Origin of the sequence: Fibrobacter sp. (assembly GCA_017503015.1) — a bacterium.
Lineage (GTDB): Bacteria > Fibrobacterota > Fibrobacteria > Fibrobacterales > Fibrobacteraceae > Fibrobacter.
Genome location: JAFVTX010000016.1, coordinates 1 through 56325, shown reverse-complemented (window position 1 = coordinate 56325; position 56325 = coordinate 1). Strand labels below are relative to the sequence as shown.

The 56325-nt window shown below is 53.4% G+C and carries 44 protein-coding genes and 2 tRNA genes; 15 read left to right on the top strand and 31 right to left on the bottom strand.

Features of this window, described 5'->3' with window-relative positions; genetic code table 11:
* Nucleotides 1-111 precede the first annotated feature (111 nt).
* Together IKB43_03370 and IKB43_03365 are read left to right on the top strand one after the other, a co-directional pair.
* Complete coding sequence (locus IKB43_03370) at nucleotides 112-1113, top strand: class II fructose-1,6-bisphosphate aldolase (GenBank protein ID MBR2469182.1); 1002 nt, start codon at nucleotides 112-114, stop codon at nucleotides 1111-1113.
* A gap of 105 nt (nucleotides 1114-1218) precedes the next feature.
* Nucleotides 1219-1473, top strand: coding sequence for a zinc ribbon domain-containing protein (locus tag IKB43_03365; protein ID MBR2469181.1), 255 nt, complete (start codon nucleotides 1219-1221; stop codon nucleotides 1471-1473).
* Here the strand turns inward: IKB43_03365 and IKB43_03360 are convergent.
* The 3 genes from IKB43_03360 to IKB43_03350 all read right to left on the bottom strand — a co-directional run bounded on the left by IKB43_03360 (nucleotide 1470) and on the right by IKB43_03350 (nucleotide 7246).
* On the bottom strand, nucleotides 1470-5447 hold the full coding sequence (locus tag IKB43_03360; protein ID MBR2469180.1) for a response regulator: 3978 nt from the start codon (nucleotides 5445-5447) through the stop codon (nucleotides 1470-1472). The two genes, IKB43_03365 and IKB43_03360, sit on opposite strands and share 4 nt — an antisense overlap.
* On the bottom strand, nucleotides 5444-6514 hold the full coding sequence (locus IKB43_03355) for a response regulator (protein ID MBR2469179.1): 1071 nt from the start codon (nucleotides 6512-6514) through the stop codon (nucleotides 5444-5446). Before IKB43_03355 ends, IKB43_03360 begins: the two co-directional genes overlap by 4 nt.
* Before the next feature lie 99 nt (nucleotides 6515-6613).
* Nucleotides 6614-7246 (bottom strand): hypothetical protein, encoded by a 633-nt coding sequence (locus IKB43_03350; protein ID MBR2469178.1) that lies wholly within the window; start codon nucleotides 7244-7246, stop codon nucleotides 6614-6616.
* 713 nt (nucleotides 7247-7959) lie between these two features.
* Between IKB43_03350 and nifJ the strand changes: the two genes are divergently transcribed.
* The gene (nifJ, locus tag IKB43_03345; GenBank protein ID MBR2469177.1) at nucleotides 7960-11529 is read left to right on the top strand and encodes a pyruvate:ferredoxin (flavodoxin) oxidoreductase; all 3570 of its coding nucleotides are present in this window, start codon (nucleotides 7960-7962) and stop codon (nucleotides 11527-11529) included.
* 151 nt (nucleotides 11530-11680) lie between these two features.
* Here nifJ and IKB43_03340 read toward each other — a convergent pair whose 3' ends face one another.
* From IKB43_03340 to IKB43_03330, 3 genes are read right to left on the bottom strand one after another with little or no spacing between them, the layout of a single operon-like run.
* Nucleotides 11681-13006, bottom strand: a complete 1326-nt coding sequence (locus tag IKB43_03340) for an HlyC/CorC family transporter (GenBank protein ID MBR2469176.1) — start codon at nucleotides 13004-13006, stop codon at nucleotides 11681-11683.
* Entirely contained in the window at nucleotides 13006-13464 is a 459-nt protein-coding gene (ybeY, locus tag IKB43_03335) for an rRNA maturation RNase YbeY (GenBank protein ID MBR2469175.1), read from the bottom strand. The genes IKB43_03340 and ybeY overlap by 1 nt, the downstream gene beginning before the upstream one ends.
* Nucleotides 13464-13754: a hypothetical protein gene (locus IKB43_03330; protein ID MBR2469174.1), complete on the bottom strand. Its 291-nt coding sequence runs from the start codon at nucleotides 13752-13754 to the stop codon at nucleotides 13464-13466. The genes ybeY and IKB43_03330 overlap by 1 nt, the downstream gene beginning before the upstream one ends.
* A 114-nt stretch (nucleotides 13755-13868) precedes the next feature.
* Between IKB43_03330 and IKB43_03325 the strand changes: the two genes are divergently transcribed.
* The 6 genes from IKB43_03325 to IKB43_03300 all read left to right on the top strand — a co-directional run bounded on the left by IKB43_03325 (nucleotide 13869) and on the right by IKB43_03300 (nucleotide 24561).
* The gene (locus IKB43_03325) at nucleotides 13869-15749 is read left to right on the top strand and encodes a FecR domain-containing protein (protein ID MBR2469173.1); all 1881 of its coding nucleotides are present in this window, start codon (nucleotides 13869-13871) and stop codon (nucleotides 15747-15749) included.
* A complete protein-coding gene (locus IKB43_03320; GenBank protein ID MBR2469172.1) occupies nucleotides 15750-19349 on the top strand; it encodes a right-handed parallel beta-helix repeat-containing protein in 3600 nt (1199 codons plus the stop codon).
* Nucleotides 19350-19372: 23 nt separating this feature from the next.
* The gene (locus IKB43_03315; protein MBR2469171.1) at nucleotides 19373-20965 is read left to right on the top strand and encodes an NAD(P)-binding protein; all 1593 of its coding nucleotides are present in this window, start codon (nucleotides 19373-19375) and stop codon (nucleotides 20963-20965) included.
* A gap of 8 nt (nucleotides 20966-20973) precedes the next feature.
* The gene (locus IKB43_03310; protein ID MBR2469170.1) at nucleotides 20974-21969 is read left to right on the top strand and encodes an RluA family pseudouridine synthase; all 996 of its coding nucleotides are present in this window, start codon (nucleotides 20974-20976) and stop codon (nucleotides 21967-21969) included.
* 117 nt (nucleotides 21970-22086) lie between these two features.
* On the top strand, nucleotides 22087-23100 hold the full coding sequence (locus tag IKB43_03305; protein MBR2469169.1) for a glycoside hydrolase family 16 protein: 1014 nt from the start codon (nucleotides 22087-22089) through the stop codon (nucleotides 23098-23100).
* Nucleotides 23101-23169: 69 nt separating this feature from the next.
* The gene (locus IKB43_03300) at nucleotides 23170-24561 is read left to right on the top strand and encodes a GntR family transcriptional regulator (protein ID MBR2469168.1); all 1392 of its coding nucleotides are present in this window, start codon (nucleotides 23170-23172) and stop codon (nucleotides 24559-24561) included.
* Nucleotides 24562-24680: 119 nt separating this feature from the next.
* On the opposite strand, the gene IKB43_03295 is transcribed toward IKB43_03300, so the two are convergent.
* The 4 genes from IKB43_03295 to IKB43_03280 form a co-directional block, all read right to left on the bottom strand.
* Nucleotides 24681-25415 (bottom strand): IMP cyclohydrolase, encoded by a 735-nt coding sequence (locus IKB43_03295; GenBank protein MBR2469167.1) that lies wholly within the window; start codon nucleotides 25413-25415, stop codon nucleotides 24681-24683.
* A 36-nt stretch (nucleotides 25416-25451) separates the two neighbouring features.
* On the bottom strand, nucleotides 25452-25823 hold the full coding sequence (locus IKB43_03290) for a hypothetical protein (protein MBR2469166.1): 372 nt from the start codon (nucleotides 25821-25823) through the stop codon (nucleotides 25452-25454).
* 35 nt (nucleotides 25824-25858) lie between these two features.
* The gene (gatB, locus tag IKB43_03285; GenBank protein ID MBR2469165.1) at nucleotides 25859-27313 is read right to left on the bottom strand and encodes an Asp-tRNA(Asn)/Glu-tRNA(Gln) amidotransferase subunit GatB; all 1455 of its coding nucleotides are present in this window, start codon (nucleotides 27311-27313) and stop codon (nucleotides 25859-25861) included.
* Nucleotides 27314-27388: 75 nt separating this feature from the next.
* Nucleotides 27389-27838, bottom strand: coding sequence for a PIN domain-containing protein (locus IKB43_03280; protein ID MBR2469164.1), 450 nt, complete (start codon nucleotides 27836-27838; stop codon nucleotides 27389-27391).
* A 138-nt stretch (nucleotides 27839-27976) separates the two neighbouring features.
* Here IKB43_03280 and IKB43_03275 point away from each other — a divergent pair.
* Nucleotides 27977-28050 (top strand) — tRNA-Met (locus IKB43_03275).
* A 68-nt stretch (nucleotides 28051-28118) separates the two neighbouring features.
* Here IKB43_03275 and IKB43_03270 read toward each other — a convergent pair.
* From IKB43_03270 to pgi, 7 genes are all read right to left on the bottom strand, one after another.
* Complete coding sequence (locus IKB43_03270; protein ID MBR2469163.1) at nucleotides 28119-29894, bottom strand: pectate lyase; 1776 nt, start codon at nucleotides 29892-29894, stop codon at nucleotides 28119-28121.
* A 119-nt stretch (nucleotides 29895-30013) separates the two neighbouring features.
* Complete coding sequence (locus IKB43_03265; protein MBR2469162.1) at nucleotides 30014-30280, bottom strand: hypothetical protein; 267 nt, start codon at nucleotides 30278-30280, stop codon at nucleotides 30014-30016.
* A gap of 19 nt (nucleotides 30281-30299) precedes the next feature.
* On the bottom strand, nucleotides 30300-31235 hold the full coding sequence (locus IKB43_03260) for an EamA family transporter (GenBank protein ID MBR2469161.1): 936 nt from the start codon (nucleotides 31233-31235) through the stop codon (nucleotides 30300-30302).
* 64 nt (nucleotides 31236-31299) lie between these two features.
* Nucleotides 31300-34854, bottom strand: a complete 3555-nt coding sequence (gene smc, locus IKB43_03255; protein ID MBR2469160.1) for a chromosome segregation protein SMC — start codon at nucleotides 34852-34854, stop codon at nucleotides 31300-31302.
* Between the two features lie 352 nt (nucleotides 34855-35206).
* Nucleotides 35207-35710: a hypothetical protein gene (locus IKB43_03250; GenBank protein ID MBR2469159.1), complete on the bottom strand. Its 504-nt coding sequence runs from the start codon at nucleotides 35708-35710 to the stop codon at nucleotides 35207-35209.
* Nucleotides 35710-36909, bottom strand: coding sequence for a hypothetical protein (locus IKB43_03245; GenBank protein ID MBR2469158.1), 1200 nt, complete (start codon nucleotides 36907-36909; stop codon nucleotides 35710-35712). Before IKB43_03245 ends, IKB43_03250 begins: the two co-directional genes overlap by 1 nt.
* Before the next feature lie 104 nt (nucleotides 36910-37013).
* Nucleotides 37014-38678 carry a glucose-6-phosphate isomerase gene (gene pgi / locus IKB43_03240; GenBank protein MBR2469157.1) on the bottom strand — a complete coding sequence of 555 codons (1665 nt, stop codon included), beginning with the start codon at nucleotides 38676-38678 and terminating at the stop codon, nucleotides 37014-37016.
* Nucleotides 38679-38862: 184 nt separating this feature from the next.
* On the opposite strand from pgi, the gene IKB43_03235 reads away from it, so the two are divergent.
* The 4 genes from IKB43_03235 to IKB43_03220 all read left to right on the top strand — a co-directional run bounded on the left by IKB43_03235 (nucleotide 38863) and on the right by IKB43_03220 (nucleotide 43147).
* On the top strand, nucleotides 38863-39558 hold the full coding sequence (locus IKB43_03235; GenBank protein MBR2469156.1) for a peptidase-C39 like family protein: 696 nt from the start codon (nucleotides 38863-38865) through the stop codon (nucleotides 39556-39558).
* 3 nt (nucleotides 39559-39561) lie between these two features.
* Nucleotides 39562-41067: a RimK family protein gene (locus IKB43_03230; protein ID MBR2469155.1), complete on the top strand. Its 1506-nt coding sequence runs from the start codon at nucleotides 39562-39564 to the stop codon at nucleotides 41065-41067.
* 68 nt (nucleotides 41068-41135) lie between these two features.
* Nucleotides 41136-42365, top strand: a complete 1230-nt coding sequence (locus tag IKB43_03225; protein ID MBR2469154.1) for a glutamate--cysteine ligase — start codon at nucleotides 41136-41138, stop codon at nucleotides 42363-42365.
* Between the two features lie 137 nt (nucleotides 42366-42502).
* Nucleotides 42503-43147, top strand: a complete 645-nt coding sequence (locus tag IKB43_03220; protein MBR2469153.1) for an N-formylglutamate amidohydrolase — start codon at nucleotides 42503-42505, stop codon at nucleotides 43145-43147.
* Nucleotides 43148-43280: 133 nt separating this feature from the next.
* Here the strand turns inward: IKB43_03220 and IKB43_03215 are convergent, their stop codons facing one another.
* The 4 genes from IKB43_03215 to gdhA all read right to left on the bottom strand — a co-directional run bounded on the left by IKB43_03215 (nucleotide 43281) and on the right by gdhA (nucleotide 47009).
* Nucleotides 43281-44264 (bottom strand): diaminopimelate dehydrogenase, encoded by a 984-nt coding sequence (locus IKB43_03215; protein MBR2469152.1) that lies wholly within the window; start codon nucleotides 44262-44264, stop codon nucleotides 43281-43283.
* An 88-nt stretch (nucleotides 44265-44352) separates the two neighbouring features.
* The gene (locus IKB43_03210; GenBank protein MBR2469151.1) at nucleotides 44353-45027 is read right to left on the bottom strand and encodes a hypothetical protein; all 675 of its coding nucleotides are present in this window, start codon (nucleotides 45025-45027) and stop codon (nucleotides 44353-44355) included.
* A gap of 3 nt (nucleotides 45028-45030) precedes the next feature.
* Nucleotides 45031-45465, bottom strand: a complete 435-nt coding sequence (locus IKB43_03205) for a deoxyuridine 5'-triphosphate nucleotidohydrolase (GenBank protein MBR2469150.1) — start codon at nucleotides 45463-45465, stop codon at nucleotides 45031-45033.
* A gap of 194 nt (nucleotides 45466-45659) precedes the next feature.
* Nucleotides 45660-47009 carry an NADP-specific glutamate dehydrogenase gene (gene gdhA, locus IKB43_03200; protein ID MBR2469149.1) on the bottom strand — a complete coding sequence of 450 codons (1350 nt, stop codon included), beginning with the start codon at nucleotides 47007-47009 and terminating at the stop codon, nucleotides 45660-45662.
* A gap of 343 nt (nucleotides 47010-47352) precedes the next feature.
* Here gdhA and IKB43_03195 point away from each other — a divergent pair, with 343 nt between their 5' ends.
* The gene (locus tag IKB43_03195; protein MBR2469148.1) at nucleotides 47353-48309 is read left to right on the top strand and encodes a bifunctional oligoribonuclease/PAP phosphatase NrnA; all 957 of its coding nucleotides are present in this window, start codon (nucleotides 47353-47355) and stop codon (nucleotides 48307-48309) included.
* Here the strand turns inward: IKB43_03195 and IKB43_03190 are convergent.
* From IKB43_03190 to IKB43_03145, 10 genes are all read right to left on the bottom strand, one after another.
* Complete coding sequence (locus tag IKB43_03190; GenBank protein ID MBR2469147.1) at nucleotides 48301-48741, bottom strand: S24/S26 family peptidase; 441 nt, start codon at nucleotides 48739-48741, stop codon at nucleotides 48301-48303. The genes IKB43_03195 and IKB43_03190 overlap by 9 nt on opposite strands.
* Nucleotides 48731-49807, bottom strand: coding sequence for a hypothetical protein (locus IKB43_03185; GenBank protein ID MBR2469146.1), 1077 nt, complete (start codon nucleotides 49805-49807; stop codon nucleotides 48731-48733). Before IKB43_03185 ends, IKB43_03190 begins: the two co-directional genes overlap by 11 nt.
* The gene (locus tag IKB43_03180; protein ID MBR2469145.1) at nucleotides 49804-50859 is read right to left on the bottom strand and encodes a nucleotidyltransferase family protein; all 1056 of its coding nucleotides are present in this window, start codon (nucleotides 50857-50859) and stop codon (nucleotides 49804-49806) included. Before IKB43_03180 ends, IKB43_03185 begins: the two co-directional genes overlap by 4 nt.
* 107 nt (nucleotides 50860-50966) lie before the next feature.
* A tRNA-Asn gene (locus IKB43_03175) sits at nucleotides 50967-51039 on the bottom strand.
* 106 nt (nucleotides 51040-51145) lie between these two features.
* A complete protein-coding gene (locus tag IKB43_03170) occupies nucleotides 51146-51592 on the bottom strand; it encodes a hypothetical protein (protein ID MBR2469144.1) in 447 nt (148 codons plus the stop codon).
* Nucleotides 51592-53268, bottom strand: a complete 1677-nt coding sequence (locus IKB43_03165) for a c-type cytochrome (GenBank protein MBR2469143.1) — start codon at nucleotides 53266-53268, stop codon at nucleotides 51592-51594. Before IKB43_03165 ends, IKB43_03170 begins: the two co-directional genes overlap by 1 nt.
* Nucleotides 53268-54134, bottom strand: a complete 867-nt coding sequence (locus IKB43_03160) for a 4Fe-4S dicluster domain-containing protein (protein MBR2469142.1) — start codon at nucleotides 54132-54134, stop codon at nucleotides 53268-53270. Before IKB43_03160 ends, IKB43_03165 begins: the two co-directional genes overlap by 1 nt.
* A gap of 11 nt (nucleotides 54135-54145) precedes the next feature.
* Nucleotides 54146-54673 (bottom strand): hypothetical protein, encoded by a 528-nt coding sequence (locus tag IKB43_03155; protein ID MBR2469141.1) that lies wholly within the window; start codon nucleotides 54671-54673, stop codon nucleotides 54146-54148.
* 12 nt (nucleotides 54674-54685) lie between these two features.
* Nucleotides 54686-55060, bottom strand: a complete 375-nt coding sequence (locus tag IKB43_03150; protein MBR2469140.1) for a c-type cytochrome — start codon at nucleotides 55058-55060, stop codon at nucleotides 54686-54688.
* Nucleotides 55061-55069: 9 nt separating this feature from the next.
* Nucleotides 55070-56206 (bottom strand): fibrobacter succinogenes major paralogous domain-containing protein, encoded by a 1137-nt coding sequence (locus IKB43_03145; GenBank protein MBR2469139.1) that lies wholly within the window; start codon nucleotides 56204-56206, stop codon nucleotides 55070-55072.
* Nucleotides 56207-56325 lie beyond the last annotated feature (119 nt).

Sequence of the window (56325 nt, the reverse complement as noted above, 5' to 3'; positions counted from 1 at the left end):
TGTGTCTTGCGTATTCGCTTATTTCTTCGGTAATATCTTTTTTTGCTATCTTTTGCCCCGTAACTTTTAAACCGGCGACCCAGGTCGCCACACAATCAAGAGGTAAATCAAATGGCAGTTTCTTACAAGGAACTCGGCCTGGTGAACACCAGGGAAATGTTTGCAAAGGCTGTTAAGGGTGGCTACGCTATCCCGGCTTTCAACTTCAACACCATGGAACAGATGCAGGCCATCGTGCAGGCTGCTGTCAAGCAGAAGTCTCCGGTGATCATGCAGGTCTCTAAGGGTGCCCGCAACTACGCCAACGGCACCATCCTCCGCTACATGGCCCAGGGTGCTGTTGAATACGCCAAGGAACTCGGCTGCGCCAATCCGCAGATCGTGCTCCACCTCGACCACGGTGACTCTTTCGAACTCTGCAAGGACTGCATCGACAACGGTTTCTCTTCCGTGATGATCGACGGTTCCGCTCTTCCGTACGAAGACAACATCGCCCTCACCAAGAAGGTTGTTGAATACGCTCACCAGCACGACGTGACCGTCGAAGCTGAACTCGGCGTGCTCGCCGGTGTGGAAGACGAAGTCCAGGCTGAAGAATCCCACTACACCAAGCCGGAAGAAGTGATCGACTTCGCTACCCGTACGGGCTGCGACTCCCTCGCTATCTCCATCGGTACCAGCCACGGTGCTTACAAGTTCAAGCCGGAACAGTGCACTCGCGACCCGAAGACTGGCAGGCTCGTTCCGCCTCCCCTGGCATTCGACGTGCTCCACGCCATCGAAAAGAAGCTCCCGGGCTTCCCGATCGTGCTCCACGGTTCTTCTTCCGTGCCGCAGGACGAAGTGGACACCATCAACGCCCACGGTGGCAAGCTCCCGGATGCCGTTGGTATTCCGGAAGAACAGCTCCGCGAAGCTGCCAAGTCCGCTGTTTGCAAGATCAACATCGACTCTGACAGCCGCTTGGCCATGACTGCCGCTATCCGTAAGTATTTCGACGAACATCCGGAACACTTCGACCCGCGCCAGTACCTCAAGCCGGCTCGCGAAAACATGCAGAAGATGTACGAACACAAGATCGTCGACGTTCTTGGTTCCAACAACAAGCTGTAATCTATAGCGGCGTAAGCCGCACAAATGACATGCTGAAAAACCGCACGGATAAAACCGCGCGGTTTTTCTTTTTATATTTAATCTAATTCCGAAATCCGAATTACTATGCTCTGCCCTCACTGCCACTCCGAATTGAAAGACGACGCCACGTTCTGCCCGCATTGCGGGAGCGACGCCGACACCGGCTGGAAAGAGGGCGCGGAATTTACCGACCTGGAAACGCCAGATTACGACGAAATTGTGGAAAACGAGTTCGGCACGGACGAATACGGCAACAAGAAGAAAAAGGCGAACCCGCTCGCCATTGCAGCTGCGGTGATTGTAGCCCTCGCCTTTATCGCGGCATTTATCCTGCACTAGGCAAGGGTCTTTTCAAGCTCCTTGATGGTCTCCCCCGCTTCCGTGAAGTCATAGTCCCCAATCTGGTCTTTCAACTTCTTGAGCAGAGCCTCTTGAGCGGAGCTGAACGCAATATCCTTGATGGGTTCAAAGTCCCGCTTGCACATGGTAGCAGAGCAGGCATCCACATGCAGCTTGAGATTTTCTAGGACGCCCTTCAGTTTTTCTGCAGCCTGGGGGTCAGTCTTCTTGGAACTCGTGTCTTCCTTTTCGGAATTCATATCGGCAAGAACTTTAGACAGAGCCTCTACCAACTTTTTAAGGGCGTCTTCAAAGGCGATAAGCTCGTTAAAGTTCTTCTGCTTATTCAGTAACGAATTTTCTAACGCAAGCCCCAGTTTCTGGACATTGGCGGCTCCGATAGTACCGGACAAGCCTTTGATGGTGTGAGCGATTCTTGCGGCGTCTTCGTACTTGGAGGCTTCTACGAACCTTCGTAAATCCTGGGCCTTGCTTCCGTAATCGTTGACAAAGCCCTGTACAATCCTGAGATACAGTGTACGGTTGTTATTGGCGTGATAGAGACCTGCAGAAATATCAAAGTCCGGAATCTTCTGGAACCTGGCGGCAAAGTCCTTGTCGTCAGAAGAAAGCTGTACAGAATCAGACGACACCACCGTAGTGGTCGTCTGGGTTTCAGCCGTTTCGGAAGCAATCGGCAAGAACTTCGCCATCTCTTCGTAAAGAACAGTGGGGTCAATGGGCTTTACGATATGGGCATTCATGCCCGCTTCGAAACACTCTTCCTTGTCTTTCTGGAAGGCTCGGGCACTCATGGCAAGAATCGGGACTTTCTGGAAATACTCTTCCTGCTTTTCACGGATCTTCTTGGTGGCCGTCAAACCGTCCATAATGGGCATCTGGATATCCATCAGCACCAGGTCAAAGGAATTGGGCTTCAAGAGCTCAATCGCTTCTTTACCGTTGTTGGCAATCATGGCGGTAAGACCCACGCTGCTTAGCAAAGAAACAGCCAGTTCCTGGTTCATCTTGTTGTCTTCAACAAGCAAGACCTTGGCATCCTTGAAGTAAATCTTGCGTTTTTCTTTCTTGACGGCCTTCTGGTAAACCGGTTTTTCTCCGACGGCCTCCTGCATTGCAGTCAACAACGAACTGATCTGGATAGGCTTGGCAAGACAACTGTTGAACCCGATTTCTTCGGCATGGATACGGTTGCTTTCTTCGAAATGCAAGGGGTGCATCAGAATCTTGGGAATTGTCAGCATATTTGCTGGCAGACCCTTCACAAAGTTGAAGCCATCCGAAATAGGCATCTGGTAATCCACGATAAAGATATCGTAGGGAGCCTCCCCTGCCGATTCATGAGCCTGAATCAGGTCGATGGCCTCGTCAACAGAGCAGGCCTCTTCTACAACGCAACGGAACTTTTCAAGAGTGTGACGCAACACGGAACGAAGGTTCGCGCAGTCATCTACAAGTAGAATGTTCTTGTTCTGGAAGGAGTGAACCGATTTCCACTTGGGAGCTCCTACCTTGGGCGCAATAGGAAGCGTTATGGTAAAGTAGAATCGGGACCCAACGCCAGAGGTGCTTTCCACCTTGAGCTGCCCGCCCATCAGTTCTACCAGGGACTTGGAAATCACAAGGCCAAGGCCTGTACCGCCATATTTACGCGTGGTTGAACCATCTGCCTGAGTGAAGGCGTTGAACAGGCGCTTTAGCTGTTCCGGAGTCATGCCGATACCCGTATCCTTGACGCTGAAGGCCAGTTGGACATGGGTATCTGTCTTCTTTTCCATCTGCACTTGAAGGGTAATATCGCCTTTTTCCGTAAACTTCGTCGCATTGTTCACCAGATTGGTGAAAATCTGGGAAAGGCGTAGCGGGTCGCCCATCAAGGTTTCCGGAATTTCAGGGTCCACATCTACAATCAGCTCGATAGGACGCCCTGTAATACGGACTTCGGCCAAGGCGGCCACCTCGCTGATGGTATCTTGCAGCACGAACTGAATGACTTCCAGTTCCTGTTTCTTGGCCTCGATTTTCGAGAAGTCCAGAATGTTGTTGATGATACCCAGCAGAGACTTTGCGGCACTGCTGATACGGTCCACAAAGCTGTGCTGCCGCTCGGAAAGTTCCGTTTCTGAAATCAGGTGTGCCATACCGATGATGGCATTCATGGGCGTACGGATTTCGTGGCTCATATTGGCCAAGAACTCGCTCTTGGCCTGTGTGGCCTGCTCTGCAATCTCGCGGGCCTCCACCACTTCGGAAATGTCCACCATGGAAAGCATATAGCCCACCACAGATTCCTGGACCTTCAAGGTCACCGCCTCGCCACGGAACCAGATTTCGCCCTTGCCGTCCTGTGAATTCAAGGAGAAGGAATCTTTCCAGATTTCTTGCTTGGTAAACGAATTACCGATCGATTTTACGATATCTTCAGGCAAACCACACGAAATCAAATCATCAAGGGAATATCCAATAAGTTTACGCCATTCCTGATCAAAGACATCGGCCAGCTGCTTGGACATATACTTGATGTGGCGAGTCCTGTCGAAGATAATCAGCAGGGAACGGTCCGCCGACAGCATGATGGTATCCAAGATAGTATCTTTCTGGATGCCGCTGGTCTCATCGGTAATCATGAACAGGTAGCGGATACTTCCGTCATCTTCCACCAGCAACTGGAAGAATACGTTCCACCAGGATTCTTCCCCGTTTGGGCTGGTAACCTTCACAATGGTCTTGCGTTCGCTGGGATGGAGTTCTCCGCCCATGGCCACCTTGCGGGCAAACTTTTCGAATTCCTCGCCCGGAAAAAATTTCCACAGGATTTCACCCTTGATATCTTCACCATTGTTCAAGAAATCAATAATGTTGGCACTAGCATGGAGGATATCGAAGGAATCGTTGGTCAAAATCAAACTGAAATTAGGTGTAGCAAGCAGTGTATCGAACAAGGTACTGGAACTGACGCTCTCGTTCAGGTCCTTTTCGATAAGCCACTTGAAAAGAAGATGCCCGGCAACGGAGGCAATAATCATCATGAAAAGAACGGCCAATGTCACAAGGAGCATGATGGCATTTAGGTCTTCACGGAGCTTGGACACCACCTTGTTCTGCTGGATAACATGGATGGCATACATGGGAGCCTTGGTCATAGGGGTCACCATGAACACGTAGTTTTGGTGACGAGAATTGGCCCGTTCAAAGCGGAACACCTTTCCGTAGTTCAAAGAGTCGGTATTAAAACCTTCTAAAGCAAGGTCACGAAGTTCCTGGATTGTGTCCAGCTCGATTTTTTTGACATTGGTCTCGTAGGGGAAATAGGTATATACCGTTTCGTTGTCGTTTCCCATAAGGATTGTGACACCGCCCTCTTCCCTTGCAATGCTGGAAATCAGGGAACGAATCTTTTGCAGGTCGATATCTTCGGCCACGACTCCGCGAATCTGCTTGTCCTTGTCCCAAAGCGGGGCGGAAATGGACAAGACATTCTTTTTGAGAGCCGGCTTGATATATGGCCCTGTCAAGGCTACGCCCTTGTTACGGGAGGCCTCCAGGTACCAGGACTTGGTTCGGACTTCGGAAACCGTTCTTTCCAGTTTATCCCCAAGGGCGCTCATGTATTCGCCGTTGGAGAATCCGTAATAGACGTCGGAAATGTCTTCGTCTTCTTGCTGTTGCTTTGCCAAGACAGAACGTAGGGAGGCCTTTCCCGTCTGTTGAACCTTCTTCTGGAACTTGCTGAAGTCCTCCTGTTTTTCTTGCAGGTACAGTTCGCATTGCCTAATGTTTTTCTTGAAGCTGTTTTCGGTGCTGCTGTAGGCCGAAGAAATCAGGGTGGACTTGATATAGAAAAAGAATATGAGGATAAGGGCCACCGTGGCAATGAGCACGGGAACCATATAGACAAGGGAAATTCGCCAGTTCAGTTGACGGCGTTTATCATTTAAAGAACTATCGCTCAAATTCCTTCATCCTTGAATTTCTGGTACAGGTCCGGCAGGCTGTCGGCAATCCCGACAAAAGCCTCCACCACATCGGGGTCAAACTGCTTTCCCTTGCCCTTGAGAACTTCTGCAACCGCAACTTCGTGAGGCAGAGGTTCTTTGTAGGGGCGCTTGGAAACGAGGGCGTCATAGACATCGGCTACAGCCATAATCCTTGCACAAAGGGGAATTTCGTCGCCCTTGAGCTTGCGGGGGTAACCGTTGCCGTCGTAATATTCGTGATGGCACCAGGCGATATCGGCGGCAATCAAGATCATGGTCTTGTCTTCGAGACCCTTGGCGGCATCCACCAACACGTTGTAACCCATCGCGGCGTGTTCCCTCATAATGGCACGCTCTTCTTCGTTAAGCTTGCCCGGCTTGCGGAGAATCTCGTCCTGGATGCCCACCTTGCCGATGTCGTGCAGGGGGGCCGCCGTCGCGAAATAGTCCACATATTCTCTATTGGGAATGTCCTTTGCGAATTTCGGGTTTTTCATCAGGATTTCGGCCAGTTTCTGCACTACGAACTGGGTCCTCTTGATGTGACCGCCGGTTTCCGGGTCACGGTATTCGGCCAGAGCGCCGAGGCTGGTGAGCATTACCTTCAGGGTGTTTCTCAGGTCCTGGGTCTTTTCGATGACCAGCTCGTTGAGGTGATCACGCTGGCGCTTGTATTCCAGCTGGTTCTTGATGCGGAGCAGCACCAGGTCGGGAGAGAATGGCTTGCCGATATAGTCAACGGCACCCAGGTTCAGGCCCGTCTGTTCACTCTTGGAATCGGACTTTGCCGTTAAAAAGATGACAGGCGTGCCGCCCAAGATATTCCGGGCCTTCATCTGGCGGAGAGTTTCGTATCCGTCCATCTCGGGCATCATTACATCCAAAAGAATCAGGTCGGGCTTGACCCTCTCGGTGAGCATAAGGGCCTTGTGACCGTCAAGGGCTACAAAAACATCGTAATCGTTTGAAAGAATTCCTTCGAGAACTTCGATATTGGTTTTGGTGTCATCTACCACCAAAATTTTCGCGCGCGTTGCTTCCATATTCCAAATATATGTATAAAAAATTGAAATAACACAGATTGTCTTATTCCAAATTGGACTATGTTAACGCGTTATTACGCAAAAACTTACAAAAAACTTTTATGGACGCAATTGGGCGTTACCGAGAGCCCGGTTCAGCTTGATGAAGGCGTTAACGGGGTCGGCGTAGTTCCAGACGCCGCCCAGGACGGCGATTCCTGACGGGTCGAAGGGGCGGACTGACGGTAAGGTTTCTTCGTCCAGGCCACCCGAAAGAATAAGCGGGATATTCGAGGGATTAAAGCCTTCTCTATCGGTTTCCAGCCGTGACAGGTCCACACAAGAGACAGGCTCTACCGCAAAGGCAGGCTGAAAAACCGGCCCGAGAAGGGTTCCGGCTACCCAGGGAGGCAGTTTCGTGATTTCTTCTACGCTATTGCAGGCGGCGACGGTATTTATCCTGTACCAGGAGGGCGGAATATCGCCGGCGAGGCGGGAGCTGTCGCAGAGGCAGCCCCGGACTTCCAGCCGCTCCGCCATATCCGGCGTGCCCCGGACCCAGATGCGGTCCCGGCATTCCATGGGGAGCCCTAGAAGCCAGCGTTCATATTCGCTTTCGGAGGCGTAGGGAGCGCCGTTCCTCCCCCGCTTCTGGAGGATCAGGCGGGAAAGGCCCCGGGAAAACATCTGCTCGATGTCGTCGAATTCGGCGGAAAAGTCGTCGGGAGCGGTGATGAGCCACAGGTGGAGCATGGGGAGAATATAGTAATTAGGGGCTAGGGGCTAGGGGTTAGGTATTAGGGCCGCAGGGGACAAGAAGTGTCATCCAGAGCGACGAAGTCGCGAAGGATCCAGTTCAAAGGGATAGGTAGCTAGGGATTAGGATCTAGGGATTAGGATCTAGGATTTAGTAAGGCTGGTCTCAAGAGGTGTCATCCTCGCGAAGGCGAGGATCCGCTTGAGTAGGAACGTATGAGGTGTGAGGTGTAAGATGTAGAACGGAAAATGTAAAGCAGAATTTACACGGTCGGCGGGTATTTTTTCAGAAAAACCTTGCGTACGGGGTTTTAGGGGCGGGCCCCACCTTGGTGGCCATGCGCACTAAGGGGCAAAGCCCCTAAGTGCTGTCCGCCCTAGGAAAGGGGGTAGCGGATGCCGAAGGGAGATCCCCGCCTGCGCGGGGATGACATTGGGCAGGAGCGAGGGGGACAACAGTCCCAAGGCGAGAGTTCTGGCAAACGAAGTTTGGCATAACCGAGCCGGTCTGTTGGGGCTTGAGCGTAGCGAAAGACCATTTTTCCCAATCTAAAAAAAACCTTATATTAATGTCAATTTTCAAATTTTTTTCCCCCCGTCCCCTCAATCTTTATATTTTTCATCTTGGATTTTTCGCTTTTGGCTCCAAATGGGCCGAAAGTGCACTTAAATCAGATTTTTTCGAAAAAACCTAAAAATTGGAGACACACATGGCAAAAAAGATGATTGCGTGTGATGGTAACGAGGCCACCGCTAGCGTAGCATTTGCTGTTAGCGAAGTTGCGGCTATCTACCCGATTACACCGTCTAGTCCTATGGCTGAGCACGCCGACAACTGGAGTGCTGCAGGCAAGAAGAATATTTGGGGACAGGTTCCCCGCGTGTTTGAAATGCAGTCCGAAGGTGGCGCTGCCGGTACCGTTCACGGAGCGCTCCAGGCCGGTGCTTTGACCACGACCTTCACCGCTTCCCAGGGTCTTCTCTTGATGATCCCGAACATGTACAAGATTGCGGGCGAACTGACCCCCACGGTCTTCCATGTGACTGCCCGTGCCCTTGCCATGCAGGGCCTTTCTATTTTCGGTGACCACTCCGACGTGATGGCTTGCCGCCAGACCGGCTTTGCCATGCTCGCCTCCAGCTGCGTGCAGGAATGCCAGGACCTCGCTCTCGTGGCCCACGCTTCCACTCTCGAAAGCCGCGTTCCGTTTATGCACTTCTTCGACGGTTTCCGTACCTCCCACGAAGTGATGAAGATCGAAGCTCTCGAAGACGGCGTTATCCGTAACGTCATCGACGAAAAGTACGTGAAGGCATGCCGGCAGCGCTGCCTCACCCCGGACCGCCCGACCATGCGCGGTACCGCACAGAACCCGGACGTTTACTTCCAGGGCCGCGAAACGGTAAACCCGTTCTACGCCAAGGTTCCGGAAATTGTCCAGAAGTACATGGACAAGGTCGCAAGCTACACTGGCCGTCAGTACCACATCGTGGATTACGTCGGTGCACCCGACGCTGACCGCGTGATTATTTCCATGGGTTCTTCGACCTGCACCATCGGTGACACCGTCAAGTACCTCAATTCCAAGGGCGAAAAGGTCGGTCTCGTGAACATTCGCCTGTACCGCCCGTTCCCGATGGAAGCCGTCGTTGCAGCCCTCCCGAAGACTGTCAAGAAGATTGCCGTCCTCGACCGCTGCAAGGAACCGGGTTCCGCTGGCGAACCGCTCTTCCAGGACGCCCTGACCGCAATCAGCGAAGCCGTGATGGCAGGCAAGATGGCCATGCCGAAGATGATCGGCGGCCGCTACGGTCTCTCTTCCAAGGAATTCACCCCGGCCATGGTCAAGGCCATCTACGACGAACTCGCCAAGGCCGACCCGAAGGCTCGCTTCACTGTCGGTATCAACGACGACGTTTGCCACACGAGCCTCACCATCGACCCGAACTTCAAGCTGGAAAGCGACTTCTTCCAGGCCATGTTCTTCGGTCTGGGTTCCGACGGTACAGTGGGTGCCAACAAGAACTCCATCAAGATTATCGGTAACGAAACCGACAACTACGCCCAGGGCTACTTCGTTTACGACTCCAAGAAGTCCGGCTCCATGACCACCTCTCACCTCCGCTTTGGTAAGAGCATCATCGACGCCCCGTACCTGATTGGCGAAAACGAAGCCGACTTCGTGGCATGCCACCACACTCCGCACCTGGAATCCGTGAACATGCTGAAGTACGCGAAGGATGGCGCGACCTTCCTCGTGAATACTCCGCATTCTGCCGACACCGTGTGGGATACCTTCCCGCGTCCGGTGCAGGAAGAAATCATCAAGAAGCACCTCAAGGTGTATGTGATCGACGCCTACGCCGTTGCCGCGAAGACCGGCATGGGCCGCCGCATCAACACCGTAATGCAGACCTGCTTCTTCTCTAAGCTCGGTAACGTGCTCGATGCCGAAACCGCCATCAAGTACATCAAGAAGTACGCCGAAAAGACCTACGCCAAGAAGGGTCAGGAAGTGGTCCAGAAGAACTGGGACGCTATCGACGCCTCTCTTGCTAACCTGTTCGAAGTCAAGGTTCCTGCTACTGTCACCAGCACCAAGGAATTCCGCGCTCCGATCCACGGCAACGCTCCGAAGTTCGTGAACGAAGTCACCGCAGAAATCATCAAGGGCAACGGCGAACAGCTCCCGGTCTCCAAGATGCCTTGCGACGGTGTGTTCCCGACCGGTACCACCAAATACGAAAAGCGCGACCTCGCCCTCAACATCCCGTCCTGGAATCCGGACGCTTGCGTGCAGTGCGGCAAGTGCGCTATGGTCTGCCCGCATGCAGCCATCCGCGTGAAGGTCGTTGACGAATCCGCAGTGAAGAACGCTCCGGAAGGCTTCAAGTACACTCCGGCCAAGGGCTTCAAGCTCGAAGGTTCCGAAAAGCCGGTGTTCGCCATTTCCGTGTCCAGCTACGACTGTACGGGTTGCGGCGTCTGTACGCAGGCCTGTATCGGTAAGGACAAGACCGACGAAACCAAGAAGGCCATCAACATGGTGCCGCAGGAACCCATCAAGGTTCAGGAAGGCAAGTGCTGGGACTTCTTCGTCGACCTCCCGGAATTCGACCGCACCAAGGTCAACAAGAGCCTCGTCAAGCAGGCCATGCTCCTGGAACCGCTGTTCGAATTCTCCGGAAGCTGCGCAGGCTGCGGCGAAACCGCTTACGTGCGTCTCGTTTCTCAGCTGTTCGGTGATCGCATGGTCGTTGCCAACGCTACGGGTTGCTCCTCCATTTACGGCGGTAACCTCCCGACCACTCCGTGGGCAAAGAACAAGGAAGGCCGCGGTCCCGCTTGGGCCAACAGCCTCTTCGAAGACAACGCTGAATTCGGTCTCGGTATGCGTCTCGCTATCACGAAGCATGCCAAGCAGGCTCTCAGCCTCCTCGAAGCCGTGAACGTTCCTGCCGAACTCAAGGAAAAGCTCACGACCCAGAAGCAGGACGACGAAGCCGGCATCAAGGCCCAGCGTGAAAACGTCGCCGCCCTGAAGGCAGCTCTCGCCGGTGCAACCGACGAAGCATCCGTCAGCCTCCGCGACGAATTCGCCGACTACCTCGTGAAGAAGTCCGTGTGGATCTTCGGTGGTGACGGTTGGGCATACGACATCGGTTACGGTGGTCTCGACCACGTGATGGCAACCGGCGAAAACGTGAACATCTGCGTCCTCGATACCGAAGTGTACTCCAACACCGGTGGACAGGCTTCCAAGGCCACGAACCGTGGCGCCGTCGCCCTCTTCGCTGCCGCTGGTAAGCGCGCCGGCAAGAAGGACCTCGGCCTTATCGCCATGAGCTACAAGAACGTTTACGTGGGCCGTATCGCCCTCGGCGCAAACGACGCTCAGGCCCTGAAGGTTCTCCAGGAAGCAGAAGCACACAATGGTCCGTCGCTGATCATCTGCTACTGCCCCTGCATCAACCACGGTTTCGATCTCAACAGCCAGCTTCAGCACCAGAAGATGGCCGTGGATTCCGGTTACTGGACTCTGCTCCGTTACAACCCGGCTCTCGCCGCCGAAGGAAAGGCCCCGCTTATCCTCGACTCCAAGAAGCCGACGATCCCGGTTGCAGAATACATCTACACCGAAAACCGCTACAAGCAGCTCACCCGTAGCAATCCGGAAGTGGCCAAGAAGCTCGCCGACGACCTCCAGAAGGAAGTTGACGCCCGCTACGCATTCTATGACGCCATGAGCAAGGATACCGAAGGGTTGATTAGCCTGTAAAGAGGTATGAGGTCGCGACTTCGTCGCTTTGAGCGATGAGCGCGGCCTTACGGCCTTTGAGGATGTCATCCCCGCGAAGGCGGGGATCTCCCTTTACAAAAACGCCCCGTCACTCAAATGTGGCGGGGTGTTTTGTTTGCAAAATATCGAATTAAATCTTCTTCAGCGCCTGGGTCTTTGGGCCGGCCTTACCGGGAGGGAGAATCAGCATCACCTTTTCCATGCGGGTGCCATCCATCTTGAGCACCCTGAAGGTATAGCCCTGAATCTTGACTTCGGCACCCGGAGACGGAATAATGCCAAGTGTGGCCTGAATGAGGCCCGAAAGGGTTTCCACATGGGAATTCTCGGGCGGTTCCAACTCGATTCCCAGTTCATCGCTCAAGTCCGAAAGGGTCATGAGTGGGTCCACGATGTAGCGACCGTCTTTTAGGCGTTGCACATCTTCGTCTTCGTCCATGTCGTCTTCGTCGCGGATTTCGCCCACGATTTCTTCTAGGATGTCTTCCAGGGTCACAAGGCCCGCCGTGCCGCCGTATTCGTCCACAACGATGGCCAGCTGGTTTCCGGTCTTGCGGAGTTCTGTAAGCAGGTCGTCTATCTTCTTGTGGTAAGGCACGAACACGGGGGGCATCACGATTTTCATGATATCGAAGGGCTCATCCCGGTGTTCGGTGTACCATTCCAAAAAGTCCCTGTTGGAAAGGATTCCCACTATATTGTCGATGGTATCCTTGTACACCGGCAAGCGGGAATGGCGTTCGCTGTTCAACACCTTGACAAGTTCGTCCAGGGGCGTTTCCACGTCGATAGCGCACATGTCCACACGGGGAGTCATGATTTCACGGACCGGAGTCTCCACGAAGTCGAAGATGTTGAGAATCATCTGCTGTTCTTCTTTTTCGAGGCCTTCAGCATCGGTTTCCTCGCTGTCGGAAAGGTCCGCCTGCACGGCATCGCGCCGCTCTTCGGAGAGGAAGCTAAGCTTGGAATCGTAACCCAGGCCCTTCAGAATCGCCACAAAAAGAACGTGACAGACTTTGGCAGGAATCGCAAAAGGAACGCGAATGAGCTTGAAGAGCGGAATCAGCACCACCGCCAAGGTATCGGGCTTGAGGGTGCCGAGAAGGTTCGCGCAAAAGACGGTTATGGTGTAAATGCAGATGCAGGCCACAACAAGGTAAGCCAAGAAAGCGAGCATCTTGAATTCGTGCACCCAGTTCCACGGAACCATCTGGAACAGGTAAATGCCCAAAACGCCACTCCCCACATTGCAGAAGATGCGGCCGATGGAGATGGTCTCGTTGAAGCCGTCATGCTCCACGATGGCGGCCACTTTCTCTTCGCGGCCTTCCCTATCCTTGGCCTCTCGTTTGGCGTAAATGCCGCTGAACGCGGTTTTGATTAAAGAAAAAGAAAAGGAAACAAACAGGAAAATTACCAGAAAAGCAATTGCCCACTGTACCGATGAATCCATCAGCATTTCTCCTTGTAGGGGTCCAGCCCCAGAAATTCGCATTCCCGCTTGCGCATGACCTTGCGGTCGGCCGCCTTGATGTGGTCATAGCCCGACAGGTGCAGAAGTCCGTGGACAATGACCCGCTTGAGTTCTGCGAAAAAGCTGTTGCCGTATTCGGGGGCTTGACGCTTGACCTGTTCTTTGGCGATGTAGATTTCGCCCAAAAGGTCCGGTTCGTGCCATTCATAGGAAAGCACATCGGTCACCTTGTCTAGCCCGCGGTAGGACTTGTTCATTTCACGGACAAAATCGTCGTCGCAGAGGACAACGTTTACATTGTTCCCCGTTCCCTCCTGGTCCAGGAGCTGGTGGGCCATCTTGTCGAACTTGTCTTTCCAGGGGAAAGCCTTGATGCTCCCCTGACAAAGGAAATCTATCTTGTATTTTCTCTTTTTACTACTGGCAGGGTCAGGCATTAAATGTTATACCACTTCTTAAGATTTTCAATAATGGCTTCGGCCTGAGCCTTTCCGCTGATATTGAACTTGCTGCGGGCCTTGAAAGCACCTGCTACCTTCTGGTAACGGCGGATGTAGACCTTGGGCTCGCCGAATTCGCCGGTCTTGGCGTTGCGTTCCTGGCAAAGGAACATCATGGTCTGCCAGGCTCCCTTAGAAAGGATGGCCTTGTCCAGTTCCTTGATGACCTGCTCGCCGGTGTCCGGATCGGTCATTTCTACGGTAGGCTCTTCAAATTCTGCGCTCATAGGTTCCTCGTGTGATTAGGGTCAATTTTTCGCCCCTAAAAAATACAATTTTCTCTCAATATAGCCAAAAATAATATATTTATTATGTAAAATACATCTTGAAAGAGGGGCTATATGTCATTTTCAAGCCGTTTTAAGTTTGTGGCCGTCGCACTCATGTTGGCGGTTCCGTTCTCCTATGCAGCCAAAAACACCTCGGGCAAGGTCCGTTCCGTCATCGGTGACGTGACCACCCAAAAGAAATCCGAAGGCAACTGGGTGCCTCTCCGTGTAGGGGCGAAGGTCAAAGAAAAAGACGTTATCAGGACCCTGGTAGAATCCCAGGCCATTGTGGCCCTGCCCGACGGCAGTACCATCTCGGTAGAAGAGAACTCCCTGGTGGAATTCTCCCAACTGCTGTCCGAGGACGGAGTCCAGACGGCCATGACCGACATCAAGAGCGGCAAGGTCCGCTTTGACGTACAGAAACAGTCCAGCAAGGAGAGCTCCTTCAAATTCAAGACCGGAACCGCCACGGCCGCCATCCGCGGAACTGACGGTGTCATCGGCATGAGCTCCAAGGGCACTCCCATCGCATCCCTCCGCAACGGACGCCTGGAAATCGACTTGTCCGGCAAGGTGGTAGGCATCAATGGAGGCCAAACGGCCGTCCCCAACGGCGACGACTTTCTGGTTTTGGAACTATCCTCCTCGGGTGACCTGGATTTCTTGAACGAAATCGACGCCATGCTCAGCGATACCACCATGACCCTAGACAAACTGAAAGAGGCGATTCAGGCAAAGGATAACGAGTACAAGGCCAAGCAGACCGCCGCCAAAGACTCCCTCAAGTGCACCTTCGAAGCCCTCCCCGACACCATCTATACCCCGAGTGTAGCCATCAAGGGAACCTGCCCTGCCGGTGTAGGCGTGGAACTTGGCGGAGAGAGAATCGAATCTACCGGAGAAATGGTCCAGTTCACTCCCAACTGGGCTCCCAGCGCCGTTGGTGACAAGAAATTCCCCGTTATCTGCTACAGCGGAAAGGTGAGCTTCGGCTGTGCCGACCTGAAGACCTACTATATGCAACAGCCCGATACAACGGTAAAGGATTCTGCAAGTCAGACGACAGCGATTTCGTTCCAGGTAACCACGCCTTCGCCACTCAAGATTTGCGAAACGGGAGCGGCAACCATCGAGGGCGAATTCAACCCAGATGATTCTACGGCAACCCTGTTTGTAAAATTGGGCAAGCACACCTCCCCCAACCTGGTACCCCTAAGTGCAAACGGAAAATGGACCTATACCATTACCATCAGCGACCAGAAGGGCAACTGGAACGAGAAGTTCGCAACTGTTGAATTCAACGGGGCAACCGGCAAGGCGACCGTCAAAGTGGATTTGGAGATTGACAAGAGCTGCGAGGCTATAAACTTAGACAAGCCCGCACTGATTTTCCAGCGTAGCGATTCCATCCGTTGTGAAGCCAGCGTTTCTGTTTCAAACATCAAGGACGACATTGTCATCCTCTCAACCGAAATGGACCGGACTCCTCTTAAAGAGACTTATTTCGACAAGAATTCCTACTCCACTATCAAACTCAAATCCGGACTCCACGATTACGCCTGGATTGCCCGTGACCAGGCTGGAAACAAGGCTGAAATTCGAAAGAAACTAGGGTGTTACCCGAATATCTCAGCCTATATAGATGTTCGAAAGGGCAACGTGGAACGCTTACGCGTACCTCCTCCACCCAACGGAGTGTCCAGAAGATTTGAACGTGAAATAGTTTTCTCTATCAAGGGAATTCCCGAAAATGACATCAGCCACATAAAGAGCGTTCTTGTCACAAGCGGAAACAAAAATCTTTTGGAACAATATTCCCCGTCCATTCAAGATTTCAACTTCAGCGTCCCTGTGGAACTGGAATACGGCAAAAAAACAGAAATCAACATCCAGGTTGTCTTGAAGAACGGCAAGGTTCTCAAAGCCACCAAGACTTACGAGGTACGCTAAATGAAACAGTTTTTTAAGGGTACCGTCGCTACAGTCCTTCTGGGAACATTCTTTGCATTTGCCCAAGAGGCCGCCCCTGCCACACAGGCAGCTCCAGCGCCCGCTCCAACGGCAGCTCCTGAACAAGCCCCAGCGCCTGCTCCAGTTGCTGCTCCTGCCGCTGCGACACCGGCACCCGTAGCAACAACTCCGGCACCTGCTGCCGAAGCAGCTGCCCCGGTCCAAGAAGCTGCAAGCCCTGCGCCAACGCCGGTAGCACAACCTGCCGAACAGGCTGCTCCGGCTGATGCTTCTGCACAAGCCCCTGCTCCTGAAACAGCCGAACCTGCAGCCGCAGAAACGGCTCCTGCCGAACAGACCGTTGCTGAACCCGTGCCTGCAGCAGAACCTGCACCCAACGCTGCACCTGTTGCCGAAACCCCAGCTGAACAGGCTGTCGCTCCAGCTCCGGTTGAAGCTGCCCCCGTGGCCACTCCCGCTCCGGTCGTAGAGGCCGCTCCCGCACCAGAACCGCAAAACGTTCAGCTGACCGGCACAGAACTCCAGGGTGAACTCCGCGGTTTCTTAAAAGCGGACAAGTCTCCCTATCTCGTAAACGGAACAGTATCTGTTGCCGCCAATACGGTATTGGTCATTGAACCGGGAACCACAATCTTGTTCACCAAGGGTAGCTCCCTCACGGTAAACCAGGGCCAGCTGGTGGTGGCCGGAACTGCAACATCTCCTGTGGTGTTCCGCTCCGCCATGAGTACTCCCGCTGCTGGTGATTGGGCCGGAATCGTGATTACCGGAGAAAACAACTCCGAAATCCGCAACGCCCAGATCTTGAACGCCACCAACGGAATCGTAGTGGAAAACGGCAATCTGAAAATCCAGAATTCCCTTGTGGAAGGTGCCGCCGGATATGGCATTTATGCTCGTAACGCCACCGTCAATGCAAACGACTGCCAGTTCAAGAACAACCAGGTTGCCCTGAACCTCTCCCACTACGCCCAGGGCGATATCGAACGGTCTACTTTTGAAAACAACAATGTCGCCCTGTTGAATTCCAAGCTTTCGAAGAGTACCGTGTCCTCTTCAAATTTCAAGGACAACGGTACGGCTGTGGTGAATATGGGGAACACCGTCATTGACTTGAACAATACCGCCATTGAACAAAACACGGTGGGTATTTCCTCTTCGGAAATTCTTGCTCCCGAACTCATGGAGACCGCCAAGAACAACAAGACCAATTTCAGCAACAAGGCTGCAGAAGCCATAGCAACGCTTCCCCCCGAACCGGAAGTTCCCGGTGTGGATCGGAAGAACCTGAATCCTGCCGACGAAGCCAACGTGGTATTTGAATCTGAAGCCCCTGCGGATTCTACGCAAAAGAGCTGGACTGTCCTTGGAAACGTGATGCTGGGCGGAAACTACCACTATGTGCGTACCCGCACTCACCACGGTAATACTCCTGAAATCTTTGGAACGGATACCATTCTCAAGGGCGACCGCTACAAGAATTATTTCCAGGTGCCGGGTTTTGGCGCAAATGCCTCGGCTTACGTGCTGATGATGTCACCCGAAGGCAAGACCATCGAATTTACCATGGATGCCACATCGGATTCCTGGAACCGATTCTACCCGAACCCCGTGACACTGCGCTACAATGATAGCTACAACAGTGTCAACCTGGGTGATTTCCAGATGATGGGCGGAGATATCTACATGTCGGGCATGCCCCTGTTCGGTGCCGAGTATACCCTGTCCTTGCTCAAGAACAATGCGGATCAGCCCCTGGTCCAGTTGGAAGGTTTCTTTGGCGAGGCCAAGCGTTCCCTGGTTCCCCACAACCGTCACCCCTATCTCTATAACGATTACATCGATGATGGTGAAGCTCAGGCCCAGCGCCTTGCCTACGGCGGATTCCTGAAATGGGCTCCGGTCCGCAGGTTCGACGCCAAGGTGGGCGCTATTTACGCAAACGACGAACTTGAAGACCCGCTTCTCCGCGACGGAGCCAAGGCTAGTACCCTTACCACCGATCCTCTTCTGGAAGCATTCACCATGTATGCCGAAGGCAACTGGCTGTTCTTCCCGGGTGATATCGAGCTGAACGGACAAATCGCCGTCGGTCGTGCAGACACCACCGATGCCGCAAGGCAGCGTGCCATCAACCGGTTGTTCTCCAGCGCCGGATTGAATACCGCAAGCTACACGCAGCTTCGTAAGCTGATGCAGAACGAAAGCCAGATTGACAGGCTTTCTAACGAAGAACTGGAAGAAATCTTCGGGGACAATACCACCATGAGCAAATCCGAAATGATTTCTACCCTCCATTACCTAATCGACAAGGCTAAGCAGGCACAAAAAGAAGAAGAAAGCGACCGCGATGACGACCGCGTGCTAGGGCAACACTGGGGAAGTCAGAATTTTGCCTTGGGCGCTTCCTTGAACTGGAACATCAACAGAACAAGAATCGCTGGCCATGTGAAATACATCGGCGAGGACTTCTATAGCGCAGGCTCCCCTGACCAGCTTTCCAACACCCGCGAATTCGGAGCCAGCCTGGAACAAGACATCAAAAAGTTCTGGACCCTTGGACTGGACTACCAGATTAACGTAGAAAACGCGGCCCACGGCAGAAAGAAAAACCTGGCGGGCCTGGCCGAAGGAACCCATTTCGGGCTTGTCTCTGACGAGGAAAGCGACTGGTTCGAACAGCACGAGATGGACAACGACCGCACAAAGTACATCCACAATTTCGGACTCAGCAACACCTTTACCATCAATCCCAGGGTGCAGATTACCGCCAACTACAATATGGAATTCAGGGACCAGTACCGTCCGATTCGCTTGCGCGGAAGCTATATGCTAGAAGACGGAATCTACAGGGATGAATATTTCACCGAAGGCAAGGGCCCCAAGATGGCCATCGTGAACGGGGATACCGTCATGGTGGATTCTGCACGTTGGGCTGATTACATGTCTACGGTCGATGCGCCTTATCTCGCGTCCAAGTTCGAAGAGAGGCTTTACAAGCAAACCATCAATGCCGGCATCTCCTTCAAGGCGGCACAGTCCGTGTTCAAGTTCAATGGCCGATGGACTCTTCGTACAGATGCATCCCTGTTCCACAAGGACAGCTTGATTGACGAGCTGGACATGGACCTTGAAGATACGACATGGGCAAAGCTTGGTTATTACTACGGCGGTGGCGATTACTTTGAGCAGAGCTACCCCTTGAGCATCACCACTACCCTCAAGAGTATGCAGAACCATTTCCAGATAACTTACCGCCTCAAGTCATACGTCCGCAATGAAATGACCGAAGATGAAATTACCGTAGAAGACGAATACGAAATTCCCTTCATGAACCGTTTCATGATCGTCTCCTTGAACGGACAGTTCCGCTACATGCTTACAGAATGGACCGAATCTGACAAAGATTTCGACGAAGAAGAAATGGACGTGCTGGGAAAACTCAACCTGCGGTTCAACCACAACAAGCACTTCTATAGTGACTGGTACGTAGGTTCTGCCATCTATTACCGTCCGGACTACCTGTCTAACGAATACAAGGATATCTACGGCGGTATCAATCTGAACTACGTGTTCTAAGGTTTTCCGTCGGCGTAGGGGCCATGTTTTCTTACTGTTTTCACGAGCTTCCCGTTTCCCTAGAGAAAAAGGGCAAGTTTCGGGAGGCTCTTGCCAAAGAGCTGAAACTCCAGCAGGAACAGATTTTCAATCTGGAGGTGGAACGTTTTTCGCTGGACTCACGCCGGAAGGGTTCCCCCCGCTGGTCCTATAATGTCCGTTTTGACGTTCAGCAAAAACTGAGAACCTTCGGCAACAACGCCAAGGGGCTTGTAGAAGCGGTTCCTGCAAAGCAAGACCCGAAAGAAGCAGCCCTGGCAGGCACCGTGCAAATGCCCGGACATGTGGACATTATCGGTGCAGGACCTTCGGGACTCTGGGCGGCCCTGCACCTTTTACGCAAGGGCTATTCCGTAGATCTTTACGAGCAAGGAAAACCCGTAGAGGAACGTTTCCGCGACATACGCCGGTTCTTTGTGGACCGAAAATTCAACGCACGCAGCAATGTCCTCTTTGGCGAGGGCGGTGCAGGAGCCTTCAGTGACGGCAAGCTCAACACCAGGAGCAGAAACGCCTTCTCGGAACAGGTCCTGCACGACATGGTGGATTTCGGGGTAGACCAGGATATTATCACCTTCGCGAAGCCCCACATCGGAACAGACAGACTTGTGCTGATGCTCCGAAAAATCCGCGCAGAAATTATCCGCCTGAGTGGGCACATCCATTTCTATTCGGCCCTGACAGATGTAGAAATCCAGAACGGCCATATTTCTGCCATCAAGATAGAAGACGAAACCACTCCGCAGGGTGCGTGGAAGCGCTGCGAAGCGCTGGTCCTTGCCACGGGGCATTCCTGTCGGGATATTTACCAGATGCTGCAAGCCCGCGGCGTAGCCCTTGAAAGCAAGGCATTCGCCATGGGCGTACGTGTGGAACATTCCCAGGAGTTGATAAACCTGCGGCAGCTGGGTCGAGGTGTCGATACACGCCTCACCGGAGCTGCGGAATATTTTCTCGCCACACCGACACTGGACAAAACATGCAGCGCCTACAGTTTTTGCATGTGCCCCGGCGGCGTGCTGGTGCCCTGCGCTTCTGAACCAGGGACACTTGCCACCAACGGCATGAGCTATAGCCGTCGAAACGGACCTCTTGCCAACGGGGCTATTGTGGTTCCCGTAGAAGCCAGCGAAAAGCTCTTCGATGGACTGGAATTCCAGCGGAAAACGGAAGAGGATGCCTTCAATGTAGGCGGAAAGAACTACAGTGCTCCGGCACAGACCATCAAGGCCTTCATGGAACACCGGCTGGACAAGAAACTGCCGAAATCCACCTATCCCTGCGGGATTGTACCCGTCAACACCTGGGACTGGCTGGACAAGCGGATTTGCCAGAGCCTTTACGAAGGTTTTTTGAACTTTGACCGGAAAATTCCCGGATTCATCGCCGAAGGCCTCATTGTGGCTCCCGAAACCAGGACCAGTTCTCCCCTGCGAATCACCCGAGACAGCGCCACCCTAGAAAGCGTGAATACCAAGGGTTTGTTCGTGCTGGGCGAAGGGGCCGGATATGCAGGCGGGATTGTCACAAGCGCCGCCGACGGAGTGAGACTGGCCTACTACGCGAAAAAGAGGTAAGGAGTCCAATGATTACCCGCACTATCGACCGTAACTTTGCCAACATGCGTCTGGACCGTTTTCTACGGAAGGCTTTTCCCGACGAATCATTGTCCGTTTTCTTTGCTATCCTGCGTAAAAAGAAGGTCAGGGTAAACGGGGTTATCGGCAAGGCTAACCAGATGCTCCAGGAAGGGGACACCGTCTGCATTTACGAGAATTTGAAAAGCGTTGTAAATTCGGAATCCGGAGCTCAGAAAACGGATTTGAAAAACGCCGAAAACAAGGGTTGGACTAAGGCCAGCACAGCCGCCGACCGAAAAAAAGGCTGGGGTACTCAGGAACTGGACATCATCTTGGAAACCGAAGACTACCTGGTGGTCAACAAGCCTTCGGGCATGCCTAGCCAGCCGGGAAGCGGGACCCGCCCCGGCGAAAGCCTGGTGGAGCACCTCTGGGAATGGGGCAAGCGGGAACATCTCGACTTCAAGCCTACCCTCGCCCACCGTCTGGACCAGGAGACCTCAGGACTTTTACTGGTGGCCCTCCACGGTGACACCCTGCGGGACCTAACCCGCCTGATTCGTGAACACGAAGTCAAGAAATACTACCTGGCCCTAGTCAAAGGAAACCTCGAAAAAGAAAAAGGAACCATCGAAGCCTCCCTCGCCCGCACGGACAATGCCAAGGGCTCCAAGATGCAGATAGACGAAAAAGGGAAAAAATCTATTACCCACTACAGCGTCAAAAAACACTACTCCGGCTACGACCTGGTAAAAATCAACTTGGAAACGGGCCGTATGCATCAAATCAGGGCGCATTTCGCAAGCATCGGGCACCCACTCTTGGGAGATACCCGTTACGGGGATTTCGCCCTGAACCGGGAATTCAAGAAACAATACGGACTGAACCGGCTGTTTTTGCATAGCAGCCGCCTGGAATACCCTTGGCAAGGCAAGAATACGGTCCAGGAATGCCCCCTGCCCAAGGAACTGCAGGACGTTTTGAAAAAACTGGAAAAATAAATCTAGTTTAGAATTTGTGATTTAATACAATTGATACAGTTAAGGTATTTTAATATTTAGAGAAATTCAATTTCTCGTTAAAAAATGTATTTTCTATATGATTCGAGGGAGACAATCATGAAAGCGAGGTTTTTCATTGCAACCATAGCTCTTGCAGCTGGGGCACTTATGGCTAAGGACTATTCTGGTGCAGAACTCTATAGCAAAGAAACTTGGATGTATGGTAAGTTTGAAGCCCGTATGCAGATGGCCGCTGGCTCTGGTACGGTAAGTTCCATGTTCCTTTACCATAATGATTCCTACCTGGGAGCTCCGGAACCATGGGTTGAAATTGACATTGAAATTTTGGGCAAAAATCCGAATAGTTTTCAGTCTAATATCATTACCGGCTACGGCCCCGGCGAGAATACCAAAATTAAAAGTGAAAAACACCACAGTATAAACCCGGCTTCAAACGAGTCTTTCCATACATACGGAATAGAATGGACTCCCGATTATGTTGCATGGACTCTTGATGGTCAAGTTGTCCGCAAGACAATCAAAGGCCAGGGGGACAACAACCAGGTTCAAGACCTGGGCAAGAAACCTCAGGGTCTCCGTTTCAACCTCTGGTCTCATGAAGATGCAGGCTGGGTAGGCGCATGGAACGACAACATTCTCCCCGTTTACCAATTCATCAACTGGGTCAAGGTTTACGAATACACGCCAGGACAGGGCGACGACGGGAGTGACTTCAAGCTTCAATGGACTGACGATTTCAAGACATTCGACACAAGCCGTTGGAGTAAGGGAGATTGGACTTTTGACGGCAATCGTGTCGACATTAGCCCGAGCAACATCTATGCAAAAGACGGCATGGTCATCATTGCCTTAACCAAAAAAGGTCAAGAAAGTTTCAATGGCCAGGTCCCTCAGGATCCTGAAGGTGACGCCATGCTTAACAACTCCTTGCCGCAGTCTTCTAGCAGCGAACAGTTTACTCCGCCAAGCTCCAGTAGTGAACAGGAAACCGGCATTTTGCAGAACCGCATCAAAGTGCAGAACCGGGAAGTTCGCGGCACTGTCAACGCCAAGGGTGCCCGAGTCAGCGAGACTAATAGGGCTCACTATCAGGTCGATTTCAACTACTAAACGATACTCCATACACCCACACGCCCGTGCAAGTTCCCCCTTGCCCGGGCATTTTTTATATTAAAAGGAATGAAACAGCGGATTATCAAGGCTTTGCTTGACATGAACCTCGCCGAGGGCGACAGGCTCCCGTCAGTGCGTTCTATGATCAAGAGCTTCGGCGCATCATCGGGCACGGTGCAGGCGGCCCTTGCCGAGCTAGAATCCGCAGGAAAAATATGCAAGATTCAGGGAAAAGGCTGTTTCTGGGGAAACACCCCGCTTAAGAACTCAGTTCCCTTCGTGCACGAAACGGTCACCGAAAAACTCGCCAAGGCATTCGAGCGCGACTTTGCGCAAGGCTACCTGAAACCTTCGCAGCCGCTACCGCTTTCAAAAGAACTTTCTGCCCGCTACAACGTGTCGCAGGGCACGCTCCGCAAGTTCCTAGAAGAAAAAGTTGCTCGCGGAATCCTGAAAAAAGAAGGCCGCCAGTACGTCTTTTACCGCAAACAACAGCAAAGAGACGAGGCTCCCCTCAGCGAACTCATCTTCGTTACGCGCTGCAACAGTTGGGGAGGATTCAGCGCCGAAAGTGAACGGGAACTGGATTTTTTGCGCCTTATTTACAAGACCGCCGGTAAGAACCATTACAAGCTCACCCTGTTCGGCATCAATGACGCCACGGGCAAGCTCATTGACCGTAGCGGCAAGCCCTGCAAACTTAAAGAACACCCCAACGCCGTCGGGGCCGTGCTTTCGACGCTCTTGGTGCAGAACTACAGGCCGCTCCTGACATTTTTTGCCGACGCCAAGTTCCCCGTGGCCGTATGGTGGGAACATCCCATTGACGCTGTGCCCAAGAGCTTTTTGCGCAAGGACAACTGGATATTCTTCAACTCCACCTTCGGCAAAACTCCTGGCAAAGAAATTGGCCGCTATCTGCTGGGCCTCGGCGTGACCGAAGTGGGCTATTTTTCGCCGTACCACAATAGCTCCTGGTCCAAGGACCGCTTGACCGGCCTCGAAGAATCGGGGCTCGTGGTACACCCCTACGTAGATGCCGAATTTGCAAGTCCCTGGGATTACAAACAAATTGCTCGTAAGAAAGTCGAGAAACTCTCCGTAGAAATCATGGCGCGCAGCTTGGAAAAGGACAAGCTCAAGACGCTCGCCGAGCGCGCCCTCGAATTCCAGAGGGCAAATAGCAACAACATGCCCTGGATTTGCGTAAACGACGAAGTCGCGGGAATCTTCATGGAAATGGCCGAAGAAAACAACATGGAAATCCCGCAGCCAAACATCGGGCCCACCTACATCGCCTTCGACAACTCCATGGAAAGCTATTTGCTGCGCATTCCGTCTTACGACTTCAACACCGATGCGCTGGTAGAACAAATCTTCTACTACATCAGCAATCCGTCGGCCTTCGACGGTATCAAAAAAATCCACCACATCCTCGGGAACGTGGTGGAGAAATAAGTCTACAATCGCGAGCATTTTGCCGCGACTTTCGCCCTACTATTTGTTGGCTCACTTCGTGAGCCACAATGCTGCGGCTCGGCTATAGCCATGCGAGCATGGCTGCAGCACTCGCCTTGCTATTTGTTCTTATTGACAATCAGGGTCTTGGTTTTGAAGGTCTTCTTGTCAATCCACTTGACCATGAGCGACACCTTGTTATCCTTGTCGAGAGCGGCCCAGTACTTCTTGAGCGTGTCTTCGGCGTTGGCAAAAATCGGCATCAGTTTCGGGAAACCGTTGAAGCTAGGAATCGGGCTTCCGTCGGTTTCGTAGGTGCTGATGAAGTGGCCGAGACCGGGCAAAGCCTTCTCGTATTCAAACGTCATGCGTTCGCAACCGGCTTCTTCGCTATTGTTACGGCTCTTGAGGATGGAGAGCTTGTACACAGCGGGGCTTGCGTTCTTGTAGTGGATGCCGGAAATACGCGGCGTGAAGTTCGGGGCGTCGTCTTCGTACTGGCGCGTGCGGAGGGCGCTTTCGAAGGTGCCGCCCAGCTTGATGGCGTCGTAAATCGTGTCGGTCTGGTCGCCGTTGGTGATAATCTGGACGTCGGCGGTGTGACGTGCCGGGTAGTAGATAATCAGGTGCGGGTCCGTGAGCTTCGATTCGTCGAAGGCCTTGGTCTTCATGAAGCCGGTCGACCGTTCAATTTCGAACACACGGTTACGGCTATTGACGCTGCGGCCCATAATCCAGTAGACCTGCACGTAGGACTTGCCGTCGGCGCTTTCGCCGAGGATAATGCCACGGCCAGGGTAAGGGTTATTGGAGAGGGCCTTGAAATTTTGTTTTGCTTCGTCTGTGTAGGACATAGTGATTAGTAAATAGTGGTTGGTGGTTGGGAAATTTTATCGTTTCGGGTTGTAATTGTTCATGAGCACCATGGCGACGGCGACGCAGAGCATGATAACGCTCCCGACAATGACCTGTTGCCTATGGTTGTAGTCGCGCTTGACGTAGGTCGGATTCTCTTCATTGAGTTCTTGGAGAGTCGGACCTTCGGCCAGTTTTGTAGAATCGATGCCGCAAATCTGCTCGATTTCTTCTTGGGTCATGTTCAGTGTGTTCACCCGCAGGCTATCGCACTTGTTGGGCATATCAGCTGCAGCGGCCGGGAGTGCAAGGAATAGGGCAAGCAACACCGCGAGCAACAAACTGCCCTGGATTGCCGCGCCCCTACGGGGCTCGCAATGACGTTCCTTTTTAACGTCGTTATTCACACTAGCCTCTAGCCCCTAGATCCTAATCTCTAAAGCTACTCCTTCGCGAGCTTGTCGAGGATCTGGTTCACGAGGCCCGGGTTGGCCTTGCCGCCGGACTTACGCATGGTCATGCCCACAAGGAAGCCCTTGAGTGCCACCTTGCCTGCCTTGAATTCGGCGAACTGGGCGGCGTTTTCGGCACACACCGCGCGGACCACTTCTTCGATGGCTCCGGTGTCGGTCACCTGCACCAAGCCCTTTTCCTTCACGATGGCTTCGGGATCCTTGCCGGTTTCGAACATCTCGGCAAAGACCGTCTTTGCAATCTTTCCGTTGATGGTGTTATCGGCAATGAGGTTCACGAGCTTGCACAGGTCTTCGGGCTTGATCTTGAGGGCGCTGAGGCCGCCTTCCAGTTCCTTCACCTTGGCGAGGAGTTCGGTAATCACCCAGTTGGCCAAGACCTTGCCGTTCTTGCAGTTCTTCGCGGCGGTGTCATACCATTCGCTCACGTCGCGGTCTTCGGTCAGCACCATGGCGTCGTATTCGGAAACACCGAAGTCGTCCATGAAGCGCTTGCGGCGGGCATCCGGCAGTTCCGGAAGCGTGCGGCGGATTTCTTCCACAAAGGCCGGGTCAGTCACGAGGCGGACCATGTCCGGTTCCGGGAAGTACTTGTAGTCGTGGGCGTCTTCCTTAGAGCGGATGACGATGGTCTTGTCCGCATTGGGGTCGTAGCGCTTGGTGCACTGTTCCACTTCCTTGCCGGCATCGAGGGTCGAGGCCTGCAGGTTCATTTCGCAATAGAGAGCCTTCTCGAGGTTCGTAAAGCTGTTCAGGTTCTTGATTTCGGCGCGGATACCGAACGGAGCGTCTTCGCTCTTGCGCAGAGAAATGTTGCCGTCGCAGCGCATGTTGCCGTTTTCCATGTTGGCATTGGAAACGCGGGTGTATTCAAGAGTTTGCTTGATCTTCTTGAGAACGAGCACGGCTTCTTCGGGGCTACGGATATCCGGTTCGGTCACGATTTCGCAAAGCGGAGTGCCACAGCGGTTCGCGTCAAAGTGGGAATCGGTGGGGCTCATGTCGTGGATGAGCTTACCGGCGTCTTCTTCCATGTGGATACGGGTAATGCCCACGCGCTTCTTGGTGCCGTCTTCCTTGACGATTTCGAGCCAGCCGTTCTTGCAAATCGGGTGGTCGTACACCGGAAGTCCGCCCGTCTGGGTAATCTGGTAGCCCTTCGGCAGGTCCGGGTAGAAGTAGTTCTTGCGGGTCCACATCGCGTTCAAGTCGATTTCACAGTTGAGCGCAAGGCCCAGGCGAATGGCGTACTCGACAGCCTTCTTGTTCGGCACGGGCATGGCACCCGGCATACCGAGGCAAACAGGGCACACGTGCTTGTTCGGGGTCGTATTCACTTCGATTTCGCAGCCGCAGAACATCTTCGTCTTCGTCGCGAGCTGGCAATGGATTTCAAGACCGATAACAGGACAATAGTTTGGCATGATTTCTCCGAAATTTTACGGGGAAAAGATAGAAAAATAGTGGTTAGTGGTTGGTGGTTGGTGATTAGGAAAATGCTAAAGTTCGTCCAAAGTCACGACAAGGGCGTCGGTAAGGGTGCGGAAGTTCGCGCATTCGGTCAAGATGCAGTCAGCGCCGTTCACGAATGCCGTCGCAAGACGCAGGGACTCCCCTTCGGTAATCTTGTGGTTAGTCTTTTGGGAGGCGGCATAGAGTTCCGCCGCCTTTACAGAAATTTCCGCATTGACCGGGCAAACTTTAACATTTGCAGAATTTTCAAAGAACTCGCGATACTGGCGGGCAAGCACGCCTTCCCCACTGGCAAACGCCTTGTTGCTTAACTCAAACAAGGTAACCGGCGAGACCAGGACCTGGATGTTCTTTTCGTACACCATGTCCAAAATGTCCGACACCGTCGGATAAAAATCCGGGTGCATCTGCAAAAGCCGCACCAGCGGGCCAGTATCGAGAAACAGTATCCGCGACTGTTGTATCGTCCTTTCCATTAGCCCAAAGATAAACATTCCAGCGAAGGGCCGTCAACGAAACCTTGTTTTTTTATTAAAAAATGCCCTTTTCTTGCTGTTTTCGCCAATTCAACTTGACAAGGACATAGAATTTTACTATATATGGGCATACCTCGACGCGGGGTGGAGCAGTTGGTAGCTCGTTGGGCTCATAACCCAAAGGTCGCAGCGTTCAAGTCCTGCCCCCGCTACTAAAAAAAGACTCGGTTTGTGCCGGGTCTTTTTTTGTTAGAATTTTGACTCTAATGAGAGAAATATATCACTTGACCGTAATAAAGCGCTGTAAAGTCCTATCCGCAATTCTTATGCGCAACATATAGATCCCAGACGGAAGGCCGCGTGTTATCCATGCAGTATCACCAATCTTTTCATTTTCAACTTCCAGATAGCGCATTTTGACACCCTTCGTATTGAACAAGGTCACCCGACATAAACCGTTTCTTGTTACATAATTTTGATTTTCAGGAGGTAAAAAGGCATCCGGTTTCTCTGCCGACTTTTCCTCAGTTTTTTCCTCCAGTTTTTCTTCCGGCTTCTCCTCCGGTTTAACCTCCGTTTTTTTGACAAGAAAAGCGTCGAACTGATCAATGTTCGGGCCATCGTTACCGTCGACCGTTGCAAACCTGATGGAGTTTTCGCCCGCAGACAACTTTAGAGTAATTTCCTTGGTGGACCAAATGGTCCAGGCTCCCGTCTTTTCAAACACAACAGTTGTATCGCTAGCACCGACAGAAATGACTAAACTCCGATCTTCAGAAGATCCATTGGCAAAATCAATTTCAAACCTATATTCCCCAGCCACATTTACCGTCATTGGGAACTCAAAATCGCCGCCTTTATCAAAATTCACATAGCCATCGCCCCAAAATCCCACGTTGCTGCTTTCTACAACACCTCCACTGATATTTCCTTTTTCGGCCTGGTAGGCCTTCTCGGCTATACGCTCTACGCTGCTGGAGCTCGCCGGGGTCACGGAAGAACTGGATGCAGGGGTCGATTCGCCGCAGGCGGTTGGACTTGCAAGTGTCGCACCCGCATTCGATTTCACAACGGCTTCCACCTCGCTTGCCAACAGCATGAAGTCCGTGTAGTCGTAAGGCGGCGTAAACGAGGTGCCCGTACCCTTCGTGTTGCCCGAGCAGTTCGTGAAAATGTTGTCGATGGTTTCGTTTACGCCCGTGCCGTTTGCATTGCCTGTGTAAATCGGATTCGCTTCGTTGATGAACACATTCCTTTCAGTGCGGACCGTACACATGTGGCCCGCCGAGACCCCAAGCACGTCCGTACCGCTTGTGACGCTTGCATCGCCGGTGAGGAGGTTGTTCACCACGTGCACGTTTCCGTAACGGCAGCGGGGCTTACGCTGATTTGCGGCTTTCCACCAGTTGAACATGTAAGTTACATTCAGCTTGCCTTCGCTTATGGTCTCGTCATCGGAACTGCCGATAAGGTTTGAAAGATTGTGGGTGCTCTTTTTTTCGTAGCCGAAAATACACCAAGTAAATGTCACATTGTCCGAACCCTTTACCACATCGGCGTTGCCATCCTGGCCGTCCCAGAATTCGCAGTGGTCTATCCAGATGTTTTTTGATTCTCCTTCGATGGTGAGGTTATCCCAAGCCTGGTCAGCATTGCTGCCCGGCCCCCTAATGACAATATTGCGGATGATGATATTGGAAGCCTTGCTCGTGATGTGGATAGGAGCCTTCAGGAGCGTTCCCGGCCTAAGTCCGATAATCGTCTTGTTTGATGCGGTAATGTTCAGGCGGTCGCCGGTCGTGCCACTCCAGCCGCTACCCAGTGTACCGTCAACGTAGATGACCCGCGGAGAGGAATCCTTGGCGTACTTTTGCAAGTCAGAAAAAGTCGTAACTGTAATGGGGGTTGCGTTACCACCGCCGGTCACTTCGAATGCCATAGAAGTCCGCCCCGAACGTGTCGCCCAGCCAATAGGCTTGCACTGGTCTACGCCAGCGGAAACATAAACCGCCAAGAGGCACAAAACTGCTAAAATTCTAGTAGGAAAACCAATCATCCCAAAATCCCTATTGTAAATACTACAGTTTGTACGAAAAATTAATTTTTTTTTGAAAGTATAAGAGAATTTGGAATCCAAACGGCATGGACAATTTATCTATGCCTTGTCAAAAAGACTTACAGCACGTAGAGTGCCATGAAAACCACAAGTCCCGCAAAGATCAGGAAAACCGGCAAAAGCAACAGCAGGCAGATGGTCCCGACTTTCAGGTCGTAGAACCACATTTTCCACCTACCCCGCTTGGTCTTGCAGGTATCCTGGCGGCAATCGGGGCAAATATTCCCCACCCTGTTCCTCACGCGGATGGCAAGGTTGCTTTGTAGAGGGGACATACCCACCTTGTCGTTGAAATCCTTACCGCATTTTGAACATTTGCACTGCATAATTCCAAATTAAAAAAAATCATTTCCGCTTTGCGGCAATGAGCACTACGGACCCAAGAATCAGGGCAATTCCGATTCCAAGGCGGACTGTGAGGATTTCTCCAAAGACAAGTACACCGATGGATACGGCGGTCACGGGTTCGAGAGCCCCGAGGATTGCCGTAGGCGTAGAACCTATAATCTTTACCGCCTTCACCATGAATATCAGCGAAAGAACCGTGGGTACGGCACCCAGCATAAAGCCCCAGCCCCAGGAACTGGCCTGCATGAACACCGGCGGAAGCCCAGAGGCAAACGTCACCGAATAGAGCAGCAAAAAAAACATGCAGAAACTGATGGCGTAAAAGGTCATCTTCACGGAGCCCATCTGCAGCTTGATGCGGTTCGCCATCACCATGTAGATGGCATAGGATATAGAAGAGATAAACACTAGCACAAGCCCTACCGTGCTTAGGGGCGCTCCATCTCCACCGCGGTACAATAGGGCAATTCCCGCCATGGAAACGGCGATGGAAACAATGGTCCAGACCTTGATTTTTTCCTTGAAGAAAACGGCCATCAGCACAGAAACTTCCAGCGGGTAAAGGAACAAGAGCGTAGAAGCCAGTCCCGCGTCCATGAACTTGAAGGAGGCGTAATAGGTCAGGGAACTCACCGCAAAGAGGAATCCAAACGCGACAAGCGCTCCAAATTCGCGGAATGAAATCTTGAAGTGGGAACCTTTCGCAAGAATCACTACCAAAAGGAGCAGCGCCGCCGTAAAGAATCGGTAAAAGAGGACCGTTTCCGGAGAATACCCCTGGGCGTATAGATGCAGGGCCCCAAGGGGGTTCGTGCCGTAGCAGATGGCGGAAAGGGCCGCAAAGACGAAGCCTTTTATAGCAGTGAGGTCGCTTCGCTTTGAGATTTGAGTTCGCTCGCATTGCTCGCTTTGAGTTTTTTTAATTAAAAACATATTGCCTCAAAGGGCAAAGCCCGACCTCATACCTCAAAGTGCCCCATGCACGACCTCATAGCTATCATATCGCGAACTTGGTGGCGTCGGCCAGTTGCACGCTGGCGATGCGGGAAATGCCCTTGATTTCCTGGGTCACACCGTAGAGCATGTCGGCTTCGGCCATGGTGCGCTTGTTATGGGTCACCACGATGAACAGGGTCTGCTTGCTGAATTCACGGAGCAGCGCCATGAAGCGGCCCACGTTGGCATCGTCAAGCGGGCCGTCCACTTCGTCCAGCACGCAGTAAGGCGAGGGCTTTTCCATGTAGATGGCAAAGAGCAGGGCCGTTGCGGTCAGGGCGTGTTCACCGCCGGAAAGGGCCTTGATGCCGCGCATCTTCTTGCCGGTGGGTCGAACGTTGATTTCGATGTCCGCATCCAGGATATCGCCGGGCTTGCCGTTTTCGTCCAGCTTTTCCACCAGGCTCATCTTGGTTTCGCCGTTCAGGAACAGCTTGCTGAACACGAACTGGAAGTTCTTCTGGATCCGTTCGAAGGTTTCCAGGTAGCGGTTGCGGGCGATATCGTCCAGCTTGGTGATGGTGCGATCCAGCGAGGCGCGGGCACGGTCCAGATCGTTGAACTGGATTTCCACTTCTTCCAAACGCTTCTTTTCGTCTTCGTAGTCCTCCATCACGTTCACGTTGATGGGGCCCAATTCCTTGATTTTCCCGCGGAGTTCGCGAATTTCCTTGTCCGCCTCGGGCTGGCTGTATTCCACACGCTCAAATTCTTCGGGAGCCTGCAGGTCGAAGGACCATTCATTCTGGAGGCGTTCCTGGAGGCGATCCAGGTTGGACTGCAGGGCTTCTTGCTTGCGGCCCACCTCGTTCAGCTCCTTCATCTTGTCGATCATGTCGTCGCGGATGGTGTCCAGCTCGCTCCGCCAGCTGTCCAGGTCGCCGCTGACCACTTCGTAGCGTTCACGGGCGGCGTCGCGCCGACCTTCCAACTCGCGAAGGGCGGAATCCTTCTCCTGGACGGAGGCTCCCAGGTCATCGATATCCCGGGCGGCCTTTTCCATAGAAATCTTGTTGGTCTCCATATCCCGCTTGCGGGACTCGATGGAATCCCCGAGGAACTGGACCTGGTCGGCGATGTTTCTCAGGCGGTCCGTATTCTGGGAGAGCTTCGCGGCCTTGTCCTGGGATGTCCTTTCCAAGTCGCGGACTTCTTCGTCCTTTTCGCGGAACAGGGTTTCCTGTTCTACAAGTTCGTCATTCACCCGGGCATATTCCGCCTCGGCGCTTTCCATGGCGGCCTTGGCCTCGTTCAGGTCCGCATCGCTAGACTTCTGGGATTCGGCGGTGGCTATACGGCCTTCGCTTTCGGCAATGTCCGCTTCCAGTTTTTCAAGTCGGGAGGCCACCGATTCCAGGGTGTTCTTCTGGATCGAAATGCCAGCCTCCCCTGCCCGGAGCGCATTGTTCTTTTCGAGAATCTCGTCGGAGGCAGAAGTCAGCATCTGCCTGGTTTCATCAATTTCTGCCTGGAGAGATTCCAGAGCGGCCTGCTTCTGGGCGACCTGTCCCTGTACAGCAGCCAGACGCTCCGTGGCCTGGGCAATCTCGTTCTTGCGGCTGAGGGCCCCGGCGGTATTTGCTCCCTGGCTCACCAGACCGTTGGTCTTTACGATAACCTTGTCCGCCACGAAGCAGAAATCAGAATTTCTGTGTTCACGGGCCAGGTCCAGGGCCGTATCTAGAGAATCCACCAAGAAATAGCGGCTCAGAAGATTCTGTACAAAAGTCCGTGTGGTGTCGTCGCAAGTGACAAAGCTGCTCAAGGCACCCCTGATTCCGGGGTGGTTCAGTTCCGGCACAGGTGCAAGTTCCAGGGAATCCATCAGGGCGAGCACCGCCTTGCCGGCGTTCTCGCTACGGAGCCCTTCTACAATTTCACGGAGGCCGTCGCGGCTTTCCACCACGGCACTGTCCAGACAATCGCCCAGGGCTGCCTCTACCTGGGAGGCGTATTCCGGAGCGGCGCTGATATGTTCCGAAAGGAACCCGCGGACAAGACCCGCCTTGTTTTCGCGAATCCACTTGCCGGCATCCGTTCCTTCGTCGTTGACGCTCTGCAGCACCTCAATCCGGGATTCCAGGGCGGCACACTCGTTCTGCAAAGCCTGCAGTTCCTGCTGGGCATTGGCCAGGTCGGCATTCTTGCCATCCAGCGTGGATTCCAGGGAAGCCTTGCGTTCGTTCAAAATTTCCAGTTCACGGGCGGTAGCTTCCATGCCCGCTTCCATGTCGCGGATGGCGGATTCCGTTTCGGACTTGCGGTTCCGCAGCTCGCCCGCTTCGTCGTTCCAGCGGGAAACGCTTCCCCGGAGCATGTCGGATTCGGCGTCCAGACGTTCAAAACGCCCCTGGAGGGAGGCTACGCGGTTGGCGGCGGTCAGGCGTTCATTGGACAGTTCCCTGGACTGGCCGCGCAGGTCGTCCAGCTTGTCCCGCATGACCTGCAAAATTTCCTTTTCCCGCTCCAAGCGGGCGTTCAGTTCCTCGATGCCGCTGTCGCTTTTCAGGACCTCGTTTTCTTCTTCAAGACGGACGCGTTCTTCTTGAAGTTCCCGGGTCTTGCCTTCGCTGATTTCAATTTCAGAGGCGGCCTTCTGGTTCGCTGCTTCTAGCGAAGAAACGGAATCCCGGAGGCGTATAATCTGGTTGTTCAGGTCGTTCAGGGCTAGAGTCGCCTGCTGCACCTGCTGTTCCAGCTCGCGGTAGTTGTTCTCGTCCTCGCTGATGGCAAGCTTCTTTTCTTCAATGCGGGTCTGGAGTTCCATGGCCTTGGTCTTGGCCGATTCCACCTCGTGGTTCATGCGGCGGCTGGTGGTATCCAGGGTCGTGAGGCTTTCCTTGAAATCTTCGTACTTGTCCAGGCTTACAGAAAGGTCCAGGCTCCTGAGGCGGCCGCTCAGCCACTTGAACTCCTTGACCTTTTCGGCCTGGGTCTCGTAAAGGCGCACGGAACGGCGCACAGAGCGGAGGTTGTCCTCTACGCGGGCCATGTCCATCTGGACACGTTCCAGCTGGCGGGTGGCCTCCTTGCGCTGCTGGCGGTACTTGCTCACGCCGGCGGCTTCTTCAAAAAGCACGCGACGGTCGTCGGCCTTGTCGGAAAGCACCGCCTTGATCATGTCGGCGTTCATCTGGGAATAGGTGCTGGAACCCAGGCCCGAGTCAAAAAGCAGGGCGTGGACGTCCCTCAACCGGCACTCCTGGTTGTTAATCAGGTATTCGCCGGTGCCGTCCCTATGGACACGACGGGTGACTATAATTTCGGAATATTCGGAACTCAGGGCACCATCGCTGTTGTCGATGACAATGGAAACTTCGGCAAGGCTCATGGCGGCACGCTCTTCGGTACCGCTGAAAATCACGTCTTGCATCTTGCTCATACGGAGCGTGGCGGCGCGCTGCTCGCCCAAGACCCAACGGATGGCGTCGGTAATGTTGGACTTGCCGCAGCCGTTAGGACCCACCACCGCCGTAAGGCCCTTGGTGGGGAAATTGATTTCGGTCCTTTGGGCAAAGGACTTGAAACCGTATATTTTGAGCTTTGTAATCTGCACTATAGATTAATGTAGTAAAAATGTAGGAAGTGGGCAGAAGATAATGATTAGTGGTTAGTGGTTGGTGGTTGGTGGTTAGGGATTAGGAAATGAAATGTGGAATTAAAAAATATTCTCGTCATGTTCACCCATTCGACAAGCTCATGGCAGGCTCCGGCCGCCATGACGAAGGAGTTGGTTCGTGTGGCCCCGGGACCCTTCGATTGCACTCAGGGCAGGCAAGCCCAGGGTGGCAGGGGTGGCTGCAAGCGGATCCTCGCCTGCGCGAGGATGACGAGAAAGGAAGCGAGGATGACCCCGGGACCCTTCGATTGCACTCAGGGCAGGCAAGCCCGGGGTGACAGCGGGAAATCTACCGCGATTCGAAATGGAGGGTTCCGTCGGGGTTACGCGTGAACACAAGATACAGGCTGCCACCGGAAAGGCTTATGTCGAACCATCCCTTTTCGACACGGGAATCCGCGCAGGTACAGTTCTTCTCAGTGGGCTCAGGCCAAGTCGTGAACGAATCGGAGGCGACCGATTCACCCGATTTAGAGACAACGGCCCTTGTCAATCCACATGAACACGGATACACGAAATTCGTATAAAGTATCCGTCCCTTGAAATCCCCAACCCAGTCCTCTTCATAGACACGGCTCACCGAACTGTCCTTGATGGTATCCTGAATCCAGGGGCGGACGGTCCGTTCATCTTCGGAGACAATATCGATTTCGATTATGTCTGCTCCGGTCCTATTTTCAATCTGCAGGCGGGTAGTAGAATCCTCGAACCAATGGCTGATACAGCCGGACAGAACAAAGCAGCAGGCCAAGACTTCGGCCATCAGCGACAATCGCAAAGTTTTAGACTTCATCACTTGCCTCCTTCGCTGCCGGACTTTTCGTAACGGATACCCTTGGCTTCTATTGTCTTGGGTTCGCTCTTTGCGCCACCCATCAGGTCGAGGCCCTTGCTGTCCTTGCTCTCGAAATTTTTCTTCCTTTCGATGTTCAGGGTCTCCATGGGGGCAGAGCGTGTCCCGCCCCGGGCGAACAACAGTCCGTCAATGGTAGCCAAGTTGAACTGGAATTCCACCAGGAACGTTCCCTTGGCATGGAAGAATGTCTCGTAGTCATAGCTGGAGTTATAGGCGAACCGCACAAAGGGCAGTTCGATACCGCCGCCCCAGAGCAGGTCCTTGGCGCCATGCCGCACGTTACGGCGCAGGCAGGTCGCCTCGATGGCCACCATGCGGGAGGGATCCGGGTAATACTTCAGGGCCGCCGAATGGAATTCCTTGCGGGGGAAATCGAAGGACACCTCGCCGTAGAGCACCTGGGCAAACAGGTTCTGCTCCCAGAAAACACGGACGGAATCGTCGTCGCCCTTACCGTTATAAATAGTCACGTCGATATTGGGCAGGTAAGTCAGGGGGCCACGCCCCCTACCGCCATAAATGGCCCTGGATTCCAGGTCCATGGAAATCCTTACGGACTGCCAGTGTGCCTTGTGATAATTCGCCTGAACGCTTGTGCGGCCCCAACGGACAAGTCCCCAAGAATAAAGCAGGGAATCGTTCTCGTGAGGATAAACATCCCCCACATATTCCACGTTCTGATGCTGCATACCACCCGCCATGGTAAAATTCATGGCCGACTGGGTGTAGGTAAGGCCCCAGGTGGTCACGGAACGGGCAATGGAAAAGTCATTGTACATGGGCCAGAAGAAAAAGTCCTCGCCATCCCAACCGGAACGTTCGAACCAGAGCAAGAAACCCAGGTGATTGTTCTTTGTCACTTCGCCACTGCCAAAGCCAGCAAAATGGTGCTTGAAGGCATAGCCCTCGTGCTCGCCGTAGGGGCTTTCCAGCGGAGTCTGGGTCCTGAAGGGCAGATAGTTGAAACCCAGGTCGATATAGCCGCCACGGCCACCACGCATGATGTCGCGGATTTCGCGCAGCTGCTGGTCGCGGGTCACGGCGCCGCCTGTCGCAAGAGCGCTCGCGGGGATAGCGTCGGCCAAGGCAAAGCTTGCAAAGAACAAAAGGCACGATAAAGCTTTTATAAACCGCATACGCAAAAGATATAAAAAACAAAGAAAACCGCACCATTGCGGATGCGGTTTTTATTCTAGTATGGATTCTATCGCTTAGCCTGTGGCTCCGCTCCAGAAAAATTTTAAGCCTGGTGCTTCTTGAACCATTTGATGAGCCCGTTGGTAGAGCTGTCGTGGTTGAGTTCGGCATCGGCCTTGGCAAGTTCCGGAAGGATCTTCTTCGCGAGCTGCTTGCCGAGTTCAACACCCCACTGGTCGTAGCTGTTGATGTTCCAGATAACGCCCTGCACAAAGATTTTGTGTTCATACATGGCGATGAGAGCGCCCAGCGTTTCCGGAGAAACGTAGTCCATCATGATGGAGTTGGTGGGCTTGTTGCCTTCGAACACCTTGTGTGGAGCGAGGAATGCGATTTCTTCTTCGCTCTTGCCGTCCTTGCGGAGTTCTTCCTGAGCCTGGGCGAGGGTCTTGCCGTTCATCAAGGCTTCGGGCTGTGCAAAGAAGTTGCTGAGCAGCTTCTGGTGATGGTCGCCGACCTTGTTGTGGCTGTTCGCCGGGGCGATGAAGTCGCACGGAATCATCTTAGTGCCCTGGTGAATGAGCTGGTAGAAGGCGTGCTGGCCGTTGGTGCCCGGTTCGCCCCAGAGGATCGGACCAGTCTGGTAATCGACACGGGCAGAGTTGCGATCGACGGTCTTGCCGTTGGATTCCATGTCGGCCTGCTGGAAGTAGGCGGCCAGGCGGTGCAGGTACTGGTCGTACGGGAGCATGGCATAGCTGGATGCACCGAAGAAGTTGTTGTACCACACGCCGATGAGGGCGAGGATCACCGGCATGTTCTTGTCGGCCGGGGCGGTCTTGAAGTGCTGATCCATCTCGTAGGCGCCCTGGTGGAGCTTCATGTAGTTCTCGAAACCGATACGGAGCGCGATGGAGAGGCCGATGGCAGACCACAGGGAGTAGCGGCCGCCGACCCAGTTCCAGAATTCGAACATGTTGGCGGTGTCAATACCGAATGCAGACACGGCTTCGGTGTTGGTGGAGAGCGCCACGAAGTGCTTGGCGATAGACTTCTCGTCGCCATTGAAAGCCTTGAGCACAGCGGCCTTTGCGGTTTCGGCGTTGGTCATGGTCTCAAGAGTCGTGAAGGTCTTGGAAGCGACAATGAAGAGGGTCTCTTCGATGTTCACCTTCTTGAGGGTCTCGGCCATGTGGGTGCCGTCGATGTTAGAAACGAAGTAGACTTCCGGGGAGTATTCGCCGGCAATCGGCTTGTCGGCATACGGCTTCAGGGCTTCAGTGACCATCACCGGACCGAGGTCGGAACCGCCGATACCGATGTTCACCACGTACTTGATGGACTTGCCGGTGTGGCCTTTCCACTTGCCGCTGCGGACGAGGTGGGTGAAGTCTTCCATGTGCTTGAGCACGGCGCGGACTTCGGGCATCACGTCCTTGCCGTCGACGCAAATCGGATCTTTGCCCTTGTAGCGGAGCGCGGTGTGGAGCACGGCGCGTTTTTCGGTGGTGTTAATCTTTTCGCCACCGAAGAACTTCGCACGCATGTCTTCGAAATTGGCAGACTTGAGCAGGTCCTGGAGCTTAGCCATGGTCTCGTCGGTGATGATGTTCTTGGAGTAGTCCAGGAAAAGTCCGCAGGCCTCCAGGCTGAACTTCTCGGCGCGGGCCGGGTCCTTAGCGAAGAGTTCCTTCATGTGCCAAGTCTTTGCGACTTCGGCGTGGGCCTCGAGGGCCTTCCATTCCTGAGAATCAGTCAGTTTCGACATAGATTAATCCTTTCCGCAAGCGCGGTTATTTGTTGCGGGGGTAAATATAGAAAAATGAAAAAAAAATGCCAAAACTGATTAAAAATTGGTATCTTTACAGCACGCCATCGACGACCCGGGAAAACTTCCCGACAGCCGCCAGACGAGCACCGGGCAACCGGCAAGCTTTTATAAAGGCAAAACGATGGATATAAAAATATTGCAGCAGCCCGACGACGTTACCTGCGGGCCCACCAGCCTACAAGCGGTCTATAACCACCTAGGCTACAAGATTTCCCTGAAGCAGCTCATCTCCGAAATTGAATTTTTGGAAGACGGCGGAACACTGGGCGTGTTCCTCGGCATCGACGCCCTGAAGCGCGGGTTCAAGGTCACGTTACATTCCTTCAACCTGACACTCCTGGACCCCACCTGGAGCACCCTTAGCATGCCCGAACTGAAGGCAAAGCTGGAGCTTTTGCACAAGGCAAAGCACGCCCCCAAGCTCCGCAAGGCAATCGAGGCCTACATCCGCTTTATCGACCTGGGCGGGAAGGTTGCATTCGAGGACTTGCGGGCAGCCATGTTCGAAAAATACTTCAAGAAAGGAGTTCCCGTCCTGTGTGGGCTTTCGGCCACCTACCTGTACCGCAGCATGCGGGAATTCACCGGCAAAGACGACAAGTCCGTATTCGACGACATCCACGGCGAGCCCATGGGGCACTTCGTCGTAGTTTACGGAATCGACAACAAGAAACAATTCATGGTGGCCGACCCCGACGGTACCAATCCGCTCCACAAGACGCCCTACTACAAGGTGGACAAGTTCCGTCTGCTCCACAGCATTTTGCTGGGCGTCATGACCTACGACGGGAATGTTTTGGTTATAGAAAAAAAGTAAATCATGAAGAAACTTATAGTAGTAAACAACCCCAAGCATTGGAAATTACACGTTCCGGGCATAGACATCATTTCGGCACAGGATTACCTGATTTCCAGCAAGTACACCAACGAGCGCAACCTGCGCGTATTCAACCTTTGCCGCGATTACAACTACCAAAGCAAGGGCTATTACGTGTCGCTATTGGCCGAAGCCCGCGGGCACAAGGTGATTCCAGGCGTCAAGAACATGCGGGACTTCAAGGCACCGGCGGTCATCAAGCATATCTCCGACGAAATCGACAAGCTGATTCAAAAGAGTTTCCACAAGTTGACCGGCACGGAATTCGTGCTCTCGATATACTTCGGGCAGAACGTGAGTCCCCAATACCTGGAACTTTCCCAGGAACTTTACCGCCTGTTCCAGGCACCGCTCCTTCGCGCGAAATTCGTATTTAAGCAAAAGTGGTTTATCCAGAGCATCCGCCCCATTTGCGTGGATGAAATTCCCGAATCCCACATGGAATTTGTCGATAAATTCGCACAGGAATACTTCGAGAAAACCCGCTACGCCACCAGTAAAGAAGAGGACTACCTCTATGACTTGGGCATTCTCACGAACCCAGATGAAGTCGAGCCGCCGAGCAATGCGCAGGCGATCCAGAACTTCATCAAGGCTGCCGAAGAAACGGGATTCCGCGTGGAGATGATTACTAAGAAGGACTACCCGCGCGTAGGCGAATTCGACGCTATTTTTATCCGCGAAACCACCAACGTGAACCACTACACCTACAGTTTCGCCCGCCGTGCCCAGTCGCAAGGCATTGCAGTGATTGACGACCCCGACAGCATTCTGCGCTGTTCCAACAAAGTGTACCTGCAGGAACTGATGCAGGCGGCCAAGATTCATTCGCCGAAGACGATTATCGCCCACGCCGAAAACCGCCACACCCTGGCCAAAGAAATCGGGTTCCCCATGGTCATCAAATCGCCGGATTCCAGTTTCTCTATGGGCGTGAAGAAAGTGACCAACAAAGAAGAACTGGAACAGATTCTCGACGAGATGTTTGAGCACAGCGACCTGCTAATTGCCCAGGAATTTACGCCGACGGAATTCGACTGGCGCGTTGGCGTGCTGGACGGCAAACCGCTTTACGCATGCAAGTACCACATGGCCAAGGGCCACTGGCAAATCTACAACTGGGAAAGCGATGACAAGAAGAGCGAATCCTTCTCGGGCAAGTGCGAAAGCATCCCCATCGAGATGGTGCCTCACGGAATCGTAAAAACCGCCCTCAAGATTTGCAGCCTCATCGGCAACGGCCTTTACGGCGTAGATTTGAAGGAATGGCACGGACACCCGATTGTAATCGAAGTGAACGACAACCCGAGTATCGACGCGGGCATCGAAGATGGCGTGGGCAAGAGCAAGGTTTACCTAGCCATCATGAGGTCTTTGCGCCACCGCATCGAAGAACGCATGAACGCAGCACAACACAAACTGCAAATGCACGAGAAGGAATGGTTTTAGAGGTATGAGGTCGGCACTTCGTGCCTTTGAGGTATGAGCACGCACCTACGGTGCTTTGAGGTTATTATATGAATTATAAATTGTGGCAACGATACGGCATCGAGATGGAATACATGATCGTGGATCGTGATTCCTTGAACGTTCTCCCCCGCGCCGATGTACCCCTTGGAAAAGACAAGAACGGCCAGCAGCTCTCTGACGTGGAGCACGGACCGATTGGGCTTTCCAACGAGTTGGTGAGCCATGTGCTGGAATTCAAGTGCGCACAGCCTGTCGACAGCCTCAAGCACTTGGGCAAGACCTTTCATCACGAAATTCTGAAAGCGAACGAATCGCTCAAAAGCATTAACGCGATGCTCTTGCCCACGGCGGCCCACCCCTTTATGGACCCCGCCGAGATGAAGCTCTGGCCCTACGATTGCCTGGACATTTACGAGACCTACGACCGCATCTTTAACTGCAAGGGGCACGGCTGGGCAAACCTGCAATCCACCCATATCAATTTATCTTTTAACGGCGACGAAGAATTCGGAAAGTTGCACGCAGCCATTCGTGCGCTGTTGCCGCTGATTCCCGCCATCGCTGCCTCTAGCCCGTTTTTGGACAGCAAGTACTGCGGATTCTTGGACGGACGAATCGAAACTTACCGCCACAACCAGGAGAAAATCCCGAGCATCACGGGCAAGGTGATTCCCGAAGCGGTCTTTACCTACAAGGATTACGAAGAGCAGATTTTCAACCGCGTAAAAACCGACATTGCTCCTTACGATCCGGAACATTTGCTGAATCATTTCTTCTTGAATAGCCGCGGGGCCATCGCCCGATTTGACCGCGGGGCTGTTGAAATTCGACTCGTTGACATCCAGGAATGCCCCGATGCCGACATTGCCATTGCCGAATGGGAAGTCGCCGTGTTGAAAGGTCTTGTGGAAGGTAGATTTGCGAATGAGTCGCAAATTCGAGCACTTGACACCGACGCCCTCGCAAAAATCCTGCTCGCCACCACACATTCCGCCGAAAAAACAGTGATAAATGATCAAGATTACCTGAAAATCTGGGGAATCAATGCCAGCGAAATCGCAGCCCAGGACTTGATTGTTAAAATCACCGAGAAGGTAAAGGACAAAATTTCCCAGCATTCTCAGGAACTGCTTCAAAAGATGTTCAAGCGCGGAACCCTTGCCAGCGCCCTGGTGAAGAACGTCGGAGCCGACCCCGACCGGGACGATTTCGTGTATGAATACGGCCGCCTCGCCCACTGCCTCGCAGAGAACAAGCTATACGGAACAGGGGAATAGTTCCAAACTTGTCATGCCCGTCCCGGAACATGTCCGGGATAAACTGGCGGGCATCTCCTTTCAATTTATCAAGCAAAAGGAGGTCCCCGACCAAGTCGGGGAAGACATCAACAAAACAATCCTTTTATATTTAAAACATGGCTAAAGCAATACTCATCCTCACCTGCGAACATGCCAGCAACAAATTGCCCGCCGCGTTCAAGAAAGCCGTTCCTGCCGAGGTTCTAAAGACCCACCGCGCCTACGACATCGGGGCCGTACAGGTATTCCGCAAGCTGGTGAAGTTCGCCAAGCCGGAATTCTTTTGTGAAGGAAAGTTCTCTCGCCTGTTCGTGGACCTGAACCGCACCATCACCAACAAGAGCGCATTCAGCGATTACTTGCGCAACAACGAAAATGCAAAAGAATCCGCCACAAAATACTGGAACGAATACCGCGCCGCCATCGAAAAATTCGTTGATTCCGCGCTTAAGCCAAAAACGCGAGCCGCAAAATCCGCGCCAACAATCATCCACCTAGGCATCCACAGCTTTACACCGGAACTAAACGGCAAAGTCCGCAACACCGACATCGGGATTCTCTACGACCCCGCACGTCCACAGGAACGGGCCTACGCAAACGTCATCAAGGCAGAAATCAAGCGGCTCTACCCCGCCATGAAAGTCCGCTTCAATTACCCGTACAAGGGCACCACCGACGGACTTACCACAACTCTCCGCAAGAAATTCGGCCCGCGATACGTGGGAATCGAGATTGAGATCAATCAGAAATTTTTCCTATAGGCGATGCCCGACTAAATCGGGCATGACACCCAACGAAAAAGCCTCGGATTATTTCATCCGAGGCAATTTTCATTTAAATGCGGAACTGGATTCTTCACTTCGGGCTACGCCCTCGTTCAGAATGACGCTTAAATTACAAGCAATGCGCTCTCAGTTCTTCATCACTCAGCGTGCTGAGGTATGCAGGCGGCACGTCGAGAACGGTCTTGCAACCGACCTGGCCGTTAGCCTTCATACGCAGCGCTGCGCGGGCATAGGCCACGAGAACGCTCGTCGTGAATTCCGGGTTGGAATCGAGCTTCAGGCTGTATTCGATCACGTGGGTGTGTTCCAAGTTCATGCCGGTCTTGCCGGTACGAATCACGAAACCGCCGTGAGCGAGCCCGCTGTGGTTCTTGTTGAATTCTTCTTCGCTGATGAAGTTCACCGTGGTGTCGTATTCGTCGAAGTAGTTCGGCATCGTCTTGATGGCGTTTTCGATGTAGGCCTTGTCGGCACCTTCTTCGGCCACCACGTAAACCAGGCGCGTGTGCTTCTGGCGGGTGGTGAGTTCCGGCATGGAACCGCTACGCACGGCTTCGAGAGCCGCTTCCACCGGGCAGGTGTACTGCTTCGCGTTCTTCACGCCCTTGATGCGGCGGACAGCGTCGCTGTGACCCTGGCTAACGCCCTTGCCCCAGAACGTGTAGTCCTTGCCTTCCGGAAGGATGGACTGGGCATACACGCGGTTCAGGCTGAACATGCCCGGGTCCCAACCCACAGAAATCATCGCGATGTTGCCTGCAGACTTGGCGGCAGCGTCAACGGCGGCGAAGTGCTGCGGAATCTTGGCGTGGGTGTCGAAGGAATCGATCACGTTAAACATTGAGGCGTACTTCGGGGTGAGCACCGGCAGGTCGGTCGCGGAGCCGCCACAGATGATGAGCAGGTCCACCTTGCCTTTCCAGGCTTCCATTTCAGAAACGTTCAACACCGGAACGCCAGCCGTCTGAATCTTGACCGTAGCGGGGTCACGACGCGTGAAAACGGCGACGAGTTCCATATCCGGAGCCTGCTTCACGGCGCATTCCACACCGCGACCCAGGTTACCGTAACCGAGAATAGCAATCTTTGCCATAACAATATCCTTGTTAAAAATTTTTGCGTAGAAAATATAGGAATTAGACGAAAGACGATAGACGAAAGACGAAAGAAATTCATGTAAATTACAATTCCCAATCTTCTTTTTTTATACAGCGAAGAGAATAATAACCATTGGATGTGGATATAGTATTTTTTTCTTCTTTGTTGGTTAAATCTACATCAAACAACTTCATACTTCCATACAAATCGTATGTTGAAGTAATCCATTGTCTATATCTTCCCAAATCGTAAAAAATGTACCCTATGGGCTCGCCTGTACTTGGATTTTCTTTAACAAAAGCCATTCCGCTATATAAAGAAACATCCATGCATTCACTATTCATAAAATGCTTCAGACCATCCATTTGATCAACGATTTCATTCCATTCAGCCAAGGTGGGAACGCGCCATCCATTGGGGCAAATGGAATCAATGATATCTGGATTAAACGTCCCATAGTTTTTTTGTTTGGTGTTCATGTATTGTACGGAATACAACCTTCCATAAATATCACAATTGCTTTGCTGTTCATCATAGCAAGTGCTAGTTTCCGCTGGGTAATTCAGGTTTTGGTCCATCCACACTCTATCGCCAATGGTGATGTATTTATACACTTGACCATCTCGAACATCTTGGAATGTTCCACGCCCGCTTTCTGGACATACTTCAGATGCATCGAAACTGGAGGATGAGTCTGTGCAAGCGGTCATTAATTCTAGGCCTGCAAGTAACACAAGTAAGAAATTGTTTATTTTCATTTATCAAATTCCCGTGCTGCCGAACCCGCCGCGGTCGGCGCCGTCAAGCGGGCCTTCCTCAAAAGTAAGCGTGGGCTGTTGTTCCATGATGCGGAACTGCGCGATGCGGCTCCCCTTTTCGATGGTCACGTCGCGAGTGGCATAGACGGGCATTTTCCACCAGTCGTTCGCACCGCAGTAGCTGGAATCCACCACGCCCACCGAATTCGCCTGCAGAATGCCGAAGTTCTTGAACGTGGAACTGCGCGGGGCGATATGCGCCTCGAACCCCTCGGGCAACTTCATCGCGACACCCAGGTGAATCAAGCGGAACTCCCCCGCCTTGAGCGTCACGGTCTCCGCCGCCGCAAGGTCAATCCAGTCGGACTTGCCGCCCACATACGTGAGGCGCGTGATAGAATCGTCGAGATATTGAATCTTGATGGTCTTCGTGGTCATGCGCTAAATATAAAAAAAGCCCCCGGCTTTAAAACGGAGGCCTTTCGAAAAGGAGATCCCCGCCTTCGCGGGGATGACAATCTTCGTGTCGTATCCGTGAGCAAAAAAGGGCGACCAGTATTAACTGGTCGTCCTTTGCGAGAGCGAGGGCCAGCCCTGTACTTGTTGTACAGATTCTAGCTCGAGCGGTCATATTACACCGCACCCTGCCACTTCATGGCATCGGCAACCTTGAGGAAGCCGGCGATGTTTGCACCCATCACGAGGTTGCCCTTCTGGCCGTACTTGACAGCGGCAGAGGAAGCAGCCTTGTAGATGCTCTTCATGATGCCTTCGAGCTTAGCGTCGACTTCTTCGAAGGTCCAGGAGAGACGTTCGGAGTTCTGAGACATTTCGAGGCCAGAGGTAGCAACGCCACCAGCGTTTGCAGCCTTGGCAGGTCCAAAGAGAACGCCAGCCTTCTGGAAGGCTTCGATAGCTTCCGGAGTAGACGGCATGTTAGCACCTTCAGCAACAGCCTTCACGCCGTTAGCGATAAGGGCCTTGGCACCTTCGAGGTCGAGTTCGTTCTGAGTTGCGCACGGAAGAGCGATGTCGCACTTGACCGTCCAAACGCCCTTAGAACCTTCGTGGTATTCAGAACCCGGAACGAGCTTAGCGTATTCGCTAATGCGGGCGCGCTTCACGTTCTTGAGGTCGAGAACGACGTCGAGGTTGATGCCGTTCGGGTCGTAGATGTAGCCGTTAGAGTCAGAAACGGTCACAACCTTAGCACCGAGCTGAGTAGCCTTCTGGCAGGCGAACTGAGCAACGTTACCGGAACCGGAAATCACGACAGTCTTGCCCTTGAAGGAGTCGTTGGCGAGGTCAGCGAGCATTTCGCGAGTGAAGTAGCAGAGGCCGTAACCCGTTGCTTCGGTACGAGCGAGAGAACCACCGTAGGAGAGGCCCTTACCAGTGAGAACGCCAACCCATTCGTTGCGAATGCGCTTGTACTGACCGAACATGTAACCGATTTCGCGAGCGCCAGTACCCTGGTCACCAGCCGGCACGTCCGTGTCAGCACCGATGTGCTTGCAGAGTTCAGTCATGAAGGACTGGCAGAAACGCATCACTTCGTTGTCGCTCTTGCCCTTAGGATCGAAGTCGGAACCACCCTTGCCGCCGCCCATGGGGAGCGTGGTGAGGCTGTTCTTGAAGATCTGTTCGAAGCCGAGGAACTTGAGCATGGAGAGAGTCACTTCGTTACGGAGACGGATACCGCCCTTGTAAGGACCGATAGCGGAGTTGAACTGCACGCGGTAGCCACGGTTCACCTGAACGTTACCCTTGTCATCGAGCCAAGGTACGCGGAAAGTAATCACGCGTTCCGGTTCGACGAGGCGGTCGATCACGCCGTTGGTTTCCCAGGACTTGTCCTGTTCGAGGACGGGGTCGAGGGATTCGAGGAATTCGCGGACAGCCTGGTGGAAGAGGGCCTGGTCCGGATCACGGGCGACGACCTTTTCATAAACCTTCTGAAGGTAAGCATTCTTGATTGCCATTTTTATATCTCCGTTGAGAGTTTAGATTGTTAAAGTTTTTAACGGGTTTAAAGATAGCAAAGGGGCATGACAAATAGTGAAAAACGGGCAAAAATCTTCAAAAACTTACATTTTTGTAAGTTATTTTTTTGTCAGTTTTAAAAAGTTTGAATTTTCGTCAAATTTCACGGCATAACAAACGCAAAACTTACATTTTAGTAAGTTGCAGCTACGTCGCCCCAAAAGTTTATAAAAATTTACAAACCAACGCGGCAATTGACACGCCTGACACCCCACAAATGCTATTATTTGGTAAACACAAACCTGTCATTCCCGCCTTGGGCGGGAATCTCCTATGACTTTTATGCTTGACGATTTTTTGAAAAACACAAACACCCTGGCCATCTTCGGCCACGTCCGGCCCGACGGTGACTGCGTCGGCTCTACCCTGGCCCTGTACAACTACATCCTGGACAATTTCCCGAATATCAAGGTCCAGGTCTATCTGGAAAAATTCCCGGAAAGCTACAGGATTTTGAACGGTGCCGACAAGGCGCTCCCGCTTTTCGAAAGCTCCGACGGAAGCGAACCCTTTGACGCGGCCGTGCTCATGGACACCCCCTCCTTTGAGCGTGTGGGTGCAGGCGGAGTGGCATGCCTACAAAGCGCCAAGAAAACCTGCAACATCGACCACCACATCAGCAACCCGAAAAATCTCTGCAGCCTGAACATCGTGGAGCCAAGTGCCAGTTCCGCCAGTCAAGTGCTTTTTGAACAGCTGGACCCGAGCAAAATCAGCAAGCGCACCGCAGAATGCCTCTATCTTGGAATCGTCCACGACACGGGAGCATTCAAGTTCAGCAACACGGGCAAGCGGACCATGGAAATCGTGGGTACCCTTATCGACAAGGGAATCGATTTCGCCCGCATCGTGAACGAGACCTACTACACCCGCACTTACAAGCAGACGCTGGTGACCGGGTTCGTGCTGCAGAACTGCAAGCTCGCCCTGGAGGGCCGCGTGGTACATGCCTATGTGACTCCCGAAAAGATGAAGGAATTCGACGTAACGCCGGTGGACCTGAGCAACGTCATCGACACCCTGCGTGAAGTCTCCGGCACCGAAGTGGCGGTGTTCCTGTATCCCGTAAACGGCAAGTACAAGATTAGCCTCAGGAGCAACTACGTGGTAGATGTGAACGCTATCGCCAAGGAATTCGGCGGAGGCGGGCATACACGGGCTGCCGGCGGAGATACGGACCTATCGCCGGACGACGCGATTCGGAAAATTCTCGAATTGGTGGAAAAACAGCTAATCTAAGCCTTTAGCGACACGATAAATCTTCAGCAGGTATCGCCGAACGGGGCGGGCCATATACCAAATTTTAGCGCACACATTCCCACAAGGGCCGTAAAGCGGGCGTTTTTTACCAGTTTCTCCCACCACCTGGACGGCAAGGGCCTTCACACCCTCGACAGTGCAATGTTCTCGACCTTGGAGGTTTCCGTCCCCCATCAGGGTAATGCGGTCGCCGTCAATGCCTACGATGCGGTGGACCACATGGCGGCCGCCTTCTACCTGGGCCAGCACCACATGCCCCACCCTAAGCTTCTGCGGTTTCACCAGCACAACGCTTTCACGCCCCCCGATAATGAAGGGGTACATGCTCCTGCCGTTTACAGGAAGCGTCACCTGCACGCCCTCGCCTACCAGGCGGATGGCTTCGGAAAGGATTTGTTCGTCAGTGGGCATGTTCGTCCTTCGTCATGGCGGCCTTGAGCCGCCATCTAGATTCCGGGTCGGGGCCCGGAATGACGTTATTGTCGCCGCCCGGAATGACATCCTGTGCAGAAACATTCTCGTTGCACAGTTTTGCGGCAGCCTCGTCGGGCAAGCATTCCAAATGCCAAACGGGAACGTTTTTCGCCAGGGCGTTTTCCGTAGCGTGCAGGCCGTCGGCAACGGACTTATCCCAACGCTTGCCCGAAATGCTGGTGACCAGGGCCGCGTATGCCTGCACACCTTTCAGGCGGACAATCTTGTTGTAAGGCGCCTGGGAAAGCAGCACGATCCCGCCAACGGGAGCCTGAACGTTCCTGTAGCAAGGGGTCTTTCCACTCCAGGGGGAGCCGTAAACCACGGCGCGGGGCGCGCCATCAGGCCCGTCGTCGTCAAAGAACCGCACCACCGGGTTGTCGTCGTTCATCAGTTCAGAACCTTCGATGTGCTTGAGCCAGAGCCTTGCATGGGTACTCTTGCCAGTGCCGCTCTTGCCCAAAAACATGTAGCCCATGCCCTTGTAGCTGACCACCGCCGAATGGAAAAGGGCGGTACCCAGGCCAGCCGTAGCCAAGGCGTAGAGCACCATCAAGGAGTTGTTCAGGGCGAATTTTTGCAGTCGCAGGTCCTGGGCCGCGCTGCCCATCAGCAGGCGGGCCTCCCGATAGCCATTGGAACAAATCAAAGTTCCCGTAGAAACATCCCGCAACAGAAATTCAAAGACCGACTCCCCCGCCAACCTGTGCCCGCAGATGATGGTCTGGCCCTCGTCCTCTTGACGGATTTCTTCGGTATAGTCGAAGGCGGCGGGCGGCATGACGGAGAGAGAAAATACATTGCCCCCGGCACCCTGGCCGGGGTGACATTCCGAAGGTTCCGCAAACGGTTCGTAGTTGTCCATGCACTTGGCGTAGAAATCGCCCTGCGAACCGGCGGCAGTTCCATTCAACAAACAACCATCCGTATTTCCGGCGATATTCCCGTCCACCGTCACGGAGAACAGGTGACCGGCCACCTTGTAATAGCGCGTCTCGCTCATAGCCCGATCCTCCGGCGCTTCACCCGCAAGGGCATCAGGTAAAGGGTGTGTCGCCAATACTTCAGTTCCTTGAAAAAGGCGTTCATGGGGTCAAAGGGCAGCCAACTCAGGGCCTGCCTGCGGTCCCTAAACCACCGGACAAAAACGTTGCGGGGTTTCTGCCGATACTTTCCGAAGTTTCCACCCACCAGGGCCAGGCGAAGCAGCCGCCTCCCCCGCCAGGCACAAGGAGCGCAGAGCATCAAATCCCGTTCCAGGCCAAGCACCTGCTGCAACACCCACATCACCGCGCTGCAAGCGTGCACCATGCCCAAGCGTTTCATCACACTCGACACTTCTCGGCGCACCTCAGCTGTAGAATTTTTCAGCAGAATGTAATAGTCGATATATTGCCGGAGTCCCAGGCCGCCGCTGTAGAAATGCTGTTGAAGGTGAGAAAGCTGCATCACCAGGGCAAACTTGATGCTGGGCGAGTAAAAACCTTCGGGCTCCATCTGGGCGTTCAAAATTTCCCGGTTCAAGAAATCCTGGAGTTCTTGGCTTCTGTAAGGGTTTCCGGAAGCGGGCCTGTAATGCACCTCCGCCATGATGCCATCCGTGGTACGCTCCAGGTGGGCATGGTGCCACAAACGGCCGTACTCCAGAGCCGACTTTTCAATCATCCCCATATCGACCAACAACTGGTTGATGCTGTCGCGACCGCCTTCTACCCAGATGTCGATATCCCCCGCCTGGCGGAGAGTCGGATCCGGATAGAGGCGGGCGTTGGCCTGCCCCTTCAAGATGGCGTTCTTGCGGCCGGTATCCGTAAACAAACGGGTAAGCCTTGCCGCCTCCTTGTTCATAAGGCCGTTCATGCCACGGATGGCCTCTACCTCGGTAGCCCAGCGCATAAGCAACTGCATGGGCGGCCGGCTTTCCTTGGGGAGTTTCTCGATACCCGCAAAGGCAATACCTAATACTGATTGTTTTTTTGCAAGAGTATAAACATCAAGCCAAATTTCGGAAGAAGATGCAGTTGAAAAATCTAGGCCTTTGTTATTGGTGTACAAACCTAGTCTCAGTAGTTCAAAAAGAAATAAATCTGCTTTCCGAAGGAAACTGACCATATTACATATATAAAAAAAAACGCCCCGACCGTAAGATCGGGACGTTTAAGCTGCTTCACTTGGACTCGAACCAAGGACAACGCGATTAACAGTCGCGGGCTCTACCAACTGAGCTATGAAGCACCGTCGAATGACGCACCCAAATATAGATAAAACGAATGCCTTGTCAAGGGATTTTTATAAAAATTTCGGCTTTTTTATAAAAAAAGACCAATTCCCAGGTAATTTTTTAGAAAAACATCCAGACGGCAATCCAATAGACCATAAGCAAAAATTCCATTTCCCGACTGATGTGGGAAAGGAATGCCCCGCCAAAAGCGCCCGCACCGATTGCGACAATCCGGGTCCAGGGCATGTCAAGCCCATGATACACAAAGGTAAGCCCGCCAAAGAATTCCACCCACAGCCAAAGGACCTGGGAAAGCACAAGGTAGCGGGTCTTGTGGCTTGTCAGGGACGTCGTGGAAAAACAGATACACAGGGCGAGCATCCGGAAAGGCATATATTCCAGGGTAGGCTCAGCAAGGTCCATCGTGAGGTAGGAGAACAGGCCAAAGACCACCAAGAAAAGGGCAAGAATACCCGTCTCCTTGAAGATACTGACAGGACGGCGCCAAAGGAACATTGAGGTTCCAAGAGCCATAAGGCAGCACAGGGCGTTCAGGATAGCATCCATTATTCACCCTCCCCTGCCAAATGGCGCTTGTAGCGGACCAGCCCCCGCGCTTCGTCTTCGGAGACCCGGCCCCGATAGGGGTTCATGTTCACCCGGCCATCCAGAATGACCTTCACGAGAGAGTCCTCTCCCAAGGTATCCAGCCGCACGGGCGTAAGCTTCTGGGGCAGCGGGTAAAATTCCCGCACGAACTTTTCATTGAACTTGCCGTCTTGCCCGTGGCAACCGGCGCACCTGGACGACCAGATGAATTCTACCGTCTTGGGCGAATCGACTTCTTGCACGGATACGGCTCCAGAAGGTACATCTGAACTGCCCCCGGCCCAGAATGCCCCTACAAGGCAACCCAGGATTCCAGTAAGCACCGCGCAAACCAGCTTTACCCGTTTTCCAGAAATACCCCACAGGGGCCTTGCACACAAAGTAAAGCTCGCCACCAGCACAAGCAGGGGCAAGCACAAGGGAGCCACGTTCACCACCGAAAGGGGCGCAAGGTTCGTATTTTCTACAGAAACGGCCCAGACCACGTACAGCAGGGTAACAAGGACACCCAGCAAAAGGGGCAGCCGCAAAATGGGAAAGTCATTTTTCTCAGGGAGGGAAACCTTTTCCGACTCCTTGTCCGACTCGTCCTGCTGCAGGACAATCTCTCCCATCACCACGTCTTCGCCCTCCAGCAAGGAGCTGAACTTGGCGCGGAAAACAAAGAACAAGGTGGTGAACAGGCCCAAGGAGAACGAAACCAGTCCAAGGTCTGTCCAGCTGAAATAGTCCGCAGGATTGTATTCCGACGGTGTGACCAGGATGTAGCGTTCAAGCCCCAGCGAAACCAAGACGGAGAATGCCACCAGGAGCCGCCCGAAGGCATTTTCCCGGATAACCCGGAGCCACATCAGCTGCGGCACCACCGCCCCGAGGAACACCACCTCGAAGGAGAAAGTGCCTTTCAGCAGGAATTCCCACAACCAGAAAACCGCCATGAACCAAGAAAGGCCAAGCATGAATTTTTCCAGCACACGCACGCGGCAGTGCTCCGCCGTAAGGAGGATAATGACCAGGGCAAGGCCGGAATAGATAGCCCCCGCAATAAAGTAAAGCGGGAAAAACGCTCCGCGCCACTGGGGCACGAAGGTCACCGCAAAGTCAAGGCTCACGATGGTGTGCACCCACAGCACCAGCGGAAAGAGCAGCCAAGCCATGGGGCGAATCAGTTTTTTCAGGTCCGGGAACTTTTCGCTGAAAAGGTGCGTTGCAAAAAACAACAGAGACACAAGCCCATATACAGAAATACAGCAGAAATCCCAGACCAGGGGCGACCGCAGGTTCGAAAAGTTGCCGCGGGCATCGAGAAACGGGACAACCATGTAGAAGTTTTCGATAATTCCCAGATGAACCAACGGGAACAGCGCCGCCACCGCCAGGGAACACAGGGTGGAAAGTTCCGCCACCATAGACGTGCGGCGACCGAGGGGATAACCCAGCGCAAGGAATATGGCCGAAATCAGCGTTCCCGCATGGGCAAGTCCAATCCACAGCACAAATAGTGAGATGGGAATGCCCCAGAAGGTGCGTGCGTCGGTATGCCATGCGGTGGGGCCTTCCCACAGGGAAACCCCGAAGGCGAAAGCCCCCAGAAGCAAGAGTGCAACACCTATGTACACGAGAATCCTGTACACTAGCGCCTCCCCCGCATGTACACCACGGAAGGATCGAGATTCGCTATTTCCCGAGGCACGTAAAGATTCCTGTGTTTGGCCTCTTGAACCAGGGGGGATTCCTGGTCCAGCCAGTTCCCGAAGATAATGGCATTCTTGGGGCAGGCCTCGCTACAGGCTGTCTTGAGACCACTCCCCCGCCATTCCACACCGGGCCTTGCAGCCATCTGGGCGTACTTGTGGTCTTGCAGGCGCTGCAGGCACAGGGAGCATTTTTCCATGACGCCCTTGGAGCGCAAGGGAACTTCGGGATTGAACTTGCGGGCAAGACCTTCCTTGACGTTATCCACGTAGTTGAACTTGCGGGCCCCCACAGGACAGTTCGCCCCGCAGAACCTGGAGCCGGTGCAGCGCTTGTACATCATGGTGCTGAGTCCGTCGGGAGTGTGGCTTGCCGCCCCCGTAGGGCAGACCTTTTCGCAAGGGGCGTTACCGCAGTGGAAACACATGGCAGGGGCGCCGCCATGCATCTCGATCCAGTGCATGAACCGCCCGGCATCGCGCTCTCCCTTGGAACTCAGGGGAATGTTGTTTTCTTGCATGCAGGCCAGAATGCACTTGCCGCATCCGTCGCAGGCGTCCAAATCGATGGCCATGCCGAAACGGTTCACCGGCGAAGCCCCCTGGACACCAAGAGCGCCTGGCATGGGGACCTGGACCAGGTCAAAAGCCCCCTTGGCGCGGGACAGGGCCAAACGAACCTCCCGTTCGAACTCGGCGATTTCTGGAACTTTCGCCCCGGAAAGGTCGGGCAAGCGACGGCAGCCCCACAGGACCTGCATTAAAGCCACCACCGAACACGCCTTGATAAATTCACGCCTATCCATAAAACAAAACCCTAACGATGGCACGCCCCGCAATGGATGGCAGCCTTCTTGAAACCCCGGCCTTCGAAGGTCTTTCCGCTATGGCAGTCCAGGCAGCTCTGCATGGTAAAGCGCTCCCCTCCGTAGCGGTTCTTTTGAATCTTTTCCGTAGAGCCATGACAGTCGCTGCATTGCACGCCTGCCGCAAAATGAAGCCCGTGGTGGAACACCACGTGTTCGGGCAAGACCCTCTTGTGCACCCAAGGGAATTCCTCAGCACGGCTCAAGGCGGAATCCAGTTTCTCAATTCCCGGATTCTCGGTCAAGGGCAGCCTATGGCAGTCCATGCAGTCCGTCTTGGAAGGCAGGTAGGCGTGAGCCTGGTAAGTCACTCCCGTATGACAATGGGAACAATCCAGCCCGATGGAATCCCCGTGAAGGGCGTGGTCAAAGGGAACGTTTCCCGGAGTCTTGACTTCGGAAGCCTGCTGACGGAACAGGAAATCGGCCAGGAAGAACCCGCACAAAAGTGCCAACAATCCCGCCATCAGGTATTTCATTCCCGCTCCCAGTTACTTAGGCCTGCCCGGATCCTCCGGATTGTCCAAAATGTATAAAAGCCAAGCCGTCATCATCTTCGCCTGGTCTTCGGTAAGGGGCGTTATTTCCATCGCAGGCCAAATGTCCGGGTGTTTCGGAGTGGGGTGCATCAGGTACTTGACCATTTCTTCGGGCTTTTCGGCGTACTGGGCCACGTTCTCCTTCATGGGAGGGGCGGCAAACTTGCGGCCCCAGCGGTGGCAGGCCTTACATTCGTTGTTGTAATATTCCTGGGCACCAGCCTTGAGTTCCGGTGTCACCTTGGGCAAAGAAAACACTTCTACGGCAAACAATGCTGTCGCAAGAACCACAAAAACAGATAACGTAATCTTAAAAGTTTTTCCCATACACACCATTTACTTCTTGATACAGCGAACCGAGAAACCAAATGTTTTCAGGTTCCTGTATTCGCCGCTAAAGTTCTGGTTGGCGTAATACAGGTTCCAATGGGGTGCCTGCGTCCCGTTGGGGTCTTCTTCGGCCACCCAGAAATCAGCCTCTTCGCCAAGGAAGGCAAATGAGCCGTTGGCATCGCGGTAACCCGCAGGAACCGCCCCAAAGCCGTAGCGGTTGGTACCCAGAATTTCCTCGTCGTTTTCTTCCCAACCGCTCTCTTTACGGATACTCGTCCCCACCTCTTCGGAGGCAAGACCTGCAGCCTTGTTGGATTCCGCCACATAGTGGACAAGAATTTCCATATCCTTGTCGCTCGGGATAAACCAGCCATCCGGACACACCCCCTGGTGTCTTTCACCAAGATGTTCCCCTGCCAGGGAATGACCATAGGCCTTGTCTAACGCCATGGCGGCAGTCCACTGGTAGAGCCTGCCGTAATTGGAGCAGTTTTCAAGGCTGTTCATATAGCACCAGCTGTTCTCAACGGCATGATTCAAGTTTTGAGCCATCCAGACCTGGCTGCCGATACGGACGGTCCTGTACATCTGGCCGTCCCTCTTGTCGCAAAGTACTGCGGCCGGAGCGTCCGCACAAAGGGATGTATCCTTAGGGGCCTCGGGCATAACCGTATCTGCCGTAGCGGTATCGGGAGTTACTTCAGGCTGGGATTCTTCCAGGGCCACCTCCTGAACGGAAGAATCCACAGTTGCCTGCGGAACTGAATCTACAGGCGTTTCAGAGGAACTGGACAACTCCGCCTCTGCAGAAGAACTTTCTGCGACAGAAGAACTGGAACTTTCGGAGGAACTGGACTGGATCAGGGTGTCCACTACCGCCTTAATCTCTTTTGTAGCCGTATCGACAACAGCGGTATCTGCAGACGCCGTGTCCGAAACCGCGGAATCCACAACTGCCGAATCGACAATCGTTTCTGCCTCGCTAGAAGAGGACTGGACAAGAACGGAGCTGGAAGATTTCACTACGGGAGCGGGCTGACTTTGGGTTTCGGTCCTGCAACCGATCAACAGAACAGCGAACAGGCCTAGCACCGTCAAAACGATAGGCCCTATCCCGTGTAAAGTAACCCGCTTCTGCATATGCAGAAATATACGCAAATTTTGGCTAAAAAAGCGAAAAAACGGGTAAAAAAACAAAAATATATCTTCGTCTTTTACTATATTTGGGCACCGACGGGGTGTAGCTCAGCCTGGTAGAG

Excerpts from the sequence above, each read along its gene's own strand:
- IKB43_03370 (MBR2469182.1), top strand. The coding sequence starts at position 112 with ATGGCAGTTTCTTACAAGGAACTCGGCCTGGTGAACACCAGGGAAATG.
- IKB43_03365 (MBR2469181.1), top strand. The coding sequence starts at position 1,219 with ATGCTCTGCCCTCACTGCCACTCCGAATTGAAAGACGACGCCACGTTC.
- IKB43_03355 (MBR2469179.1), bottom strand. The coding sequence starts at position 6,514 with ATGGAAGCAACGCGCGCGAAAATTTTGGTGGTAGATGACACCAAAACC.
- IKB43_03350 (MBR2469178.1), bottom strand. The coding sequence starts at position 7,246 with ATGCTCCACCTGTGGCTCATCACCGCTCCCGACGACTTTTCCGCCGAA.
- nifJ (MBR2469177.1), top strand. The coding sequence starts at position 7,960 with ATGGCAAAAAAGATGATTGCGTGTGATGGTAACGAGGCCACCGCTAGC.
- IKB43_03340 (MBR2469176.1), bottom strand. The coding sequence starts at position 13,006 with ATGGATTCATCGGTACAGTGGGCAATTGCTTTTCTGGTAATTTTCCTG.
- ybeY (MBR2469175.1), bottom strand. The coding sequence starts at position 13,464 with ATGCCTGACCCTGCCAGTAGTAAAAAGAGAAAATACAAGATAGATTTC.
- IKB43_03330 (MBR2469174.1), bottom strand. The coding sequence starts at position 13,754 with ATGAGCGCAGAATTTGAAGAGCCTACCGTAGAAATGACCGATCCGGAC.
- IKB43_03325 (MBR2469173.1), top strand. The coding sequence starts at position 13,869 with ATGTCATTTTCAAGCCGTTTTAAGTTTGTGGCCGTCGCACTCATGTTG.
- IKB43_03320 (MBR2469172.1), top strand. The coding sequence starts at position 15,750 with ATGAAACAGTTTTTTAAGGGTACCGTCGCTACAGTCCTTCTGGGAACA.
- IKB43_03315 (MBR2469171.1), top strand. The coding sequence starts at position 19,373 with ATGTTTTCTTACTGTTTTCACGAGCTTCCCGTTTCCCTAGAGAAAAAG.
- IKB43_03310 (MBR2469170.1), top strand. The coding sequence starts at position 20,974 with ATGATTACCCGCACTATCGACCGTAACTTTGCCAACATGCGTCTGGAC.
- IKB43_03305 (MBR2469169.1), top strand. The coding sequence starts at position 22,087 with ATGAAAGCGAGGTTTTTCATTGCAACCATAGCTCTTGCAGCTGGGGCA.
- IKB43_03300 (MBR2469168.1), top strand. The coding sequence starts at position 23,170 with ATGAAACAGCGGATTATCAAGGCTTTGCTTGACATGAACCTCGCCGAG.
- IKB43_03295 (MBR2469167.1), bottom strand. The coding sequence starts at position 25,415 with ATGTCCTACACAGACGAAGCAAAACAAAATTTCAAGGCCCTCTCCAAT.
- gatB (MBR2469165.1), bottom strand. The coding sequence starts at position 27,313 with ATGCCAAACTATTGTCCTGTTATCGGTCTTGAAATCCATTGCCAGCTC.
- IKB43_03280 (MBR2469164.1), bottom strand. The coding sequence starts at position 27,838 with ATGGAAAGGACGATACAACAGTCGCGGATACTGTTTCTCGATACTGGC.
- IKB43_03270 (MBR2469163.1), bottom strand. The coding sequence starts at position 29,894 with ATGATTGGTTTTCCTACTAGAATTTTAGCAGTTTTGTGCCTCTTGGCG.
- IKB43_03265 (MBR2469162.1), bottom strand. The coding sequence starts at position 30,280 with ATGCAGTGCAAATGTTCAAAATGCGGTAAGGATTTCAACGACAAGGTG.
- IKB43_03260 (MBR2469161.1), bottom strand. The coding sequence starts at position 31,235 with ATGTTTTTAATTAAAAAAACTCAAAGCGAGCAATGCGAGCGAACTCAA.
- IKB43_03250 (MBR2469159.1), bottom strand. The coding sequence starts at position 35,710 with ATGAAGTCTAAAACTTTGCGATTGTCGCTGATGGCCGAAGTCTTGGCC.
- IKB43_03245 (MBR2469158.1), bottom strand. The coding sequence starts at position 36,909 with ATGCGGTTTATAAAAGCTTTATCGTGCCTTTTGTTCTTTGCAAGCTTT.
- pgi (MBR2469157.1), bottom strand. The coding sequence starts at position 38,678 with ATGTCGAAACTGACTGATTCTCAGGAATGGAAGGCCCTCGAGGCCCAC.
- IKB43_03235 (MBR2469156.1), top strand. The coding sequence starts at position 38,863 with ATGGATATAAAAATATTGCAGCAGCCCGACGACGTTACCTGCGGGCCC.
- IKB43_03230 (MBR2469155.1), top strand. The coding sequence starts at position 39,562 with ATGAAGAAACTTATAGTAGTAAACAACCCCAAGCATTGGAAATTACAC.
- IKB43_03225 (MBR2469154.1), top strand. The coding sequence starts at position 41,136 with ATGAATTATAAATTGTGGCAACGATACGGCATCGAGATGGAATACATG.
- IKB43_03220 (MBR2469153.1), top strand. The coding sequence starts at position 42,503 with ATGGCTAAAGCAATACTCATCCTCACCTGCGAACATGCCAGCAACAAA.
- IKB43_03215 (MBR2469152.1), bottom strand. The coding sequence starts at position 44,264 with ATGGCAAAGATTGCTATTCTCGGTTACGGTAACCTGGGTCGCGGTGTG.
- IKB43_03210 (MBR2469151.1), bottom strand. The coding sequence starts at position 45,027 with ATGAAAATAAACAATTTCTTACTTGTGTTACTTGCAGGCCTAGAATTA.
- IKB43_03205 (MBR2469150.1), bottom strand. The coding sequence starts at position 45,465 with ATGACCACGAAGACCATCAAGATTCAATATCTCGACGATTCTATCACG.
- gdhA (MBR2469149.1), bottom strand. The coding sequence starts at position 47,009 with ATGGCAATCAAGAATGCTTACCTTCAGAAGGTTTATGAAAAGGTCGTC.
- IKB43_03195 (MBR2469148.1), top strand. The coding sequence starts at position 47,353 with ATGCTTGACGATTTTTTGAAAAACACAAACACCCTGGCCATCTTCGGC.
- IKB43_03190 (MBR2469147.1), bottom strand. The coding sequence starts at position 48,741 with ATGCCCACTGACGAACAAATCCTTTCCGAAGCCATCCGCCTGGTAGGC.
- IKB43_03185 (MBR2469146.1), bottom strand. The coding sequence starts at position 49,807 with ATGAGCGAGACGCGCTATTACAAGGTGGCCGGTCACCTGTTCTCCGTG.
- IKB43_03170 (MBR2469144.1), bottom strand. The coding sequence starts at position 51,592 with ATGGATGCTATCCTGAACGCCCTGTGCTGCCTTATGGCTCTTGGAACC.
- IKB43_03160 (MBR2469142.1), bottom strand. The coding sequence starts at position 54,134 with ATGGATAGGCGTGAATTTATCAAGGCGTGTTCGGTGGTGGCTTTAATG.
- IKB43_03155 (MBR2469141.1), bottom strand. The coding sequence starts at position 54,673 with ATGAAATACCTGATGGCGGGATTGTTGGCACTTTTGTGCGGGTTCTTC.
- IKB43_03150 (MBR2469140.1), bottom strand. The coding sequence starts at position 55,060 with ATGGGAAAAACTTTTAAGATTACGTTATCTGTTTTTGTGGTTCTTGCG.
- IKB43_03145 (MBR2469139.1), bottom strand. The coding sequence starts at position 56,206 with ATGCAGAAGCGGGTTACTTTACACGGGATAGGGCCTATCGTTTTGACG.